Source organism: Bacillus sp. 2B09, assembly GCF_003946835.1.
GTDB classification, from domain to species: domain Bacteria; phylum Bacillota; class Bacilli; order Bacillales; family Bacillaceae; genus Bacillus; species Bacillus altitudinis.
The window spans coordinates 1-57,109 of the sequence record NZ_RPSG01000012.1 but is presented as its reverse complement, the minus strand read 5'-3'; the positions used below and the strand labels follow the sequence as shown (position 1 = coordinate 57,109).

Annotated in this window: 63 protein-coding genes, 1 riboswitch and 1 other annotated feature; of the genes, 43 read left to right on the top strand and 20 right to left on the bottom strand. The window is 41.2% G+C overall.

The genetic code is table 11. The features are described 5' to 3' along the window. The first annotated feature begins 31 nt into the window (after positions 1-31). Entirely contained in the window at positions 32-598 is a 567-nt protein-coding gene (locus EBQ12_RS17725; protein WP_017367908.1) for a beta-class carbonic anhydrase, read from the top strand. A gap of 1 nt (position 599) precedes the next feature. Here the strand turns inward: EBQ12_RS17725 and yidD are convergent, their stop codons facing one another. Beyond that, positions 600-824 (bottom strand): membrane protein insertion efficiency factor YidD, encoded by a 225-nt coding sequence (gene yidD / locus EBQ12_RS17720; RefSeq protein WP_008342933.1) that lies wholly within the window; start codon positions 822-824, stop codon positions 600-602. Positions 825-952: 128 nt separating this feature from the next. Here yidD and EBQ12_RS17715 point away from each other — a divergent pair, with 128 nt between their 5' ends. Together EBQ12_RS17715 and EBQ12_RS17710 are read left to right on the top strand one after the other, a co-directional pair. Further along, a complete protein-coding gene (locus EBQ12_RS17715) occupies positions 953-1,426 on the top strand; it encodes an S-ribosylhomocysteine lyase (protein ID WP_008342935.1) in 474 nt (157 codons plus the stop codon). Positions 1,427-1,549: 123 nt separating this feature from the next. Next, positions 1,550-1,987, top strand: coding sequence for a FixH family protein (locus tag EBQ12_RS17710; RefSeq protein ID WP_008342936.1), 438 nt, complete (start codon positions 1,550-1,552; stop codon positions 1,985-1,987). An 8-nt stretch (positions 1,988-1,995) separates the two neighbouring features. Here EBQ12_RS17710 and ytzI read toward each other — a convergent pair whose 3' ends face one another. Beyond that, on the bottom strand, positions 1,996-2,142 hold the full coding sequence (ytzI, locus tag EBQ12_RS17705; RefSeq protein ID WP_017358370.1) for a YtzI protein: 147 nt from the start codon (positions 2,140-2,142) through the stop codon (positions 1,996-1,998). 131 nt (positions 2,143-2,273) lie between these two features. Here ytzI and EBQ12_RS17700 point away from each other — a divergent pair, with 131 nt between their 5' ends. From EBQ12_RS17700 to EBQ12_RS17685, 4 genes are all read left to right on the top strand, one after another. Then, on the top strand, positions 2,274-2,711 hold the full coding sequence (locus EBQ12_RS17700) for a Dps family protein (RefSeq protein WP_007501934.1): 438 nt from the start codon (positions 2,274-2,276) through the stop codon (positions 2,709-2,711). 124 nt (positions 2,712-2,835) lie between these two features. Beyond that, the gene (locus EBQ12_RS17695; protein WP_008342942.1) at positions 2,836-3,027 is read left to right on the top strand and encodes a hypothetical protein; all 192 of its coding nucleotides are present in this window, start codon (positions 2,836-2,838) and stop codon (positions 3,025-3,027) included. A gap of 157 nt (positions 3,028-3,184) precedes the next feature. Continuing rightward, positions 3,185-3,589 carry a phage holin family protein gene (locus EBQ12_RS17690; RefSeq protein ID WP_039964161.1) on the top strand — a complete coding sequence of 135 codons (405 nt, stop codon included), beginning with the start codon at positions 3,185-3,187 and terminating at the stop codon, positions 3,587-3,589. A 43-nt stretch (positions 3,590-3,632) separates the two neighbouring features. Next, on the top strand, positions 3,633-3,941 hold the full coding sequence (locus EBQ12_RS17685) for a hypothetical protein (RefSeq protein WP_017358369.1): 309 nt from the start codon (positions 3,633-3,635) through the stop codon (positions 3,939-3,941). 193 nt (positions 3,942-4,134) lie between these two features. Here EBQ12_RS17685 and EBQ12_RS17680 read toward each other — a convergent pair whose 3' ends face one another. Beyond that, positions 4,135-4,917: an AIM24 family protein gene (locus tag EBQ12_RS17680; RefSeq protein ID WP_019743674.1), complete on the bottom strand. Its 783-nt coding sequence runs from the start codon at positions 4,915-4,917 to the stop codon at positions 4,135-4,137. A 22-nt stretch (positions 4,918-4,939) separates the two neighbouring features. Beyond that, positions 4,940-5,593, bottom strand: a complete 654-nt coding sequence (locus EBQ12_RS17675; protein WP_041093355.1) for a TerD family protein — start codon at positions 5,591-5,593, stop codon at positions 4,940-4,942. A gap of 246 nt (positions 5,594-5,839) precedes the next feature. Here EBQ12_RS17675 and ytkD point away from each other — a divergent pair, with 246 nt between their 5' ends. Continuing rightward, entirely contained in the window at positions 5,840-6,316 is a 477-nt protein-coding gene (gene ytkD, locus EBQ12_RS17670; protein WP_125590923.1) for an RNA deprotection pyrophosphohydrolase, read from the top strand. Between the two features lie 31 nt (positions 6,317-6,347). Here ytkD and EBQ12_RS17665 read toward each other — a convergent pair whose 3' ends face one another. The 3 genes from EBQ12_RS17665 to EBQ12_RS17655 are packed head-to-tail and all read right to left on the bottom strand — an operon-like array spanning position 6,348 to position 8,916. Further along, on the bottom strand, positions 6,348-7,094 hold the full coding sequence (locus EBQ12_RS17665; RefSeq protein ID WP_370529235.1) for an ABC transporter permease: 747 nt from the start codon (positions 7,092-7,094) through the stop codon (positions 6,348-6,350). A 34-nt stretch (positions 7,095-7,128) separates the two neighbouring features. Then, entirely contained in the window at positions 7,129-7,899 is a 771-nt protein-coding gene (locus EBQ12_RS17660) for an ABC transporter ATP-binding protein (RefSeq protein WP_048001453.1), read from the bottom strand. A gap of 15 nt (positions 7,900-7,914) precedes the next feature. Beyond that, the gene (locus EBQ12_RS17655) at positions 7,915-8,916 is read right to left on the bottom strand and encodes an ABC transporter substrate-binding protein (protein ID WP_046527566.1); all 1,002 of its coding nucleotides are present in this window, start codon (positions 8,914-8,916) and stop codon (positions 7,915-7,917) included. A gap of 173 nt (positions 8,917-9,089) precedes the next feature. Between EBQ12_RS17655 and EBQ12_RS17650 the strand changes: the two genes are divergently transcribed. The 6 genes from EBQ12_RS17650 to EBQ12_RS17625 are packed head-to-tail and all read left to right on the top strand — an operon-like array spanning position 9,090 to position 14,226. Then, positions 9,090-9,818, top strand: coding sequence for a carotenoid biosynthesis protein (locus tag EBQ12_RS17650; protein ID WP_125590921.1), 729 nt, complete (start codon positions 9,090-9,092; stop codon positions 9,816-9,818). Next, positions 9,787-10,533, top strand: coding sequence for a lysophospholipid acyltransferase family protein (locus EBQ12_RS17645; protein ID WP_125590919.1), 747 nt, complete (start codon positions 9,787-9,789; stop codon positions 10,531-10,533). Before EBQ12_RS17650 ends, EBQ12_RS17645 begins: the two co-directional genes overlap by 32 nt. Next, positions 10,518-11,645: a glycosyltransferase family 2 protein gene (locus tag EBQ12_RS17640; protein WP_125590917.1), complete on the top strand. Its 1,128-nt coding sequence runs from the start codon at positions 10,518-10,520 to the stop codon at positions 11,643-11,645. Before EBQ12_RS17645 ends, EBQ12_RS17640 begins: the two co-directional genes overlap by 16 nt. Next, positions 11,642-13,123, top strand: coding sequence for a phytoene desaturase family protein (locus EBQ12_RS17635; protein ID WP_125590915.1), 1,482 nt, complete (start codon positions 11,642-11,644; stop codon positions 13,121-13,123). Before EBQ12_RS17640 ends, EBQ12_RS17635 begins: the two co-directional genes overlap by 4 nt. A 26-nt stretch (positions 13,124-13,149) precedes the next feature. Further along, positions 13,150-13,944: an alpha/beta hydrolase family protein gene (locus tag EBQ12_RS17630; RefSeq protein ID WP_125590913.1), complete on the top strand. Its 795-nt coding sequence runs from the start codon at positions 13,150-13,152 to the stop codon at positions 13,942-13,944. Between the two features lie 39 nt (positions 13,945-13,983). Then, positions 13,984-14,226 (top strand): DUF2584 domain-containing protein, encoded by a 243-nt coding sequence (locus tag EBQ12_RS17625; protein WP_017358362.1) that lies wholly within the window; start codon positions 13,984-13,986, stop codon positions 14,224-14,226. A 40-nt stretch (positions 14,227-14,266) separates the two neighbouring features. Here EBQ12_RS17625 and pckA read toward each other — a convergent pair whose 3' ends face one another. Then, positions 14,267-15,853: a phosphoenolpyruvate carboxykinase (ATP) gene (gene pckA / locus EBQ12_RS17620; RefSeq protein ID WP_007501908.1), complete on the bottom strand. Its 1,587-nt coding sequence runs from the start codon at positions 15,851-15,853 to the stop codon at positions 14,267-14,269. 226 nt (positions 15,854-16,079) lie between these two features. Then, positions 16,080-16,214: riboswitch (SAM riboswitch) on the top strand. 195 nt (positions 16,215-16,409) lie between these two features. Here pckA and metK point away from each other — a divergent pair. Next, positions 16,410-17,612, top strand: coding sequence for a methionine adenosyltransferase (gene metK, locus EBQ12_RS17615; RefSeq protein ID WP_008342973.1), 1,203 nt, complete (start codon positions 16,410-16,412; stop codon positions 17,610-17,612). Between the two features lie 148 nt (positions 17,613-17,760). Continuing rightward, positions 17,761-19,659 (top strand): asparagine synthase (glutamine-hydrolyzing), encoded by a 1,899-nt coding sequence (asnB, locus tag EBQ12_RS17610; RefSeq protein WP_008342976.1) that lies wholly within the window; start codon positions 17,761-17,763, stop codon positions 19,657-19,659. 141 nt (positions 19,660-19,800) lie between these two features. Here asnB and EBQ12_RS17605 read toward each other — a convergent pair whose 3' ends face one another. Beyond that, the gene (locus EBQ12_RS17605; RefSeq protein WP_008342977.1) at positions 19,801-20,316 is read right to left on the bottom strand and encodes a gamma carbonic anhydrase; all 516 of its coding nucleotides are present in this window, start codon (positions 20,314-20,316) and stop codon (positions 19,801-19,803) included. A 45-nt stretch (positions 20,317-20,361) separates the two neighbouring features. Between EBQ12_RS17605 and EBQ12_RS17600 the strand changes: the two genes are divergently transcribed. From EBQ12_RS17600 to EBQ12_RS17590, 3 genes are all read left to right on the top strand, one after another. After that, positions 20,362-21,141, top strand: a complete 780-nt coding sequence (locus EBQ12_RS17600) for an alpha/beta hydrolase (RefSeq protein WP_019743683.1) — start codon at positions 20,362-20,364, stop codon at positions 21,139-21,141. A 29-nt stretch (positions 21,142-21,170) separates the two neighbouring features. Beyond that, positions 21,171-22,250, top strand: coding sequence for a tetraprenyl-beta-curcumene synthase family protein (locus EBQ12_RS17595; protein ID WP_125590911.1), 1,080 nt, complete (start codon positions 21,171-21,173; stop codon positions 22,248-22,250). A gap of 222 nt (positions 22,251-22,472) precedes the next feature. After that, complete coding sequence (locus EBQ12_RS17590) at positions 22,473-23,249, top strand: sporulation protein (protein ID WP_019743685.1); 777 nt, start codon at positions 22,473-22,475, stop codon at positions 23,247-23,249. Between the two features lie 19 nt (positions 23,250-23,268). On the opposite strand, the gene mnmM is transcribed toward EBQ12_RS17590, so the two are convergent. Next, complete coding sequence (mnmM, locus tag EBQ12_RS17585) at positions 23,269-23,847, bottom strand: tRNA 5-(aminomethyl)-2-thiouridylate-methyltransferase MnmM (protein WP_125590909.1); 579 nt, start codon at positions 23,845-23,847, stop codon at positions 23,269-23,271. After that, entirely contained in the window at positions 23,844-24,809 is a 966-nt protein-coding gene (gene mnmL, locus EBQ12_RS17580) for a tRNA modification radical SAM protein MnmL/YtqA (protein WP_017358356.1), read from the bottom strand. Before mnmL ends, mnmM begins: the two co-directional genes overlap by 4 nt. Positions 24,810-24,961: 152 nt before the next feature. Between mnmL and EBQ12_RS17575 the strand changes: the two genes are divergently transcribed. The 8 genes from EBQ12_RS17575 to EBQ12_RS17540 all read left to right on the top strand — a co-directional run bounded on the left by EBQ12_RS17575 (position 24,962) and on the right by EBQ12_RS17540 (position 30,443). Beyond that, entirely contained in the window at positions 24,962-25,237 is a 276-nt protein-coding gene (locus EBQ12_RS17575; RefSeq protein WP_017367895.1) for a YtzC family protein, read from the top strand. Between the two features lie 150 nt (positions 25,238-25,387). Beyond that, positions 25,388-25,720, top strand: coding sequence for a hypothetical protein (locus EBQ12_RS17570; protein WP_061419967.1), 333 nt, complete (start codon positions 25,388-25,390; stop codon positions 25,718-25,720). 265 nt (positions 25,721-25,985) lie between these two features. Next, positions 25,986-26,165, top strand: a complete 180-nt coding sequence (locus EBQ12_RS17565; RefSeq protein WP_008342991.1) for a hypothetical protein — start codon at positions 25,986-25,988, stop codon at positions 26,163-26,165. Positions 26,166-26,182: 17 nt separating this feature from the next. After that, positions 26,183-26,575 (top strand): GntR family transcriptional regulator, encoded by a 393-nt coding sequence (locus tag EBQ12_RS17560; RefSeq protein ID WP_024719312.1) that lies wholly within the window; start codon positions 26,183-26,185, stop codon positions 26,573-26,575. Continuing rightward, positions 26,568-27,446 carry an ATP-binding cassette domain-containing protein gene (locus tag EBQ12_RS17555; protein ID WP_007501894.1) on the top strand — a complete coding sequence of 293 codons (879 nt, stop codon included), beginning with the start codon at positions 26,568-26,570 and terminating at the stop codon, positions 27,444-27,446. The genes EBQ12_RS17560 and EBQ12_RS17555 overlap by 8 nt, the downstream gene beginning before the upstream one ends. Beyond that, the gene (locus tag EBQ12_RS17550; protein ID WP_047945254.1) at positions 27,440-28,423 is read left to right on the top strand and encodes an ABC transporter ATP-binding protein; all 984 of its coding nucleotides are present in this window, start codon (positions 27,440-27,442) and stop codon (positions 28,421-28,423) included. The genes EBQ12_RS17555 and EBQ12_RS17550 overlap by 7 nt, the downstream gene beginning before the upstream one ends. Before the next feature lie 21 nt (positions 28,424-28,444). Beyond that, positions 28,445-29,143, top strand: coding sequence for an ABC transporter ATP-binding protein (locus tag EBQ12_RS17545; RefSeq protein ID WP_125590907.1), 699 nt, complete (start codon positions 28,445-28,447; stop codon positions 29,141-29,143). Then, positions 29,133-30,443, top strand: a complete 1,311-nt coding sequence (locus tag EBQ12_RS17540; RefSeq protein WP_125590905.1) for an ABC transporter permease — start codon at positions 29,133-29,135, stop codon at positions 30,441-30,443. The genes EBQ12_RS17545 and EBQ12_RS17540 overlap by 11 nt, the downstream gene beginning before the upstream one ends. Positions 30,444-30,503: 60 nt before the next feature. Here EBQ12_RS17540 and EBQ12_RS17535 read toward each other — a convergent pair whose 3' ends face one another. Both EBQ12_RS17535 and ytvA read right to left on the bottom strand, forming a co-directional pair. Continuing rightward, positions 30,504-31,202 (bottom strand): sunset domain-containing protein, encoded by a 699-nt coding sequence (locus tag EBQ12_RS17535; protein WP_048001445.1) that lies wholly within the window; start codon positions 31,200-31,202, stop codon positions 30,504-30,506. Between the two features lie 84 nt (positions 31,203-31,286). Further along, positions 31,287-32,090: a YtvA family blue-light photoreceptor gene (ytvA, locus tag EBQ12_RS17530; protein ID WP_007501884.1), complete on the bottom strand. Its 804-nt coding sequence runs from the start codon at positions 32,088-32,090 to the stop codon at positions 31,287-31,289. Between the two features lie 425 nt (positions 32,091-32,515). Between ytvA and EBQ12_RS17525 the strand changes: the two genes are divergently transcribed. From EBQ12_RS17525 to EBQ12_RS17500, 6 genes are all read left to right on the top strand, one after another. Beyond that, entirely contained in the window at positions 32,516-32,845 is a 330-nt protein-coding gene (locus EBQ12_RS17525; protein ID WP_008343006.1) for a DUF4257 domain-containing protein, read from the top strand. A 102-nt stretch (positions 32,846-32,947) separates the two neighbouring features. Then, positions 32,948-33,169, top strand: a binding site (T-box leader). Between the two features lie 97 nt (positions 33,170-33,266). Next, positions 33,267-35,681, top strand: a complete 2,415-nt coding sequence (gene leuS / locus EBQ12_RS17520; protein WP_048001444.1) for a leucine--tRNA ligase — start codon at positions 33,267-33,269, stop codon at positions 35,679-35,681. Positions 35,682-35,811: 130 nt separating this feature from the next. Next, positions 35,812-36,714 carry a dienelactone hydrolase family protein gene (locus EBQ12_RS17515; RefSeq protein ID WP_125590903.1) on the top strand — a complete coding sequence of 301 codons (903 nt, stop codon included), beginning with the start codon at positions 35,812-35,814 and terminating at the stop codon, positions 36,712-36,714. 52 nt (positions 36,715-36,766) lie between these two features. Further along, the gene (locus tag EBQ12_RS17510; protein WP_050827591.1) at positions 36,767-37,519 is read left to right on the top strand and encodes an NAD-dependent epimerase/dehydratase family protein; all 753 of its coding nucleotides are present in this window, start codon (positions 36,767-36,769) and stop codon (positions 37,517-37,519) included. A 218-nt stretch (positions 37,520-37,737) separates the two neighbouring features. Beyond that, on the top strand, positions 37,738-38,598 hold the full coding sequence (locus EBQ12_RS17505; RefSeq protein ID WP_113767071.1) for a carbohydrate ABC transporter permease: 861 nt from the start codon (positions 37,738-37,740) through the stop codon (positions 38,596-38,598). Positions 38,599-38,623: 25 nt separating this feature from the next. After that, complete coding sequence (locus tag EBQ12_RS17500) at positions 38,624-40,123, top strand: extracellular solute-binding protein (protein WP_007501870.1); 1,500 nt, start codon at positions 38,624-38,626, stop codon at positions 40,121-40,123. A gap of 44 nt (positions 40,124-40,167) precedes the next feature. On the opposite strand, the gene EBQ12_RS17495 is transcribed toward EBQ12_RS17500, so the two are convergent. Further along, positions 40,168-41,007: an aldo/keto reductase gene (locus EBQ12_RS17495; RefSeq protein WP_125590901.1), complete on the bottom strand. Its 840-nt coding sequence runs from the start codon at positions 41,005-41,007 to the stop codon at positions 40,168-40,170. A 13-nt stretch (positions 41,008-41,020) separates the two neighbouring features. Next, positions 41,021-42,208, bottom strand: a complete 1,188-nt coding sequence (locus EBQ12_RS17490; RefSeq protein ID WP_125590899.1) for an MFS transporter — start codon at positions 42,206-42,208, stop codon at positions 41,021-41,023. A gap of 154 nt (positions 42,209-42,362) precedes the next feature. Between EBQ12_RS17490 and EBQ12_RS17485 the strand changes: the two genes are divergently transcribed. Continuing rightward, complete coding sequence (locus tag EBQ12_RS17485; protein ID WP_008343017.1) at positions 42,363-42,734, top strand: winged helix-turn-helix transcriptional regulator; 372 nt, start codon at positions 42,363-42,365, stop codon at positions 42,732-42,734. A gap of 35 nt (positions 42,735-42,769) precedes the next feature. On the opposite strand, the gene EBQ12_RS17480 is transcribed toward EBQ12_RS17485, so the two are convergent. Next, on the bottom strand, positions 42,770-45,070 hold the full coding sequence (locus tag EBQ12_RS17480; RefSeq protein WP_125590897.1) for a helix-turn-helix domain-containing protein: 2,301 nt from the start codon (positions 45,068-45,070) through the stop codon (positions 42,770-42,772). Between the two features lie 231 nt (positions 45,071-45,301). Here EBQ12_RS17480 and EBQ12_RS17475 point away from each other — a divergent pair, with 231 nt between their 5' ends. The 7 genes from EBQ12_RS17475 (at position 45,302) to EBQ12_RS17445 (ending at position 50,585) form a co-directional block, all read left to right on the top strand. Continuing rightward, positions 45,302-46,267 (top strand): ABC transporter permease, encoded by a 966-nt coding sequence (locus EBQ12_RS17475; protein WP_008343019.1) that lies wholly within the window; start codon positions 45,302-45,304, stop codon positions 46,265-46,267. An 18-nt stretch (positions 46,268-46,285) separates the two neighbouring features. Then, positions 46,286-47,398, top strand: coding sequence for a glycoside hydrolase family 88/105 protein (locus tag EBQ12_RS17470; RefSeq protein WP_076822457.1), 1,113 nt, complete (start codon positions 46,286-46,288; stop codon positions 47,396-47,398). Then, positions 47,395-47,919, top strand: a complete 525-nt coding sequence (locus EBQ12_RS17465; RefSeq protein WP_017358338.1) for a hypothetical protein — start codon at positions 47,395-47,397, stop codon at positions 47,917-47,919. Before EBQ12_RS17470 ends, EBQ12_RS17465 begins: the two co-directional genes overlap by 4 nt. 18 nt (positions 47,920-47,937) lie before the next feature. Beyond that, on the top strand, positions 47,938-49,227 hold the full coding sequence (locus EBQ12_RS17460) for a Gfo/Idh/MocA family protein (RefSeq protein WP_125590895.1): 1,290 nt from the start codon (positions 47,938-47,940) through the stop codon (positions 49,225-49,227). 24 nt (positions 49,228-49,251) lie between these two features. After that, positions 49,252-49,935: a YesL family protein gene (locus EBQ12_RS17455; RefSeq protein ID WP_007501858.1), complete on the top strand. Its 684-nt coding sequence runs from the start codon at positions 49,252-49,254 to the stop codon at positions 49,933-49,935. A gap of 54 nt (positions 49,936-49,989) precedes the next feature. Further along, positions 49,990-50,301, top strand: a complete 312-nt coding sequence (locus EBQ12_RS17450) for a rhodanese-like domain-containing protein (RefSeq protein ID WP_125590893.1) — start codon at positions 49,990-49,992, stop codon at positions 50,299-50,301. Between the two features lie 101 nt (positions 50,302-50,402). Continuing rightward, positions 50,403-50,585 (top strand): sporulation protein Cse60, encoded by a 183-nt coding sequence (locus tag EBQ12_RS17445; protein ID WP_003217582.1) that lies wholly within the window; start codon positions 50,403-50,405, stop codon positions 50,583-50,585. 31 nt (positions 50,586-50,616) lie between these two features. Here EBQ12_RS17445 and EBQ12_RS17440 read toward each other — a convergent pair whose 3' ends face one another. The 4 genes from EBQ12_RS17440 to EBQ12_RS17425 all read right to left on the bottom strand — a co-directional run bounded on the left by EBQ12_RS17440 (position 50,617) and on the right by EBQ12_RS17425 (position 54,413). Further along, on the bottom strand, positions 50,617-51,141 hold the full coding sequence (locus EBQ12_RS17440; RefSeq protein ID WP_017358334.1) for a CbrC family protein: 525 nt from the start codon (positions 51,139-51,141) through the stop codon (positions 50,617-50,619). Between the two features lie 133 nt (positions 51,142-51,274). Then, positions 51,275-52,807, bottom strand: a complete 1,533-nt coding sequence (gene opuD / locus EBQ12_RS17435; RefSeq protein ID WP_017358333.1) for a glycine betaine transporter OpuD — start codon at positions 52,805-52,807, stop codon at positions 51,275-51,277. 140 nt (positions 52,808-52,947) lie between these two features. Then, positions 52,948-53,145: a hypothetical protein gene (locus tag EBQ12_RS17430; RefSeq protein ID WP_019743705.1), complete on the bottom strand. Its 198-nt coding sequence runs from the start codon at positions 53,143-53,145 to the stop codon at positions 52,948-52,950. Next, entirely contained in the window at positions 53,142-54,413 is a 1,272-nt protein-coding gene (locus EBQ12_RS17425; RefSeq protein ID WP_125590891.1) for a BaiN/RdsA family NAD(P)/FAD-dependent oxidoreductase, read from the bottom strand. The genes EBQ12_RS17430 and EBQ12_RS17425 overlap by 4 nt, the downstream gene beginning before the upstream one ends. 175 nt (positions 54,414-54,588) lie before the next feature. Between EBQ12_RS17425 and EBQ12_RS17420 the strand changes: the two genes are divergently transcribed. Both EBQ12_RS17420 and EBQ12_RS17415 read left to right on the top strand, forming a co-directional pair. Then, positions 54,589-56,211, top strand: a complete 1,623-nt coding sequence (locus EBQ12_RS17420; protein WP_008343029.1) for a putative polysaccharide biosynthesis protein — start codon at positions 54,589-54,591, stop codon at positions 56,209-56,211. Positions 56,212-56,227: 16 nt separating this feature from the next. After that, on the top strand, positions 56,228-56,944 hold the full coding sequence (locus EBQ12_RS17415; RefSeq protein WP_125590889.1) for a pseudouridine synthase: 717 nt from the start codon (positions 56,228-56,230) through the stop codon (positions 56,942-56,944). Positions 56,945-57,109 lie beyond the last annotated feature (165 nt).

Genomic DNA, 57,109 nt, shown 5'->3' with positions numbered 1-57,109 from the left:
TTTAAAAAAAGAAAAAGGAATGGACAAACTTATGAAACTTTTAGACGAAATCATCGAATATAACCAACAATTTATTGAAGAGAAGCGATATGAAGAGTTTACAACAACGAAGTTTCCACAGAAAAAAGCTGTCATTCTATCATGTATGGATACAAGACTTGTTGAACTGCTTCCACGCGCCATGAACATGAAAAATGGCGATATTAAAATTGTCAAAAGTGCTGGCGCTCTTGTTTCTCACCCATTTGGAAGTATTATGCGAAGCATTTTAGTGGCTGTTTATGAATTGAATGCTGACGAGGTGTACGTCATTGGGCATCACGATTGTGGTATGAGTAAAATAGATAGCGAAACACTCTTAAATAAAGCCATTGAGCGTGGTATTCCAGAAAAACGAATTGAAGTACTGGAATACTCAGGAATCGATTTTAAACAGTGGCTCAAAAGCTTTAGCTCAGTTGAAGAAAGTGTGAAAGACAGTGTATCTGTCGTTAAAAATCATCCGCTTCTTCCATCTAATGTGCCTGTACATGGTCTTGTCATTGATCCTGGGACAGGTAAGCTTGACTTAGTTGTCAACGGTTATGAAGAAAAGTAAATTATTTTTCCTTTTTAGGTGGGACTGGATCCATGCCTCCAGGATGCAGCGGGTGACATTTTAAAATTCGCTTGATCGTGAGCCAGCCGCCTTTTAAAGCGCCATGCGTTTTGATCGCCTCTAGTCCGTAGTTTGAGCAAGTGGGGTAAAACCTGCAGCTCGGCGGTGTTAGAGGGGAAATGCATTTTTGATAAAAGCGAATGATGCCGATAAAAATTTGTTTCATAGAGGTTCCTCCTTGTCTGTCTTTTCACAGTATAAGAAAAAAGGACAAGGAAGGGAAGTTTTATAAACTAAACTGGTCGGAACAATATGTTATAATATAGGAAATTGCAATTATAGGAGTGGTGATTAATGCCTTCAGTTGAAAGCTTTGAACTTGACCATAATGCTGTAAAAGCACCTTACGTTCGTCATTGCGGCGTTCATAAAGTGGGATCAGATGGGGAAGTGAACAAATTTGATATCCGTTTTTGTCAGCCAAACAAGCAGGCAATGAAACCTGATACGATTCATACATTAGAGCATTTACTTGCGTTTAATATTAGAACACACTCAGAGAAATACGATCATTTTGATATCATCGATATTTCTCCAATGGGCTGCCAGACTGGCTACTATTTAGTTGTCAGCGGTGCACCGACACCAAGAGAGATCGTTGAACTGCTTGATGCAACATTCAAAGATGCAGTGGAAGTAACAGAAATTCCTGCTGCAAATGAAGAGCAGTGCGGTCAAGCGAAGCTTCATGATCTTGAAGGAGCAAAACGTTTAATGCGTTTCTGGCTGTCTCAGGATCAAGAAGAGCTATTAAAAGTATTTGGATAATCAGTAATATGATGAACCGGACATATTGAATGTCCGGTTTTTTATATGAAATGAAACGAGAGCTGTTAAAATAGGGGATATTTGTTAAAATGGACATGTCAGTAAAAAAAGGGGGATACACGAATGCGGAAAATGGTAGGAATCATTTTGATGCTCGCATTACTTAGTGCATGTGGAAACTCGGCAGCGAGCAATGACAAGGGAGAAGTGCCTGAGCTATTAGAAGTCAAACTAACAGGGCCGGAGCAAGTGGAGAAAAATGAAAACGTTATCGTAAAAGCAGCTGTCACATATGGTGATACGCCTGTTGATGATGCAGATGATGTTGAATTTGAAGTGTGGAAAGATGGCGACAAGGATAACAGCAAGATGATTCAGCCAAAGAAAAAGGAGAAAGGTGTATATGAATTGCATACAGCTTTCAAACAAGATGGCCTTTATATCATACAAGTCCATGTGACAGCTAAACAGCAGCATAATATGCCGAAGACAAACATCCATGTAGGTGATGTGAAAAAAGAGAGTTCATCTACTGAAGAAGAAGATACCTCACATCATTGAAAGTGGTTTTATTTTGGGTTAGGACGTTGGTTTGGTTCAGCATCCTGTGGTGAATCGACTTTATGCTTGTAATCATAAGCCTTTGATGTCGTCCACAGTGATAAAAAGACAACGATTGAGATAATGATAAAGCTGATAATCCCAAGTAACAGCATCTAACTCCCTCCTTATTTCCATATTAACATATATTTCATGCGGTCAAAATAGAAGAAAATGATGGCAGGTTTCAGTATAATAAAAAAAGGGTAATCCCATACTAAACGCAACTACATAAGGAGGAATCAACATGTCTGAAAAATTATTAAACGTCGTCAATAAACAAGTAGCAGATTGGACTGTGCTTTACGTAAAATTACATAACTATCACTGGTATGTAAAGGGAAAAGATTTCTTTACACTCCATGAAAAATTCGAAGAATTATATACAGAAACAGCCACTTATATCGATGATTTGGCTGAGCGTATGCTCGCATTAAATGGACAACCTGTTGCGACAATGAAAGAGTGCTTAGAAATTTCTAGCATTCAAGAAGCGGAAGGCAATGAATCAGCCGAGCAAATGGTGAAAAATCTGTATGATGATTTCTCTAATATTGCAGAAGAACTTAAGCGAGGCATGGAGCTGGCTGCAGAAGTTGGCGATGAAACAACAGGTGATATGCTGCTTGCGATTCATCAATCCATTGAAAAACACAACTGGATGCTTAAAGCATACTTAGGATAAGCGAATGTGAAAGGAATGTCGATCATTAAACAGATCGGCATTCTTTTTTTGTGGATTTGTGACAGACAGCCCATTGAATTGATGGGGCTTTCAGCCGAAGAGAAAAGGGAAGGGAGGGGAGAAGATGTCCTCAATTGCAGGAATGATGAGCCAGCAAGTGGCGAGTATTCAAAAAACACTTAATATCAGTTTATTGAATTCACAGCTTGCCACGAACACAGCCCAAGCTATGGTGATGCTCGATCAAGTGCAGCAGCAGCCTCAAGCTGTTCAGCCCAAAGATTCAGATGCTACGTTTATTGATGTCAGAGTTTAACCAAGAAAGCCGCCGTCACAGGCGGCTCTTTTTATGCGCTTCACGAATTTTTTGAACAGCTAACCATGCCTTTATTTTTTGTCGTCCAAGCTATTCATCAAATGCGGCATATACTATTGAGGTAAGAAGTTCCACTATGAAAGGATGTTGATGCCAAGTGAGCAAGGATTTAGGCATCTTTTCGTTGTTTACAGTCAGTTTGTCGGCAATGGGCTTTCTGTTTGGTGGAGCAGGATATTTACTCATGATATTAGTGACACTCATGGCTATAGAATTAATTTGTTCAAGCCTAAGAGAATCTGTGACTGGACAACTTACGATGAAGCGTTTTTTGACCAGGCTTGTTCGAAAGGTTGTGACGATTTCTTTAATATCCATGGCACATTTCTTCGATGTCATGCTGAAGACTGGGGGGACAATTAAGGATTTAGCGCTCATCTTTTATATTATTTATGAATCGTACCAGATTGTCTCAACAGCCAGAGCTCTCGGAATTCCTATTCCACAGTTGTTTATTGATGTGTTAGACATGATGAAAAATAAATTGCGCAAAAAGCCGTAATTTCTTCATATCTGGTCATACTAAAGGAAAAAGGATGAATCAGATGGCGACACACACATACTATGTATCCGTTCAAGACGGATCAATCTCACAGCACAGAGACGCGGCTGCTTGGCAATTTCAGATAGAAGCAGATGATGACCAAATCTTGCAGTTAAGAGAGTATTTTGATGAACAGTATATGACAGATTGGAAAGGTTTCTTTCGGGCGCATGTTCCATTTCTTGAATATCATTATGATAGTCCAAACGACGAAATGGACAGGAAAAGAAAAGAGATTTACTCGATGATTCATGATCTCGGTAACGAAGAGACAAAGAACTTTATTGAGACCAATGGACTGATGAATTGAAAAAGCATGTAGACAAACCCTCGCATCCTTTGTCAGGTGCTCATGAATGTCAAATTCGCTCTGCGCCAGTACTCGTCCTTCCTAGACTGCAAAGGTTTTCTATCACGCTGAAAAGAAGACAAAAGGCTAAAAGAAAGTTCATTTTAGCCTTTTGTCAACGATCTGAAAGTATGTAGAGACATTCTACATGCTTTTATTTTCGAGGCTGTAAGATACCCCCGATTAGATCACTGATTCCGCCTCTATTTTCCTGCTGTGAGTTGGTGATTTCGTGTGAGGTACTCTGACTCTGGGGTTTGTACCGGTTATCATCTATCCCGACCCGCATTCCAGATGTTCGTTCAGATGGCTGGATAATCACAATTTGGTCCTGTTCATGAAATTCAAACAAGTAGGATTCGCCCGATGTTTGTCCAATGAACGTTTTCCAGTTCACATCTAATTTGACTTTCGGTGCTTTGCCCGTCCAAGCGACAATAGCGTCAGGATCTACACGGCAAGGTGCTTTTAAAATCAGCGGGTTTCCATTTGTTTTGATGGCAACCTGCGCCCCGTGACCTTGATACGAGAGCTTTGAAGTAAATAGCCCTTTCTGTGATAAGATCCCAACGCCTACTGGTGTCACGCCATAGTGACATTCTTCAGTAAAGGCAAGTAAATCTTCACTTTCCACGCTAACATGTTGCCAAGGACCGTTCGGCTCAAGATTGATGACGGTCACATGCTCGCTAGAATCAGCCAAGTAGCAAGTGCCTTGTCCACTCACTTCCATCATCTCAAGGTTTTCACCTGTTAATTTTCTGCTAATATGATTAAATACTTGGCTGACCACATTTCCTTTATTCGTCCCAAGTAATCGTTTACGGTATTGAAATGTACCTTGATCGGCAATCATAGCGCCTTTTTTAGCAAAAAAGATCCCGTTGCCTTCTGCTTGTAAGGTCAGTTCTTCGATCGTGTTGAAATGAAATCCCATTTGTGCCAGCTCCTTTTCTTTGTCAAGATGTGAATCCGTAGATGCGGCATAGGTCGTTTAAATCAAGGGTCGTACCTTGTCCGGTTGCGGTGATTTTCCATTCGTTCTCAACTCTCGTTAGTTCAGCACAAATGATGGATGTACAAAATGAATAATCCTCTGTTAATTGAAAGGTACAAATCTCCTGTTGTGTGATTTGATCGGAAAGGCGCAAGTAGGCATTGGTCACCTGTCCAAAATGATGTGCCCGCTCGTGTGCATCATGTATCGTGGCTGTTACGACGATTTTCTGAATATCGGGTGAGACTCTGCTCAGTTGCATAATGATGATCTCATTATCCCGATGGCCTCCACCGACCTGATGATCACCTAGATGGCGAACAGCTCCATCTAAGCTTTGCTGCTGATGATAATAGATCAGGTGTTTTGGAGACAGAAGCTTGTCCTCTTCATTTAAGAGAAACACTTGCGTATCTAAATCAATTGGCTGACCAGATAAGTCCCAGCCAAGTCCGATATGAATTTGATCTACATTTGGGTTGTCTTTTGTTAAATCTAACTTTTGTCCTTTCATGAGGTGTTTCTTCACTGTCTCAAGAGAAGCGTCTTCTTTCTCATGTTGCCTCATTGGCCATGCTTTGTTATTTTCTTGTTTTGATCCATTTGTGATGCTCATGCTGGTTTCCTCCTCGTCTGTGTAGGACAAACACTTATTGATTTACGTCATCATGGGCAAAAGGTTTCATGATTAAAATGGGATGAGGATGGAGATGATAAAAAGGTTTTAGCAAGAATACTTATTTTACATACAGACGAGATAGAAGTACTCGTTTGTTTCACTTTTCATAAAAATTCTTCAGAGAAATGTGATCTGTGGTATGATGTTTTACAAGAAGCAAGGACAGGATATGAGGGATTTCACATGCATGTATTTAAAGACTATTATCATAATACGGTCAAGCTCTCTTTTGAAGAGCAGCCTTTTTCAAGTCATCCTAAGCATGTTTGGGCTATTTGCCGCTATCAAGGAAAATGGCTACTTACTGAACATGAGGATCGAGGCTACGAGTTTCCAGGAGGGAAAGTAGAGCCAAATGAAGAAGCAGATCAAGCCGCTATACGAGAGATTCACGAAGAGACGGGTGCTGTTGTTCGTGAATTAACGTATATTGGTCAATATCAGGTGCTTGGCAGAGAGAAAGTCATTGTCAAAAATATTTATTTCGCTGATATTGAAAGGCTCGTCAAGCAGGACACGTATTTTGAAACGAAAGGACCCGTTCTTTTCGCAGACTTACCAAGATCCATCGCAAAAAATAAAAATTTCAGTTTTATTATGAAAGATGATGTCTTGAGACAAAGTCTTGCTTATTTAGAACAGAACGGTTTGATTCGTTAAAAAAAAGCGTAGGGAAATGACCCTGCGCTTTTTATTTTTGCAGAAAACGGCGTTCCAGCCATTCAACAAGCTGATACATGATGGTGGCGAAGACGGCGATAATGAAAAGACTTAAGAACACGAGTGTAAAGTTGAAGACTTGAAAGCCATAGATGATCATATAGCCGAGTCCTTTTGAGGAAACAAGGAATTCCCCCACAATGACCCCAACCCAAGAAAGACCAACATTGACCTTAATGGCAGAGATCATCGTTGGAATACTTGCTGGCAAAATGACCTCACGAAAGACCGTTCTTTTTTTCGCGCCAAAGGTTTTCATGACCTTTAAATAATTCTCATCGACTTCTTGAAAGGCTGTATAAATGACGATGGTGGTAATGATCACACTGATAATGGCACCCATCGCGACAATGCTGATCATGCCTGGTCCAAGGGCAACAATTAAAATGGGGGCGAGAGCAACTTTCGGCATCGCATTTAAAATAACCAAATAAGGATCAAGAACATTTGCAAGACGGGTGGACCACCATAAGGCGGCGGCTAATAAAATGCCGCAAAAAGTACCAAGTAGAAAGCCGAGCACTGTTTCAAATAGCGTAATGCTCATATGATTGATTAATGAACCATCTGATAATTTTTGTACAAACAATTGGCAGACGGCAGATGGTGAACTGAAAATGAGCGGGTCAATCAGTCTGAAATGGCTCGCAAGCTCCCAAAGCGAAAAGAAACTGGCGAAAATGATCAACTGGTAGACTCGCGTCATGCGTTTTTCCATTCGAACTTTTTTTCGATAGGCTTCATGTAAAAGGTCACTGTGTTTCAACTGTCTTCAGCTCCTTCCAAATCGTTTGAAAGAGCTCTTGGAAACTTGCTGTCTGTCTCGCTTCAAAAGGAGAGAGCGTCCTCAGATCATCTGGAACCGTAAACATTCGCTGGATAGAGCCGGGATGCTTTGAGAATAAGAAAATGCGATCACTCATCGCAATGGCTTCGCCGATGTCATGCGTGACAAGAACAGCCGTTTTTTGGTAGTTTTTTAATGTGTGAAAGACGAGGTCTTCTAATGTCAGTTTCGTCTGGTAATCTAGTGCTGAAAATGGCTCATCTAGCAGAAGCAGTCCGGGATCAACTGCAAGCGTTCGGGCGAGAGCCGCACGCTGCCTCATCCCGCCTGACAGCTCCTTCGGGTATTTATCTTCGACATCATTGAGTCCAAGCTTTGGCAGTAAGCTAAGGGCAGCTGAGGTGGCTTCATGTGAATCTTGTTTTGCAATTTTTAACCCGAGAATGACATTTTCCTTGATCGTTTTCCAGGGGAACAAATAATCTTGCTGGAGCATATAACCGATTTGATGCTCCTGTTGATTTGGTTCTTTTCCTTCGATTAAAATTCGACCTTCAGACGGTGGCGTAATGCCTGCGATGATGGAAAGCAAGGTTGTTTTCCCGCATCCGCTAGGACCAATAAATGAGATGAATTCACCTTGAGTGATCTCCATATTGATGTGCTGTATGGCCGTTGTTTTTTCTTTTAAAGAGAAGTACGTGTGGGTCACATGGTCAATTTGAAGGAAAGACATGTGCTACCTCCTGTTCTATTTGTGATCTGTGACCTTCCTTGCAATGGATGAATCGACAAGTTGTTTGTACGGGATAAATTCCGGTAGTTCACCACTTGCCTTCATGATTTCCTGTAATTTGTTCCATTCCTCTTCATTTAGAAGGGGATCTGTTGCATAGGAGTTCTGCTGTTTGTAGCGTTTGATAGCTGTTGATAAGACATCAAGGTCTGTATCAGGAAATTGAGATTGGATTGTCTCGGCAATCTCCTCTGGGCTCTTTGCTTTGACCCATTTTTGCGCTTTGTAAATGGCGCGAGTAAAGGCTTCAGCTGTCTCTTTGTTTTCCTCTAAGTAACTCTTCTTTGCCATAAAGGTGGTATAAGGCACCTTGCCGGAAGCCTCACCAAAGGAGGCGGTAATGTACCCTTTGCCTTCTTTTTCAATTAAGGAAGCTGTCGGTTCGAATAACTGCACAAAATCGCCAGTTCCAGAGGAAAAAGCACCTGAAATGTTGGCAAAATCAATATTTTGAATCATGCGAAGATCCTGTTTCAAATCAATGCCTTCTTTTTTCAGGACATATTCACCGACCATTTGCGGCATGCCGCCTTTTCGTTGACCGAGAAAGTCCTTTCCTTTCAATTGATCCCAAGAGAATTGATTGATTTTTTCCCTTGAAACAAGAAATGTACCGTCTGTTTGTGTCAGCTGTGCAAAGTTCATGACAGAGTCTTTCGTGTCTTGTGCTTCCACATAAATAGAAGATTCAGATCCGGTCAGAGCGATATCAGCGCCGCCGGATAAGAGAGCTGTCATTGTTTTATCGCCGCCCCAAGTGGTCTTTAATTCAACCTCTAAGCCTTCATCTTTGAAAAATCCTTCGGATAGGGCGACATAAAGCGGTGCATAAAAGACCGAATGGGTCACCTCGGCTACTTGTACGGTCTGCTCTTGGTCTTTTTTACAGGCGACAAATGGAATAAAGAGCAGGACAACGAATATGAATGCCAGTCTGACTTTAATGGAACGATTCAAGAGTAATTCGCCTCCTTTGTTCTAGATCACTAATTAAAGTATGTCAAAAGGGATTTTTGGTGAGTGCCTAGATGAAATAAGAAGCGCATTGTTTATTTATAGAACGTGTCTTTTTTTCTATACTAGAAGCATGAATGCTTTCTTGTATTTGGAAGAAATAAAGGAGCGGTTTCGTGTATAGATTGAGTTGGGTATTTGTTGGTTGGTATGTAGTAGGTCTTATTTTAATGGTCTTTTTTGAAGTGCCGGCATGGCTTCAGTTTGCGAATGGTATCTTTCTTGTGCTTTACGCCTGCTGCGTCATTGAGATTGGACGAAATATCTACGGGGCATGGAGCTTTGTGATCGTAAGAGCAGCCATTGTGGGTGTGTTGACGTTTACGGTTGAATGGGTGGGAATCACAACTGATTTTCCTTTTGGGGCCTATGATTATTATCCGACGCTTGGATTTCTTGTGGCGGGAGTGCCTTTGACGATCGCTTTTGCATGGGTTGGTGTGTTTTTAAATAGTCTTTTTTTATCAAGACAACAATCGAAGTGGAAACGAGCCATCGAAACGGGTATATGGATTGTGCTGCTTGATCTCATATTAGATCCGGTAGCGGCTGAACGAAAGTTTTGGGTGTGGTATGACGGCGGAGGTTTCTTTGGTATCCCTTTTGAGAATTTTGTCAGCTGGGGTATCATTGGAGCAGGACTTTCATTTCTGTTCCCGCTCGTATCCATTGATCAGCAGGCATTGCGCTGGAATGGGCGTATTTATCAGGCCATGGTGTTCTTCTTTGGTCTTTTAGCATTAAAGGGCGGGCTGGATGTCATTTTTTATTTAGCACTGATCATTGTCATCTTGTGTGAAGGAAGGGTTCGATTTGAAAGAAAGCGACAAAAACCGATCGTTTAGACGACTCTTTTATTTTTATCTTAAACGATATTTACTGAACAAACATTTTCGCTGTGTCATGATGAAAGGTACGGTTGACCCAAAGGAGAAGCATCCTGTTCTTTATCTTGCCAATCACAGTTCATGGTGGGATGGACTGATCATTTTTCTTTTAATAGAACAAATGTCTGAGCTGGATCATGCCATGATGATGGAAGAGAAGCAGTTGAAGCAATATGCTTTTTTTCAAAAACTTGGTGCATTTCCAGTTCATAAAGAGAAGCTGAAAAGTGTCAAGCAGGCATTAATGACCGCAAAGGAGAAGATGGAGGCTGGCGGGGGTGTGTGGCTCTTCCCGCAGGGGAAAATTATGCACCAAGACATAAGGCCGCTTGAACTGGAAGGCGGAGCTTCTTTTTTAGTCAGGCAATTTGAGCAGGTCGTCATCAAACCTGTGACGCTACATTATACATTTAATCAATTTCAAAAACCGACGGTATCGGTTGAGTTTGGAGAAGATGTCCTAGTAGCTGGCGGATCACTTCGCAGTAAGGAAGTAACAAGTTTACTCGGAGACCTGCTTGAAACACAGTTAAACGCACATCATGCACAGATTATTGCTGATCCAGATTTTTCAACAAACGAACAATTTAGGCAGGTGACAAGGACAAGCCGGTCAACTAGTGATGCGTTTGATTCCTTTAAAAAGTGGGTGAAAACATGGCGGTCTTCTTAATTATCATCAGTGTTTTGCTGCTCTGCCAATTGATGTTTACGATTTGGAATATGAAGCAATTTCCTGTACTCAAGCCGGCATCTCTTTCACCTGATGAACCCATTTCATTATCGATCCTCATTCCAGCGAGAAATGAAGAAAAACGGCTGGAAGCCTGCCTTCAGTCGATTGTTGATCAGCGTCTCCATCTGAAAGAGCTGATCGTGCTGGATGATCACTCGACAGATCAGACGAGAATGATTGCAGAGGGCTTCGCAGAGACATATCCATGGATTCGTGTGCAGTCAGGTCAAGTATTGAAGCGCGGCTGGCTTGGAAAATCATATGCTTGTTCCCAGCTTGCTGAGGCAGCATCTTCTGATTGGCTGTTATTTTTAGATGCAGATGTCCGCTTAAAACAAGGTGCTATTGAAGCGGTGTACAAGCAGTTATGCATACAAAAAACGGGCATGCTTTCAGGTTTCCCAGAGCAAAAAACGGGAACGCCTTTTGAGCATCTTGTCGTTCCTATGATGATGTTTACGATTGGCTGTCATCTGCCAGTGAAGTGGGTCAGAACATCTCAACATCCTGCTTTTGCCGCAGCACATGGCGGCTTTATTGCCATTGAAAAGAACTGTTATCACGAAATAGGTGGTCATGAAGCGATCAAGGATTCTCTTGTGGATGATATGGCTTTGGCTAAACGAGTGAAAGCGAAGGGCTTTCCGTTCACACTGGCAAGTATTCATTCTTTTGTCTACATGAGAATGTATGAGAGTGGACAGGAAGTATGGGAAGGATATCGGAAAAATTTGTTCCCGGGAGTGAATCGAAACATTGCTTTGTTAAGCAGTGTCTTTTGTTTATACTCCGTCCTTTATGTAGTTCCTGTTCTTTGCTTTATGATCGCACTGATTCATTTTGATGTGGTCAATCTCTGTTTAGCCCTTCTTTGCTACGGGCTGGGTGTATCCATTAAAGCGGTCATTGATATCGAAAATGGAAGAACGTCTACGATGGCCTTTTTATTGCCTGTCAGTATCATGAGCCTGATGGCCATTGGTTTTGCTTCTATGAAAATTGGGCTGAAAAAAGAAGGCTATGAATGGAAAGGAAGAAGGTACGAATGAAAAAAGTGATCATTATTGGCGGCGGACTTGGCGGGTTATCGGCTGCGATTCGCTTACAGTCACACGGTTTCCAGGTCACCATTTTAGAAAAAGAAGCTTCTTTAGGCGGGAAATTACAACGCCATCAAGCGTCTGGCTACTCTTTTGATTTAGGACCGAGTACCATTACAATGAAGGCGTATTTTGAGGAAGTATTTACCTCCTGTCATAGACGAATGGAGGATTATGTGACGTTTTATCCGATTTTCCCGCTTACTAAAAACGTTTTTTCAGATGGACATACGGTCGAGTTTACGCCAGATATTGAGCAAATGGAATCACAAATTGCAGTTTTTAGTCCAGAGGATGCAAAGCGATACCGGGCATTTTTACAGGAATCGAAGAAGCTTTTTCAAATGGCAGAGGATCAGTTTTTAAATCGTTTATTATTGAGCTGGAAGGATAAAGCGGATATCAAGTTAATGAAAGCCCTTCTTGCAGTCAAACCTTTTACATCCGTTCAGCGCTTGCTACGTCAATATTTTCGTCATCCTCATACATTGGCGATGTTTGGCCGGTATGCGACTTACATTGGCTCTGCTCCATACGAGGCACCTGCTATTTTTAATATGATGGCTTATTTAGAAGGAGAAAAAGGCATTTATGGTATTAAGGGCGGTACGTATCGTTTAGTTGAGGCATTTGAGACACTGGCAAAGGAATTGGGTGTCCAAATTCATCTCAATGAACGAGTCAAAAAGATTCATGTGAAGAATAAGCGAATCCAAGGAGTTGAAACGGATCAGCAGTTATATGAAGCAGATCAAGTCATTGCGGGGGCAGATGCACTGACTGTTTATCGCCAATTAATTGATGAAGAAGACCGCCCGAGCTTTGGAAATCAAAAACTGGCAAACATTGAGCCATCGTTATCAGGTTTTGTTCTTTTGTTGGGCGTCCCTAAAGTCTATGAACAATTGTCTCATCACAACGTGTTTTTTCCAGAGAATTATGAACAAGAATTCAAGGATATTTTTCAGAAAAAACAGCTTCCTCATGATCCGACGCTTTACATCTGTTATTCAGGTCATTCAGAGCCAGCTTTAAGCGGAGGGCCAGGAAGAAGTAACTTGTTTGTATTAGCCAATGCGCCATATGTGACAAAAGAGCAAAATTGGGACATGCTAAAGGAGACATATGGCCAGCATATGAAAACAAAACTAAAGGAAAAGGGTCTCTTTGATCTTGACCAGCTTGTAGAATTTGAAGCGGTACAAACCCCGCTTGATTTACAGCAAAAAACGGGAGCGTATCATGGGGCCATTTATGGCATGTCGTCAAACTCATTCAAGCAGGCATTTTTTCGCATCAATAATCAATCAAAGGATATTGAAGGACTTTGGTTTGTTGGCGGCACAAGTCATCCAGGCGGCGGCACTCCGATGGTGACAAAATCAGGACAGCTCGTCGCAGAGGCCATTATCAAGCATTTAACGTAACACCGAATGAAAAGGAGAGAATTCAAGTGATTGTGGAAAAGAGAAAGTTCCCGTCGCCACATCCGCATATTCACTTATATACAGTGACATATGAGGCCGATGGACTTCGGATGAAGGGGCTGCTCGCTGAACCGGCCGGAGAAGGTCTCTATGACGGTTTTTTATATTTACGGGGCGGCATTAAAAATGTGGGAATGGTTAGACCTGGCCGAATTGTGCAATTTGCTGCGCAAGGGTTTGTCGTCTTTGCGCCCTTCTACCGAGGGAATCAAGGAGGCGAAGGGAACGAGGATTTTGCCGGAGAAGATCGGAAAGATGCATTTGCTGCATTTCAGCTGTTGAAACATCATCAAAAGGTGAAGCAGGAGCGCATTCATATCTTTGGTTTTTCCCGTGGCGGAATTATGGGCATATGGACCGCTGTTGAAATGAAGCATGAGGCCGCTTCCTTTGTGACATGGGGAGGCGTAAGTGATATGAAGCTCACCTATGAAGAACGTGTGGATATGAGAAGAATGATGAAGCGTGTGATAGGAGGTCCTCCGCATAAGGTACCAGAAGCATATGAGGCTAGAACGCCTTTGAATCATGTGCACCAAATTGAAGCACCTGTCCTAATCATTCATGGGGAGCTGGATGAGAATGTATCCATTGAGCATGCGTATTTATTAGAAGATGCACTGCGTCAGCATGGCAAGTCTGTGGAAACATGGTATTTTCACGGATATCATCATTATTTCCCGCCACAGCATAACCGGGAGATTGTCAGACGGTTGACGACATGGATGCACAGCCGAAAAGGCGGAAATGTGGTAAAATAAACGGTAGAAAGAAATATAGAAAGTAGGGGGATTTTCATTATGGGAATGCCTGTTGAATTTAATACAATGATTGTCACAAAAGGAAAAGAGACAAGAATTGAAGAAAATGTGTTTGAGCTCATGAAGGAAGGGTACCGCATTTATCCATTAAATATTCCGCTTGAGGTGCGTAAAACGAAAGACGGAGAAAAAACAGGAACAGCACATGTTGAAAAGCTGGAGCTCACAGACAATATCACGAAGGTGACGTATCGTCTTGTGTCATTGCATTCAACGAACTAAAAAAGCTGAGGGATTCATTCCCTCAGCTTTTTCCTTTTGATTAGACGAGTGGTCCGCCTTTTGCTTCAATATCACTTGCTGCATGGCTGAATTTTTTAAAGTTCTTTTTAAATTCATTTGCAAGGAAGTTTGCTTTTTCTTTGTAAGCCTCTTGATCGTCCCATGTTTTAGCAGGCTGAAGCACTTCATCTGGCACTCCTGGAATATGAAGCGGGATGTGTAATCCGAAGATGTCGTCAGTGATCATTTCAGCGTTGTCAAGATCTCCTTCGATCGCTGCCTGCACCATTGCTCTTGTATGAGCAAGATTCATTCGTTTGCCCGTACCGTAGCCGCCGCCAGTCCAGCCTGTATTCACAAGGAATACTTTTGCGCCGTGCTCATCGATTTTTTTACCAAGCATTTCAGCATAGACATGAGCAGGAAGTGGCAAGAATGGTGAACCAAAGCAAGTAGAGAACGTTGTTTCTGGTGACGTTACACCACGCTCAGTTCCAGCTAATTTACTTGTGTAACCGCTCAAGAAGTGGTACATGGCTTGTTCTTTCGTTAAACGGCTGATTGGAGGTAAAACGCCGAATGCATCAGCTGTTAAAAAGACGATAGCAGATGGGTGACCTGCAATACTTGGTTTCACGATGTTATCAATCATTTCGATTGGGTAAGCCGCACGTGTATTTTCAGTAAAGAATGTGTCATCATAATCTGCTTCACGTGTTTCTTCATCAAGTACTACATTTTCAAGCACTGATCCGAAGCTGATGGCTTTGTAAATTTGTGGTTCTTTTTCTTCACTTAAGTTCACGCATTTTGCATAGCATCCGCCTTCAATATTGAAGACACCTGTGTTAGACCAGCCGTGCTCATCGTCTCCAATCAGCTTGCGGCTTGCACTTGCAGAAAGCGTCGTTTTTCCAGTACCTGAAAGGCCGAAAAATAAAGCAACATCGCCTTCTTGACCGACGTTAGCAGAGCAGTGCATAGATAAAATATCTTGTTCAGGAAGCAGGTAGTTCATAACAGAAAAAATGGATTTTTTCATCTCTCCTGCATATTCTGTTCCACCGATCAGAATCGTCCGTTTTTCAAAAGAAACGATAATAAACGTTTCAGAGTTTGTGCCATCTGTTTCAGGATCTGCTTTAAAGTGAGGTGCAGATAAGATGGTGAAAGGTTTTTCGTTTGATGATGGTGTTGATCCATCAGGTCTGATGAATAGCTGCTTTGCAAAGAGATTGTGCCAAGCGAATTCATTTACAACTGTAATTGGCATACGGTATTTTTCGTCAGCACCGGCAAAACCATCAAAGACAAATAGTTCATCACGTTCTTTTAAGTATGACACAACCTTTGTATATAAACGATCAAATGCCTCTTTCGAGATCGGCTGATTGACTTGACCCCAATCAATTTTATGTTCAGAGTTTTCTTCTTTTACGATGAATTTATCTTTAGGCGAACGTCCAGTGTAGGCACCCGTTGTGGCGCGGACAGCACCAGTTGAAGTTAAAACGCCTTCATTACGTGCCAAAATCTTTTCAACAAGTTTCGGAACAGATAAATTTTGGTGCGTATTTTCTAATGAGAGCAATGACTGCAAATCTTCTTTTAAATCCACTGAGTTCATAAAAAAACCCTTCCTTTACCGTTGAATTTGTTTGTTTTGATTAGTATAACACATTGATAATAATAGTCTATACTATTTAAACATTTTTGTGTGTGTTTTTTCATTTCTGCTATGAAAATATGCTTTTTGGTGATGCTAATGATGAGGTGAAAAAAAGGGGAGATAATTCCTATGAACCATTGACATGACGCAAGGGTTTAAGATAAGATATCTTATTGAACGGATACTCTTATCCCGAGTTGGTGGAGGGACAGGCCCGATGAAGCCCAGCAACCGGTTTCTTATGAAAAAGGCATGAACATGCTGAGAAACCAAGGTGCTAACCTGATGCAAGGTACAAGAACACCTTGAGCGATAAGAGTGAAAGGCATGCGATCTCAGACCCTTTCCTCGCAATGAAGGAAATGGTTTTTTTATTTTTGGGATATCATATGAACAAATTGCCAATAACATCTCTAATATAAACATGTTGAAATATAAGAGGGAACGAGTTCCGTATCATATTGGAGGCCTCATCTTGGGATGATGTGGTCTTGTACAGGAGGAAATAGCCATTATGAGTCAAAATCGTCGTTTATTTACTTCAGAATCAGTGACCGAAGGACATCCAGATAAAATCTGTGATCAAATTTCAGACAGCATTTTGGATGAAATTTTAAAGAAAGATCCAAATGCACGTGTTGCCTGTGAAACTTCTGTAACAACCGGTCTCGTATTAGTAAGCGGTGAGATTACAACGTCTACTTATGTCGACATTCCAAAGACGGTGCGTGACACGATTAAGGAAATTGGCTACACACGTGCGAAATATGGTTTTGATGCGGAAACATGTGCGGTTCTTACATCAATTGATGAACAGTCTGCTGATATTGCGCAAGGTGTAGACAAAGCGCTTGAAGCACGTGAAGGAACAATGACTGAAGAAGAAATTGATGCGATCGGTGCAGGTGACCAAGGTCTGATGTTTGGTTTTGCAAACAACGAAACTGAAGAGCTTATGCCACTGCCGATTTCTCTTGCACATAAATTATCTCGCCGTTTAACAGAAGTACGCAAGAATGAAACACTTGCATACCTTCGTCCAGACGGAAAAACTCAAGTTACAGTTGAATATGATGAACAAAACAAACCAGTTCGTATTGATACGGTGGTTATTTCTACACAGCATGCACCAGAAGTGACGCTTGAACAAATTCAAAGCGACTTAAAAGAGCATGTCATCCGCCCTGTCGTTCCAAGTGAACTGATCGATGAAGAAACAAAATACTTCATCAACCCAACAGGCCGCTTTGTCATCGGTGGACCTCAAGGGGATGCTGGTTTAACTGGACGTAAAATCATCGTTGATACTTATGGCGGGTATGCTCGTCACGGTGGTGGTGCTTTCTCTGGTAAGGATGCAACGAAGGTTGACCGTTCGGCAGCATATGCGGCTCGCTATGTAGCGAAAAACATCGTAGCAGCTGGTCTTGCAGATTCATGTGAAGTGCAGCTTGCTTATGCAATTGGTGTTGCACAGCCTGTCTCCATTTCAATTGATACATTTGGAACAGGCAAAGCCTCTGAAGAGAAATTAATTGAAGTGGTACGTGCAAACTTTGATCTTCGTCCAGCTGGCATTATTAAAATGCTAGACTTACGTCGTCCGATCTATAAACAAACCGCTGCATACGGACACTTTGGCCGGCATGACTTGGATCTTCCATGGGAAAAAACGGATAAAGCCGACACGCTTCGCAAGGAAGCATTAGGAGAATAACAACATACAAAACCGCTTATTTTAAGCGGTTTTCCTTTTGATTAAAAAAAATTCTACAAAAAGCGTAAAAATGTGAAACAAAATTGGACAAAATACTGTCTAATTATAGGTCTACTTTTAAGAAATAACATAACGTGGAGGCAATAATATGTGTGGGTTTGTTGGTGTATTTAATCACCGTCCATTGTCCGAAACTACTGAGCAGGAAGAGTTAATTAAGCAAATGAATCGTCTCATCGTTCATCGAGGTCCGGATGATGAGGGATACTTTCATGATGAGCATGTAGGATTTGGATTTAGACGTTTAAGTATTATAGATGTTGAACACGGAAAGCAGCCGCTTTCTTATGAAGATGAAAAATATTGGATTATTTTCAACGGAGAAATTTATAACTATGTGGAGCTGAAAGAAGAGCTTGTGAAAAAAGGCTATACGTTCAGCACAGATTCTGATACGGAAGTCCTTCTTGCCACATATCGCCACTATAAAGAAGAAGCGGCATCGAAGCTTCGCGGGATGTTTGCATTTTTAATTTGGGATAAAGAAGCGCAGTTATTATATGGCGCAAGAGATCCTTTCGGCATTAAACCGCTCTATTTTACACAAATGGATGACCAAGTGTACTTTGCTTCTGAACGCAAAAGCTTAATGGCTGTGAATGAGAACATTTTATTTGATGAGACTGCTTTGCAGCAGTACATGTCTTTTCAGTTCGTTCCTGAGCCAAATACACTTGATCAAAAAGTGCACAAAGTCGAGCCAGGTCATCAGTTTACACTGCGTCCAGGCCAAGACATTGCATTTAAGACTTACTGGAAAGTTCAATTCAAACCTGAACAAACACAAGAGCAGAAATTAGTAGAAGAAGTACGTGATGCTATCTATGATTCTGTAAAAGTCCACATGAGAAGTGATGTGCCTGTTGGTTCATTCCTATCAGGCGGGATCGATTCTTCTTTCATCGTGTCGGTCGCAAAGGAATTTCACCCTGAACTGAAGACATTCTCTGTTGGTTTCCAGCAGGATGGATTCAGTGAGGTAGATGTAGCAAAAGAAACAGCTGATAAGCTGGGATTGCAAAACTTTAGTGCTGTGATTTCTCCTGAGGAATATATGAATGAGCTTCCAAAGATCGTCTGGCATTTAGATGATCCTTTGGCTGATCCAGCGGCGATTCCATTGTATTTCGTGGCAAAAGAAGCGAAAAAACAAGTCACAGTTGTTCTTTCAGGTGAGGGAGCAGACGAGCTATTCGGTGGATATAATATTTACCGTGAGCCGCTGTCTCTAAAGCCTTTCGAATCTGTACCATCCATGCTGAAAAAGCTTCTTCTTCGTCTGGCTCGTTTAATGCCAGAAGGAATGAAAGGGAAAAGCTTTATCGTTCGCGGCTGTACGCCATTAGAGGAACGTTATATCGGCAATGCGAAAATCTTTGAAGAGCCAGTGAAGAAAAACCTCTTAAAGCAGTATGATCCGAACATCACGTATCGTGACGTGACGAAAACATACTTCGAAGAAAGTGCAGGCTACAGTGATATTAACAAAATGCAATATGTTGATATCCATACGTGGATGCGCGGGGATATCCTGCTGAAAGCAGATAAGATGACAATGGCGAATTCTCTTGAGCTTCGTGTTCCATTCCTTGATAAGGTCGTATTTGAAGCAGCTTCTAAAATTCCAGAAGAGCTGAAAACGAAAGACGGTACAACGAAATATTTATTGCGTAAAGCAGCAGAAGGCATTGTACCAGACCATGTGTTAAACCGTAAAAAACTAGGTTTCCCTGTGCCAATTCGTCATTGGCTGAAAAATGAGATGAACGCTTGGGCGAAAGATATCATTAAAAACAGTCAGACAGATGAATACATTAACAAGGCATATGTTCTTGATTTATTAAATGATCATTGTGCTGGAAAAGCAGATCATAGCCGTAAGATTTGGACTGTCCTGATCTTTATGATCTGGCATAGCATCTATGTAGAGCGCAGCATTGATCCAGAGCAGTTGAATCACCAGCCGAAAGAAGTTATTTTTAGCTAATGAAAAAGGTTTTCAGCTTTGTGCTGAAAACCTTTTTTGTCATGATAGAAAGTAGTGGAAAAGGGTAAAATAACAAGCGGTACACAGTTATTGCTTAATATCCTGAAAAAAACATGATAAAGTGAAGATACATGTATGATGTTAACGCGATAAAAGGGAACGATAGTATTGTCCTTTTTCTACATATTCTCTGCGGATACGATCCATGTCTTGGATATCTTCATCTGTTAACTGGCGAACGACTTTGGCTGGACGGCCAAAAGCGAGTGAACCTTTTGGGATGACTTTTCCTTGCGGGACAAGGCTACCTGCACCAATAAAGGCTCCTTCGCCAATTTCCGCACCATCGAGAATGATGGATCCCATGCCAATGAGGGCATTTTTTCGAATGATAGAGCTATGTAATGTGACTTGGTGTCCAATGGTAGCACCATCTTCAATCAGAAGTGTTTTTCCAGGACTTTGATGCAGACAGGATAAGTCTTGAATGTTGACGTTTTTTCCAATTCTCACAGGAGCTACATCGCCTCTAATGACCGTTTGGAACCAAACGCTTGAATATTCTCCAATTGTGACATCACCTGTAATGGTGGCATTTTCTGCAACAAAGACCGATTCATGAATCTCAGGTGTAAACTGATGATATGGATAAATCACTTTTTCGACTTCCTTTCTTAATACAACATTTGTGAGGTGTTTACTTTGTGGACTTGGCATGCTGAAAGACCGGTTGGTACAATTGTCATTGTACATGGTGCTAGTGAATATCATGGCCGATATAAATGGCTGATCGAAATGTGGCGAAATGCAGGCTATCACGTCGTCATGGGTGACCTGCCTGGGCAAGGGACATCGACACGTGCGAGAGGCCACATTCGTTCTTTTCAAGAATACATTGATACAGTCGATGAATGGATTGAACATGCGAAGTCGTTCAGACTTCCGACATTTTTACTTGGACATAGTATGGGGGGACTGATTTCGATTGAATGGTTCAAGCAGTATACCCATACGAAGATTGATGGCCTTATTTTATCATCACCTTGTTTAGGTCTGCAATTTAAACCGAAGAAGCTGATGGATTTTGCGTCAAAAGGGCTAAATGTGCTGGCACCGTCTTTTAAAGTCGAATCTGGGCTGTCGATTGAACTTGCCACGCGGAATCAAGATGTGATAGAGGCAGATTCGAATGATTCGCTTTATGTGACGAAGGTGTCGGTTCGCTGGTATCGAGAACTGGTGAAAAATATCGATGCGGCGATGCAGCCTACGAATGTCTTTCGGTCGATTCCGCTTCTGCTCATGCAGGCAGGCGATGACAAGATAGTAGATAAAACAAGAGTGATGAAATGGTTCAATGGCATTGAATCAACCAATAAATCATACCGTGAATGGGAAGGGCTTTATCATGAAATTTTTAATGAGCCCGAGCGAGAAGATGTGTTTAAGGCGGCAAGAGCCTTTACTGATCAATATATTTGATTGTGAGCTTAAGTTGGGGGTGGATTGATTTGTCAGTACCAGAACGTCCTTTTGCACTGATGACGAAGGTGTATAAAGATATTTTTCCGCTAGTTCATCAGGAGCTAAAAAAGTGGCGGGCGCATGCAGAAATGATTGAAAATGAAGAACTGAGAACGCAGGCACTAGCGAGCATATCCAGTAAAACCTTTCACTGTGAAGGCGGGGGAATTTTATCTCTTCTTGCAGGTGAAGCGAAGGAAACGTGTATTGAATTCATTGTGGCGTACCAAACGATTAGCGATTACTTAGATAACTTGTGTGACCGCAGTACATCACTTGATCCAAAGGATTTTCATATGCTGCATCAGGCAATGAGAGATGCACTCGATATTCATGCGGAGCTTAAGCCGTATTATCAATTCCGTGATGATCAAGAGGATCATGGATATCTGCATGCGCTTGTTAGGACATGCCAAAATGTGTTATCACGTCTAGCGCATTATCCGATCATTCAGCCCTATTTACATACGCTGTGTGATTATTATAGTGATTTACAAGTACATAAGCATGTGGTTCCTCATGAGCGTGAACCTCGATTAGAGTCATGGTTCCGCCAGTATGAAAAGGATTTACCGAAGATGGAGTGGTATGAATTTTCCGCATGTGCAGGATCAACGCTGGGCATTTTCTGTCTTGTGGCTTATGCACTGCAGCCTGATTTTACAGAGAAGCAGGCGAAGCAAATTTACGAAAGTTATTTCCCTTATATCCAAGGTCTGCACATCTTACTGGACTATTTAATCGACCAAGAAGAGGACAGGCTGGAAGGCGATTTGAATTTTTGCTCGTACTACAACTCTCATCATGAGATGATGGATAGACTACAGCATTTTATTGAAAAAGCGGATGAACAGCTGAAAGGCATTCCACACGAGAATTTTCACAAACTAATCAATAGAGGGTTACTTGCGGTCTATTTGTCTGATGAAAAAGTGACAGCCCAAAAAGAGATGAACAAGCTGGCAAAGCGGTTGATCAAATCAAGCGGGAAAACATCGTTCTTTTTCTATATCAATGGCAGAGCCTATCGCACCTATCAGAAAATGCCTTGGAAGAAATCTTCATAAAGGATAAAATAAGCTCATCAGCTTGTAGAAAATGTTTTTCTACAAGCTTTTTTGTATTGAACTGTTTCGCTTGTATCCTCTTTTTTCATTACAATCCTCTTATTTGCTGCCGATATTATTCTTAGTGTACGAAAAATAGGAGAAAAGTATGGATCGAATGAATCGTATCTAATCCTTATGACGTATATTTGTTGAAAAATTTAAAAAAGGGGAAGGTCGAATATGTCATTTTTTAAAAAGTTTGCAGCAAGTGTAGGAATTGGTGCAGCAAAAGTGGATACAATTTTGGAGAAAGATGCGTATGAACCGGGAGAAGAAGTAAAGGGAACAGTCCATGTGAAGGGCGGAAAAGTGCCTCAAGATATCCGCTATATTGATTTAAAGTTGAAAACATGGTACACCATTGTAAAAGATGATGAAGAGCAACGAAAACACACAACCATCCATTCTGTCCGAGTGACTGAATCATTCACGATTCAGCCTGGGGAAGCTCAGCAGTTTACATTCTCGTTTCACCTTCCTCTTGATACACCAATGACTGTAGGTAAAGTAGAGGTTGCTGTTGTGACAGACCTTGATATTCAAGGTGGTATTGATAAATTTGATCATGACCGCATTTTTGTAAACGCACACCCTTGGGTGAATCGTGTGCTTGAGGCTGTCGGAAACTTAGGCTTTCACCTTCATGAAGCAGACTGTGAAGAAGCACCTTATTTCAGGCGCCGCCTTCCCTTTGTTCAAGAGTTTGAGTTCATACCGACTTCCGACTATTATCGTCAAATGCTTGATGAGTTAGAGGTGATTTTCTTCATTGATGAAGAGGGGCTAGATCTCATTTTTGAAGTTGACCGCAGAGCAAGAGGGCTGCGTGGCTGGCTGGAAGAAATGTATAATGACGGAGAACAGCTTGTACGTGTCCGCTTTACTCAATCAGAGCTTGCAGATGTAGAAGAGCTGGAAGTAGTGCTTGAAGAAATCATTGACCAATACGCTTATTAAATAAAAAAACTCAAATCCATTAAGAGGATTTGAGTTTTTTTTCGATGGCTACCACGAAGGGCGGATCGTTTTGAATATTCATGTATTGATAAGAGATCACCTGTACTTCTTCGTGATGGAGTGTTTTGCAATAATCAAGAAGGATGTCCTTCTCTTTTTTTCCTTCGGGATGACCGTGGTAAATCACAAGAACGATCAGACCTCCAGGCTTAAGCCAATCCATGAGCTGTTTGATCGCTTCAATGGTCGTATGGGCCTGAGTCGTGACGGTTTTATCGCCTCCTGGTAAGTACCCAAGATTGAACACTGCACCAGATATGTGGCCATAAGCATCCGCTGGCAGATGCTCAGCAAGTTGTTCATGTCCGTCATGGATCAGGTGAACGTAAGGGTAGTGCTCACCAAGTCTTTTGCTTGTTTGCTCGATGGCTTCCTTCTGTACATCGAATGCGAAAACTTGTCCATCCTTTCCGACAAGGTCAGCTAAATAGTGTGTATCATGGCCATTTCCCATCGTTGCATCAATGACAATATCTCCTTTTTGACAAGCACGCTCTAACAGCTCTTTACTAAAAGGGAGCATTCGTTTTAAAATCATTTTGCCGCTTCTTCCAATCTGACGAAGCGTTTGCCTTGGTAGCTGTTACGTCTTTCAAGCTCAGCATTAATGGCATTGAGCACTTCCCATTTATTCACACTCCACATTGGACCTACCATTAATTCAATGGGACCATCGCCTGTAATACGATGAATAATCATTTCTGGGGGCAGGATCTCCAGCTGATCACAGACAAGCTGGACATATTCCTCTTGGCTGAGAAATTCTAGTTTGCCTTTCTCATATTGCTTCACCATCGGTGTTCCTTTTAACAGGTGAAGTAGATGAATTTTAATTCCTTGCACATCTAAATCAGCGACAGCTTTTGCTGTTTCCATCATCATATCTCGGTTTTCAAGAGGAAGACCGTTGATGATATGTGAACAGACTCGAATGCCATGTTTTCGCAGTTTTTCTACACCTTCTACGTAGCATTCATAATCATGAGCACGGTTGATGAGCATCGCTGTCCGCTCATGTACAGTTTGTAGACCAAGTTCAACCCATAGATACGTCCGCTCATTTAACTCAGCTAAATATTCCACGACGTCATCTGGCAGACAATCAGGTCTTGTGGCAATCGATAAACCAACCACTCCATCCAGATTCATAACGGTTTCGTATTTTTCTTTTAAAACAGGAAGCGGCGCATGTGTGTTTGTGTAAGCTTGGAAATACGCCATGTATTTTCCATCTTTCCATTTTGTATGCATCCGGTCCTTGATTTCATTAAATTGAGTGATGAGATCATCCGCCCGGTTCCCTGCAAAATCACCAGATCCTGCTGCGCTGCAAAATGTGCAGCCTCCATGTGCGACAGTACCATCACGGTTTGGACAATCAAAGCCGCCGTCTAATGCGACTTTAAATACTTTATGACCAAAGTGCTCACGCAAATGATAATTCCATGTGTGATAACGTTTTTCGCTGTTTGAATATAAAAAAGGGTTATGCTGATCCAAGTCAGTAACCTCCTTGCATAATAATAGGCATCCTTAAAGTTTAACAAAAATCACGAAAGAGGACAATTGAATCTGTCCAACATTTTCTTTAGTGAAAAAGCTTTACGTGGGCAAAATAGGCGAGAGCAATGATGAAATGGAGGGATGGCTAGATGGCAACTAGAAAATCAATCGATGAATTTGTCCAAAAAAGCACTGAGACTCTTGAGTTTGCAAGCGAACAGTTTGATTTGAGCTCTCGCCAAGAACATTATAACGTAGAAGAATTTTCAAAAGCGCAGCTCATGCTTGAGGATGCGGTGAATGAATTAGAAAAGTTAAAAGATGTCGCCAATGATCAGCAAAGAGAACGTTTAGACAGAACGCGTGTACAAATTCAAAGTCTGCAAAACCAAATGATTTTAGGTATTTCATACGAGAACGAATGATGAACAGATCCTTCTTTTAAGGGTCTGTTTTTATTTTTTGGCTGTTTTCGCAAAGATTGTTGTTTTTGGATATATATTTGTAATAGGTTTTTGTTCTGTTAAAGTATGTTATATATAGAAATTGCAAATATCTTCAAGGGGGTAGAAGAAATGTTGGAGACTCTTCCTGATTGGTTTTGGGCATTATATTACTTGTTTTTCTTAGCAACATTAGGAACCGCAATATTCAGTGTTGTGAAAAATAAACATAGGGGATTGTCCATTCTAACCATTGTATTTACTGTTACAATTCCGATTATTAGCCTGATAAATAGCATTGGTAGAGTAGAAGGCATGAATGAATTTGAACACTTATTTAGTCAATTGCGACAGGGTGCAGTTTGGTCTATCTTTACAGTTATAGGCTATATATTTTTATTAGTATGGTGGGTGCTAATCCTGTTCAAAAGCAAGTCCAAAAACAAAGTAATAGTATCTAATTAAAACATTGTAGAGACCTCAATATTCGGGGTCTTTTATTATGCACTTTTTCAGGCAATTATGAAAGTTATTAACGTGTTGAACACCCTAAACCAGAAGCAAACCTGGCTTCCGAAAGCTTTTAAGTAGCTTCGTCATTTTATCTGGTTCGTCTGCCTATTTTTTTCTAGAGTCTCTTGACTTTTCAATTAAGTGTCTATATTGTATTAAGTGTACTACATCAACTAATACACTACAGACACTTAAACGTGAAGAAAGGTGTTTAACCATGAAAAAAGAAAAAAAACCAATCAATTTAAAGTGGATGGTGCTGGCTGTTGCGTTAGCATGTACATTTTTTTTCGTTCTCGTTTTCATTGGTTTTGAAGTTCAAAAAGATTTTATTCCAAATTCGGTCCCTTTAATGCAAGGACATGATCAAGCGATAGGACTGCAAAAGCATGAATGAGAAAAGAGGGAGCCATCATGATTCAAATAGATCCAAGAAGCGCTGCACCAATATATGAACAAATCATTGAGCAGTTAAAAATTTTGTGCTTAAAAGGCGTGATGAAACCAGGTGACAAACTGCCCTCTGTGAGAGAGCTTGCCACCATTATTATTGCGAATCCAAACACCGTCAGCAAAGCGTATAAAGAGCTTGAACGGGAAGGAATTATTGAAACATTAAGAGGTCGTGGAACGTATGTGACAGAAGGTGCACAGTTAAAGCTGAATGAAGGGAAGGTGTTAGAGATGAAGGAGCAATTAAGGCAACTCATTATTGAAGCTCATTATGCCGGTATTGATATTCATCAACTCAAAGAGTGGCTGGAGGAGATCAGCTCAAGTCTAAAAGGAGGAAAACAAGTTGATTGAGGTCAGAAATGTATCAAAGAAATTAAATGGACGCGAAGTACTCAGCAACGTTTCCTTCAAGATAGGCGAAGGAGAGATCTTTGGTCTGCTTGGCCGGAATGGCTCTGGTAAAACAACACTTCTTCGCTTGATTCAGCAAATCCTTCTTCCAGATGAAGGAGAGATTTATTTTAAAGATGTACTCGTAAAAGACCACCCGTTAGTGAAGCAAAATATTGTGTATATGCCAGTCGTAAATCCCTACTTTGACCGGTACAATTATGGACAGCTTGTGAAGCTGTTAAAACAACTGTATCCAAAGTTTGACGTGACATATGCCAATGAGCTTGTGAACCGGTATGAGATTCCGGAAAAAGTGAAATACCGTGAATTGTCGACAGGTTTAAAGAAGCAGCTGTCCCTCATTTTAAGTTTTGCCATCAAACCAGCAGTCATTTTGTTAGATGAGCCGACAGACGGGATTGATGCAGTCACAAGAAATGACGTTCTTCAGCTGATGATTGACGAGGTGGCAGAACGACAAACAACGATTTTAATTACATCTCACCGTTTAGAGGATATTGAGCGTATGTGTAACCGAATCGGGTTTTTGGAAGGAAATCAGCTCACAAGTGTTATGGATTTAGATGAATTAAAGAATGACTACGTTAAAATCCAGATGGCATTTGAAGAGGATATGAACTTAAGTATTAGAAAAAAAGGCGTTGCCATCTTAGATCAAGCGGGTGTGTTCTATACAGCACTTGTACTCAAAACAGATGAAGAAGCAAAAGAGTATTTGAAATCGCTTGAACCAAAAGTGTGGCATGAACTGCCTGTAAATTTAGAAGAAGTATTCATTGCGAAGTTTGGAGGGAAACGCAGATGGTAAAGCGGCAATTGTTATATAAGGAATGGAAGCAGTCTGAGCTGACATTCATTTTAGTGATGCTTGTTGCGGTATTTGCGACGCCATTATCCTTTTTAATGGAATACTCATCCTTTCAAGATTGTTTAGAAAACCGAGAATGTCTAATGGATACAACAACATTCACTTATATTTTTAAGACGGACGCATTTCTCTCACTTTCATGGGTCATGGGAATATTTTTTGCTGTGATTCAGCTAGGATTTGAAAGAAATAAAGGGCAGATGGACTTTACCGTATCCTTGCCGTTTAGTAGAAGTTCCATCTTTCACACAAAGTTTTTCTTAGGTGCTGGAATTATTGCAAGTGTTCATGCTGTTTCATACCTTCTCATTTATTTATTAAAATTAGGTCTTGGGCCAATAGAGACACCTGGATTTAACAGTCATTATTTCTCTGCGTTGTTGTCAGCCTTGATGATCTATAGTTTGTTTTTTGCAGCAGGTGCTTTAACAGGGAGTGCCATTTCTCAAGCAATCGTTGGATTTAGTACAGCTATTTTACCTTACTTAGTGATTGGTTTACCAATCCTTCATTTAGATTTTATCTTTAAAACAAGCGGGATGTGGCTGGATAAAATCTTTAATTTTTTGATCACGCCCATTTCCCCCATTACTTATATTACAGCTAACAGTTTTTATCAGGAATATCCGCTTTGGTTCAATGGTGAAGAATACATCGTTCCAATTGTCATGATGTTGCTATTTTACCTTATAGGCTTGTTTAGCTTTATTAAACATCCAATTGAACGAAATGGCCGATTCTTCCTTTATTCAATAATGGATCGCCCAATTCAAATTATGGTGATCGTGTTTGGCGTCTTAGGGTTTGGCTGGGTTGGTTTCTCTTCAGATTCATTAATTGGATATTTTGTTGGCATGTGCATCGGTGGAGCTGTAGGCGCACTGACGAGTTATTTCTTAATCTATCGAAAAAGATAAACAGAGAGCAGGGGAGTAGAGATGATTCAAATTCAATCGTTAGATCATGTGTTTAAAATTGGGAAAAAGGGCAGGGAGAACGAGATTCCTGTGCTCAAAGACATTGACTTGTCTATTAAAAGAGGCGAAATTGCATGTATCGTCGGACGAAGCGGTTCGGGGAAATCAACTTTACTGAATTTAATATCGGGATATATTACGCCAACAAGCGGACAAATTATGGTTGATGGCACCAATGTGACCGGCTTTAATGAGAAGGAATGGGCAGACTTTCGGTTAGATCATTTTGGCTTTATCTTTCAAAGCTTTCAATTGATCGGGAGTTTAACAACATATGAGAACGTTGAACTTCCGCTCACTTTAAAAGGTGTGAAGCCGTCTGAGCGAAAAGTGAAAGTAAAGGAAATGCTGAAACGAGTTGGACTGGAACATCACGCAGGACATTATCCTAATGAACTGTCAGGTGGACAGCAGCAGCGTGTGAGTATTGCAAGAGCCTTGATCCTTAATCCGTCTATTATTTTAGCGGATGAGCCAACAGGCAGTCTGGATTCAGAAACTGAAGGCGAAATTCTAGCCTTTATCCAGCAGCTTAATCGTGAAAAAGGAATTACATTTGTCATCATTACACATGACGATGAAGTCGCTTCAATCGCAGACACAACGTTCCAGCTTCATGATGGTGTATTAAAGAAAGGGGAACAGTCCATTGAAATTTAGAGATCAGGTCAAATTCATCAGAAGAAATATGAAGAAAAATAGATTGCGTGTGTTTATGACCATACTTGCAACGACAATGGCATGCTCTTTCTTAATCGTTCTAGCGTCAGTTGGTTTTGGTCTGCAAAAATCGGCTCAAGATGAAATCATGAAACAACAAATTATCACAGAAATTAAAGTGTTAGGCAAAGAAAAAGGTGACGTCAAGGTTGACGATTTAAAGAAATATGATCATGCGAAATCTGTCGTTGCAAGAACGTCAATCATTCCATCGGTTCACGTCGAGCTCGATAATCGCTCAAGTGATACGCAGGCTGTACTGACAGATATGAAAGAAGAAAAAGAGGCAGGCCTTGAACTAGACCGTGGAAAAGTCCCAACATCGGCGAATGAAATTGTAGTTGGGTATCAAATGGCAGAACAACTTTGGACGGAAAAAGAACGAAAAGACTATGAAAAAGAAATGAATCAGACATCAAATGGTGAAGAGACACCGGAAGAGCCAAAAGGCTATACGAAGGAAATTTTAAACAAAGTCATTCAAATCAAGGTGCCAAAACTGAATGAAGAAAATGAAGTGGTGAAAGAAAAGACGTTCGATTTCCGTGTCGTCGGTGTATTGAAGAAACCGAATTTGGAGTGGCAGCAGGATCATAAAATTCTTATTCCGAATGCTTATGAAAAAGAATTTAGTCAAGTGCTCGATCTGTCTCCTGATGCTGGAAATGTCGAAAAAATGACGTCTGTCTATGCTGATAAGTTCGACAATGTCGGTGGGCTCACAGATAAGCTGACAGATGACGGCTATCAAGTCATCTCTGTGACGAATCAGCTTGAAGGAATGGATATGTTCTTTACAGTCTTTAAAATTGGACTCATCTTTGTTGGATGTATTGCGGTCATTATTTCGGCGATCGGCATTTTCAATACGATGACAATGGCCGTAACAGAGCGGACACAAGAGATTGGGATCATGAAAGCCATTGGTGCGAATCCTTCCATTATTAAGCGAATGTTCCTCATGGAAAGTGCTTATATTGGAGTGATTGGATCGATCATCGGGATCATCATCTCGTACATCGTTAGTTTTGCAGTGAATTTAATCATTCCAGCGATTTTGTCTTCCATGTCTGAGGGAGCATCAAGCGATCAATTCTCGATCACCTTCTCCTATATACCGCTAAGCCTTGTGGTCACAGCAACAGTGATTAGTGCAGGAGTTGCCATTATTTCTGGACTCAATCCAGCACGTAAGGCGACAAAAACGAATGTATTAACAGCATTAAGAAGAGAAATTTAAAGAAGAACCTCCTGTACCTATATTGGGCTGACAGGAGGTTTTTTTATCGTCAAAAGATGTCTATTGTTTTGGTGCCCGGTACCCTGCACGCTCAGCTTCTTCTACGGAGCAGAACATTTTGGTCACGTTTTTTGTCCGTGAGTAGTATCTGCTACTTGGTGTGTGATATATGCCGTTGACACTTCCTTTAATATTACAGGCGGCAGATTCTTTTTTTGTTTCTTTTTGTGACTCATGACCGCCAGTATTGGCCCCATCATCTTTAGGAGCAGATCGCTGGGCCGATGACGTGGTGTCTTTGTTTACTTTCTGGTGTTCTTTTTTGAGTGTTTCGTTTGTAGAGGTTAGCTTGTCTATTTTCTCTTCAAGCTCATGGATGGTTTTTTCTTGCTGTTTGACTGTCTTCTTTTCGGAGGTGATGTTTTCTAATTTCTTGGATAGCTTTTCTTTTTCTTTGGTCACGTCTTCTAAAGAGGCCGTCAGCGTTTCTTTGTCTTCCTTTAGACGAGAAATGTCAGATGCTAATTGTTTTTGCTCTTTCAGCAGCTGTTCAGAAGATGGATCTGCTTGTGCCTTTGGAGCACCTGTGCCGGCAAACGGTAATGACATAATAGAAAAAACAAGACCAATGGTCAAAAAAGGATAGAAGAGTTTTTTTGAAAAGATTTGTTGATTTTGGTGTTTAAGTAATAAGAAATTGACGGCATATCCTATGGCGAAACAAATACATAAAAGACCTATGATGAGTAACATCATCATCTGGCAGCCCCCCTATATCGCTATTTATACCTATCATACCTCATTTTTCCATTTTGGGGAGCGGTTCAATTAAAAAAACCCTGTTTATACAGGGTTTTCAGCTAATGGCAATCCTTTGATTGCTTCTTTTACTGTTAAGTAAGTGATCGTATTCTGGAAGTCTGTATCTAAGTCTTTCATTTTCATCGCAAGCTGTGGTTTGATCCCAGTGATGATGAGTTCAGTTCCAGTTAAGTTCAGCAGGTGATGCAGTTTGAAAATTCGGGCTGCAACGGAATCATCGACATCGATTAAACCAGAAAGATCGACAATTAAATAATCATCCTTTGAATCTTCTAATATACAAGTTAACTTCGCGACGATGGCATCAAAGCGTTCTTCTGATAATTTTCCGATGAGTGGAAGAGCGGAAACACCATTTTTGATTGGGACAATTGGCGTCGACAGAGAGGTGACTTCCTGTAAGGAATCTTCTAGGAGTTGTTCATATTCTTTCTGCTTTGTAATGTCCTTTTGAAAGCCAATAAAAAATGTTTTGTCATCTTGTTCAATGTATAGAGGATCTATATTGAGTTCATTCCAAAAAAAAGTACCGTCTTTTTTATAATTTTTGAGCTGTGTGGTAATAGGTGTTTTGTTTTGAATTCCGTGACGTATTAAGGCAAGTTGCTCTTGATTTGTGTCTTTTCCTTGGAGGAATCGACAATTACGTCCAAGAATCTCATCTGGTTTGTATCCAGTCATTTGTGTAAAGCCATGATTCACATAAACGATAGGGTTATCCTCTAAAGAAGGGTCTGTAATGACAACACCAATCCGCGCATGATCTAGCGCTTTTTTTATGAGTTCAAGCTGTTTTTGCAAGCCGAAGATGTTCGAGCTGACCATATTACCCTCCTTTGCTGCTACTATTAGACATTTAAGATGGTTTTTTTGAAACCAAATGAATTCTTTTTAAACGTAACATAACATATGTTCTGTTTCAATGATTGCAATCGCTTTGTTAAATTTGTCATCATAGTTTGTCCTCCATTAGAATAGAGTAAGTAAGGAGACTTTTCATTAGAAAAAGAAGGGATCATTTGAGGAAAATTCATAAAATGACAAAAATAGTTAATATGGATTAGGTAAAAATGATTCCAATGCATCAAGATTGTTTTTGGGTCATTCACATATAATGGAAGAAACAAGCTTTTTTTCTTCGTTAGAGAGAATAGACCTTTTACATGGATTATGACGGAACAGCAGAATGGCATTACAGGGGGCTGGACAGCCTGAAGTCGCTTTACTATTCTAAGGGCTTTAGGAAGGTGATGAAAATGCTGCAACAAGTCATTATTGCTTGCGCCATTGGAGGGGTCATGGGCATTCTCGGTCACGTAAAGAAAAAAGGCAGGCTAGAGAAGCCCAGAATGACAAAGAAGTTTATTTATCTAGGGTTTATTGAAGATTGGCTCGTTGGGATGATTGCTGCTACACTGCTTGTCTTATCCTCAAATCCCGAATCTAGTCTGCACTTGATCATCTTATCCATTATTTCAGGTTACGGAGGAGAAGCAGTTCTGCGAAGCTTCGATTTTGTGAGAGAAGAACGTTCACAGGATGCAGGCTCCAACCGTCATAACCGATCTCCACACGAATAATATCCTCACTTTACCCTAGTCTAGGGTACATTCCCATTGTATACAAACCTGCTTGCACTTATGATCATAATTCTATAAAATACTACTTAGATGACGGTTACGATAAGAACAGTGAAGAGGAGTAGTAGGAAAGCAGTATTTGTCTTTAGAGAATTGACGGCTGGTGAAAGTCAATCAAATCTGCTTCTGAACTCGCCTCAGAGTTGCAGTTGCGTTAAAGCTTCTGTCGCATGTCTGCGTTAAAGATATTAAGTGAGCGTATGAACAGTTCATGACGCTAACAAGGGTGGTACCGCGGGAACCAAAAAATCTCTCGTCCCTTTCTAGGGATGAGGGTTTTTTGTTGATTTTAGAAAAATCTGAATTCTTGCAGTGGTCATCTGTGCAGATAAAGCCGTACACATTAAAGGAGGTTTTCACATTGAGTTTTCAGCATCGGGAAATTGAAAAGAAGTGGCAGGATTATTGGCTGACACATAAAACATTCGCCACATCTGACTCGGAAGATAAGCCAAAGTTTTATGCGCTAGATATGTTTCCTTATCCATCAGGAGCAGGGCTTCATGTAGGGCATCCTGAAGGATACACAGCAACGGATATTTTATCACGTATGAAACGTATGCAGGGATACGATGTTCTTCATCCAATGGGATGGGACGCATTTGGTCTTCCAGCGGAACAATATGCGCTGGATACAGGAAATGATCCAGCTGCATTTACAGAAGAGAACATTAATAATTTCCGCCGCCAAATTCAATCATTGGGCTTCTCGTATGATTGGGATCGAGAAATTAACACGACAGATCCGAATTATTATAAATGGACGCAGTGGATTTTCTTGAAATTGTACGAAAAAGGATTGGCGTATATTGATGAAGTACCTGTAAACTGGTGCCCAGCACTTGGTACAGTCCTTGCAAATGAAGAAGTCATTGATGGGAAAAGTGAGCGCGGAGGGCATCCTGTTGAAAGACGTCCAATGAAGCAATGGATGCTAAAAATTACAGCATATGCGGACAGGCTATTAGAAGATTTAGAAGACATTGATTGGCCTGAAAGCATCAAAGACATGCAGCGCAACTGGATTGGACGTTCTGAAGGTGCACATGTTCACTTCGAAGTAGAAGGACATGACGAACAGTTTACTGTGTTTACAACACGTCCTGATACACTATTTGGTGCAACATATGCCGTTCTTGCACCAGAGCATACACTAGTTGAAAAAATTACAACAGCTGCTCAAAAAGAAGCAGTTGAAGCATATATCAAAGAAATTCAATCTAAGAGTGACTTAGAGCGAACAGATCTTGCTAAAACGAAAACGGGCATTTTCACAGGTGCTTATGCCATCAATCCATTGAATGGGGAAAAGATGCCGATCTGGATTGCAGATTATGTGTTAGCCACATATGGCACTGGAGCGATTATGGCAGTTCCTGCTCATGATGAGCGTGATTATGAATTCGCCAAAACATTCGATCTTCCCATCAAAGAGGTTGTCGAAGGTGGAGACATTGACAAAGAAGCCTACACAGGTGATGGAAAGCACATCAACTCTGATTTCTTAAACGGCTTAGGGAAAGAAGAAGCAATTGAAAAAGCGATTGCATGGCTGGAAGAACATCAAAAAGGTGAAAAGAAAGTCACTTATCGTTTAAGAGACTGGCTGTTCAGCCGTCAGCGTTACTGGGGAGAGCCAATTCCAATTATTCATTGGGAGGACGGAACATCTTCAGCTGTTTCAGAGGAAGAGCTTCCACTGATTTTGCCTAAGACGACTGAGATTAAGCCAAGCGGAACAGGTGAATCACCTTTAGCCAATATTAAAGACTGGGTTGAGGTTGTAGATCCTGTAACAGGTAAGAAAGGCCGCCGTGAAACGAATACGATGCCACAATGGGCAGGTAGCTGCTGGTACTTCTTACGTTATATTGATCCACATAACACAGAAGAACTTGCATCGCCTGAAAAGCTGAAGAAATGGCTTCCGGTTGATGTGTATATTGGTGGAGCAGAACATGCTGTGCTTCATCTGCTATATGCACGATTCTGGCATAAATTCTTGTATGATATTGGTGTTGTTCCAACAAAAGAACCGTTCATGAAATTGTTCAACCAAGGAATGATTCTTGGTGAAAATAATGAAAAAATGAGTAAATCAAAAGGGAATGTTGTCAACCCAGATGATATCGTAGAATCTCATGGTGCAGATACATTAAGACTGTATGAAATGTTCATGGGGCCTTTAGATGCGTCAATTGCTTGGTCTGAAACAGGTCTTGATGGTGCTCGTCGTTTCCTAGATCGTGTATGGCGTCTGTTTACAAATGAAGATGGCTCCATCAGTGATAAAGTGACAGAGCAATCTGGCGGGCCATTAGAGCGAAGCTACCATGAAACCGTCATGAAGGTAACAGATCATTATGAAGGCTTACGTTTCAATACTGGGATTTCACAATTAATGGTGTTCATCAACGATGCATACAAGGCTGACACACTGCCGAAAGAATATGCAGAAGGATTTGTGAAACTTCTTTCTCCGATTGCACCGCATGTAGCGGAAGAGCTTTGGAATAAACTTGGTCATGAAGGGTCTATTTCTTATGAAGCATGGCCGCAATATGATGAGTCAAAACTTGTCGATGATGAAGTGGAAATTGTCGTACAGCTAAATGGAAAAGTGAAAGCAAAATTAACGGTTCCTGCTGATGCAACAAAAGAGCAGCTAGAAGAGCTTGCGAAAAATGATGCACGGATAAAAGAACAGCTTGAAGGGAAAACAATCCGTAAAGTGATTGCGGTTCCTGGAAAACTTGTCAATATTGTCGCGAACTAATGAACGCACCCATCGGTATCAGCCGATGGGTGTTGTTTATTTCCCGGGACATAATTTTGTCGAAAACAAGGTAATTCCTCCATCAATCTCGTATTTAACAAGTTGATCAAGAAAATGAGGAGTGACGTCAATGGAAAAGAAAAGCAAACGTGAACAACTGCTCAGTTTATTAGGGGAAATGCCGGAGCGCCATCGTGTAGAGGCGTATACGTTAAAGATTGAGGAACGTGAATCGTACTTAGTAGAAACACTCATTCTCTCTATTCATGGGGTGGAGGAAGTTCCGGCTTATTTTGTGAAGCCGAAAGATACAGTGAAAAAAAGGCCTGTTGTCTTGTTCCAGCATTCTCATGGTGGGAATTATGTGGATGGGAAAGAAGAGTTATTGAAGGGGGCTCATTATTTGCAAGCGCCTTCATACGCAAAAGAATTCACTTCAAAAGGCTACAGTGTGTTGGCGATTGATCATGCGGGATTTGGTGAAAGAAGGGGAAGAACAGAAAGTGAAATTTTCAAAGAAATGCTGTTAACAGGAAAAGTGATGTGGGGCATGATGCTGTATGAGAGCATGTGTGCAATTGATTATTTGCTGTCCCGCTCTGATGTGCTCCCAGAGCGTTTAGCTGTTTTTGGGATGTCAATGGGCGGCCTTCTTTCATGGTGGACGGCGGCACTTGATGAGAGGGTCAGTGTGTGTGTGGATCTTTGCGCACAGGTTGATCATCACACATTGATTGAAACAAATCATTTAGATAGACACGGTTTTTACTATTATGTACCGAGCTTAGCTAAGCACTTTACAGCAGCTGACATCCAAGAAATGATTTTCCCAAGACCGCATTTAAGCTTAGTTGGAAAGCAAGATCAGCTTACACCTGCTGAAGGTGTTGGACGAATTCAACAGACATTAAGTCAAGCCTATCAAGCTGCTTCCTTAAAGGAACGTTATCAGCTTATAGGTCTACATGCAGGTCATTTTGAAACGGCTGCTATGCGCCACGAGGCTACACGTTTTTTGAAAAAGTGGCTGTAATCAATAGACGGCATGGACATACTACTCCGATAGAAGATGAAGGAGGAAACAGATGAAAAAAATCACCATGATTGGCGGATGTGGTGTCATCGGACGTTTATTAACTAAAGAGCTCTCTTCGGAGTATGACGTGACCATCATTGATCAAACAAGGTGTGTAGAAGAAGTCATTTTTGCAAATGCTTCAAATGATGATGAGTTGTTTCAAGCCATTCCAAGAGATACAGATGTGATCATTCATCTTTTAAACATAGACATGACGCATGATGTGATGAATGAAAAGGAGTTTGCAAAAATGAATGAGGTGTTTTGGATAAGCGCGTATAATATGTTTCGTTCAGCGGCCAGGTTAAGCATTCCAAAAGTCATTTTTGCAAGCAGTAATCATGTGACAGATCGCTATGAAAAAGATGGTCACTCCTTACTAGAGCGAGAAATTACGACTGATGATGTACCAGCAACGAAAAATGTGTATGGCATTTTAAAATTTGCTTCCGAACAGCTTGGGCGTTTGTTTCACGATCAAACAGGTATGTCTGTCATCAATTTGAGAATTGGAACCGTCGTGACAGATGAGATGGAAGGATTGCAAACTAAAAAAAGAACGAAACGAACACTTCTTTCACATGAAGACCTTTTCGGCATGATCAAGGCTGCCATCGAAACGGACGTTCCATTCGGGACTTATTATGCTGTATCAGAAAACGAAGGAAAACCTTGGTCTTCTGAGAAAACGAAGCAGGAGTTAGGCTACAGGCCAGATGTCAATACGGCAGAAATTCTGAAAGAAAACGATCAGGCATAGGGCATAATCATGACATTAGCTCATGATCTTTTTCTTTTCATTGATGAGGCTAAAAGCACGAATGGCATGATCATCTCTGTGGTCTGTCATGATGATTATAGACGCTTTCTTTCCACGTTTGTTACATTTTAATCACGATATCGTCAAAGGCTGCAGCTTATGTTCAGATGAAATGATAACGCTTACAAAGAAAGGGCGTGATGAACATAGATCGTTCTATTAAAGGCCGATTGTTCAATGTATTTAATTACTCTTTTCTACTCATGTTCGCATTAATATGTGTGCTCCCGTTCATCCATGTCATTGCCGCCTCTTTTGCGACAGTAGAAGAGGTCATCTCAAAGAAGTTTATTTTGTTTCCAACGACGTTTTCTCTAGAGGCCTATCGCTATATCTTTTCTACAGATATTGTGTATCGCAGCCTGATTGTATCCATTCTTGTGACATTCGTTGGAACAGCGGTCAGCATGTTTTTATCCTCACTCATGGCGTATGGGCTGTCTCGTCAGGAGCTAAAGGGCCGAAGAACCCTCATGTTTCTCGTTGTCTTCACGATGCTGTTTAGCGGAGGGATGATTCCGACGTTTATCGTCGTGAAAACACTTGGGCTGCTTGATACTTACTGGTCACTCATTCTGCCAGTGGCCATCAATGCATTCAATTTGATCATTTTGAAAAACTTCTTTCAAAACATACCAGCAAGCCTTGAAGAATCAGCGAAGATGGACGGCTGTAACGATTTAGGGATCTTCTTTAAAATCGTGCTGCCACTTTCTTTGCCAGCTATTGCGACGATTTCACTTTTTTATGCCGTGACGTATTGGAATACGTACATGACAGCCATTTTATATTTAAACGATTCGGTGAAATGGCCAATTCAGGTCCTGTTAAGACAAATCGTCATTGTATCAAGCGGTATGCAGGGAGATATGTCAGATATGGGCTCATCCACACCGCCGCCAGACCAAACCATTAAGATGGCGGTCATCGTCGTGGCGACCATTCCCGTTCTGCTTGTCTATCCATTTATTCAAAAGCATTTCAACAAAGGGGCATTACTAGGTTCTGTAAAGGGTTAAAAAGATGGAATAACGGAGGGATCTTATGGGGAGAAAGAAATTATGGCTGATTGCCTTTGTTTTGTTATTTGCCGCAAGCGGTATTCTGTCAGCTTGTTCAAGTAAAGGGGCAAGTTCATCAGATGAAAAGGTTGATCTAGACAAAAAGGTGAAGCTGTCATGGATGGCGATTTTGTATCATCAGCAGCCGCCAAAAGATTCAGTGTTAGAAGAGATTGAGAAGCTTACAAATACAGAGCTTGATATTACGTGGGTGCCTGATGCGGTGAAAGAAGACCGTTTAAATTCAGCACTTGCCGCAGGGAACCTCCCGCAAATTGTGACGATTCAAGACATTAAGAATTCATCTGCTATCAATGCGTTCAGATCAGGCATGTTCTGGGAAATCGGTCCATACTTAAAGGATTATCCAAATTTAAGTAAGATGAACGAACTGATTAATAAAAATGCCTCTATCGATGGGAAGCTTTATGGCATTTATAGAGAGAGACCACTTTCAAGACAAGGGATTGTCATTCGAAAGGATTGGCTTGAAAATTTAAATTTGGATACACCAAAAACGCTAGATGACCTTTATGAGGTAGCCAAGGCATTTACTGAAAAAGATCCGAACAAAAATGGCAAGGACGATACAATTGGTTTTACAGACCGTAATGATTTGATTTACGGTGCATTTAAAACGCTCGGTTCTTATGAAGGAATGCCAACAGATTGGAAAGAAGAAAATGGCAAATTCACGCCAGACTTTATGACAGATGAGTATATGAATACAATGAAATATATGAAAAAGCTGCGTGACAATGGTTATATAAACAAAGACTTCCCAGTCACAAGCAAAACGCAGCAGCAAGAATTGTTTTCACAAGGAAAAGCGGGTATCTATGTTGGAAATATGGTAGATGCAGTGAACTTAAGAGATGATGCAACAGATAAGAACATGGAAGTGGATATTATCAACCGAATCAAAGGCCCAGATGGCAAAGAACGTGTATGGGCATCAGGCGGCCATAATGGCATCTTCGCTTTCCCTAAAACAAGCGTCAAATCAGAAGCAGAGTTAAAGAGAATTTTGGCTTTCTTTGACCGAATTGCAGAAGAAGACGTGTATGGTCTCATGACGTATGGGATTGATGGAAAGCATTATAACAAACAAGATGGAAATACATTTGTGAGGGAAGAAAGCCAAGTGAAAAGCTGGCAGACAGATGTACAGCCACTTGTCAGCCTCGTAGGGATTGATAAACGTTACTTGAAAAATAAAGGCGATGCAGTTCGTACAAAATATGAAGAGCTGGAAGAAGACAATAAAAACATCATTGTCGCTAACCCTGCTGAAAGCCTGTATTCAGAAACAGCATCAGAGCGAGGAAATGAATTGAAGAAAATCATCGATGATGCGACCTATAAGTTCATTCTTGGTGATATCAACGAAGAACAATTTAAGAAAGATGTAGAGAAGTGGAAATCAAATGGTGGAAATAAAATCATAGAAGAATATGAAGCTTCCTTTAAAAAATCAAAATGATGAACATGAAGACCCCCGCTTAGTAAAAAGCGGGGGTGTTTTCATTAAAAATCGAAGTTGTCTGGATCAGGACCAATTCGTTTATTTTCATTTAAGTCAGACAGGCGCTTCATATCCTCATCAGATAGGACAAAATCGAAAATATCGGCATTTTCTTTTAAACGATGGGCTTTCGTTGATTTAGGAATCGTAATGACGCCTTTTTGCACATCCCAGCGCAAAATAATTTGAGCAGGTGTTTTGCTGTATGTGCCCGCAAGCTCTGTGATCAGCGGGTGCTTTAGCAGTTCCCCCTGCATAAGTGGTGACCAGGCTTCCATTTGGATGCCATGTGTTTTCAAATACGTAAACAACGTTTCCTGCGTGAGTTTTGGATGAAACTCGACTTGATTAATCGCTGGAATGATGTCCGCATCTTTCAATAATTCATCTAGATGATGCGGCTGGAAGTTACTCACACCGATGGCTCTGACTTTTCCTTCACGGTACAGCGTTTCAAGCGCGCGCCATGCTTCCTTGTATTTTCCTTCAACTGGCCAGTGAATTAAATACAGATCAAGGTAATCAAGCTGAAGTTTTTTCAGGCTGTCTTCGTATGCTTTTAGTGTCGCTTCATATCCTAAATCGGCATTCCACACTTTGGATGTCACAAAGATGTCTTCGCGGCGAAGGCCTGTTTCTGCTAGACCAAGTTGTATGCCTCGTCCAACACCTTCTTCATTGCCGTAAATAGAAGCTGTATCAATACTGCGATATCCTAATTGAATGGCTGTTTTAACAGCTTCAATTAATTCCGTTCCCTCTTCAACCTGAAAGACCCCAAGACCAAATCCTGGCATGCGGACGCCGTTGTTTAATGTTTTTGTACTTTGTAAATCGTTCATATGAAAGACTCCTTTAAATGGTTTGTTTGTATTCTTTTTGTTCGATTTGATGACTCACCATCGTGAGTATGGCCGCCATGAGCACCATGATGCCGCCAACCCAGCCGGTATGCAAAAGCCCAAGGGTATCTGTCACGATGCCGCCTAAAAATGAACCAATGGCGATACCTGCATTAAAGGCAGCGATATTCAGAGCGGAAGCAACATCGACAGCTCCAGGTGTATACCTTTCTGCAAAATCAACGACGGCAACTTGAAGGCCGGGTACATTCATGAAAGCAAACAGTCCCATCAGCATCACAGTTCCAATCCCGAGTGTCATAAATCCAGCAGTAAAGCTAAGGGTAAACAAGATGAGACTTTGAATGATAAACATATAAATCAGTGCCTTCATTGGCTGTTTATTCGCTGCTTTTCCGCCAATGACATTCCCAGCGGCGATGGTCATCCCGTATAACAGCAGGATCAAGGCAACTGTTCCAGGCGCAAGACCTGTCACATGCTGCAAGAGAGGGGATAAATAGGTGAAGACGACAAAAGTTCCTCCATACCCTGTAGCAGTAATGACAAATAAAAGCAACATTCTTTTCGTCTTTAATAAGGCTGCTTGATCCTTAAACGTTGTTTTCACGCCCTGTTTCAATTGAGACGGAACAAGGAAATAGTTAGAAATCAGTGCGATTAGGCCAATCATGACAATCACACCAAATGACGTCCGCCAGCCGAGCTCATGACCAAGAAACGTACCGAATGGCACACCGGTCACAGTAGCGACTGTTAAACCAGTGAACATAAAGGCAATGGCGCTTGCCCGCTTTTCTTTCACCACAAGGCTTGCGGCAATGGTCGAACCAATCGACATAAATACGCCATGTGATAGGGCTGAAATCACTCGTCCGATTAAGAGCACAGAAAAAGTCGGGGCAATCGTGGCAAGTGTATTTCCAATGAGAAAGACGAGCATAATGAGCAAAAGCAATGTCTTTTTGTTCATAGCGGAAGTCAGGGAGGTTAGAATTGGTGCGCCAAAGGTAACACCGAGCGCATATAAAGAAACGGTCCAGCCGGCCTGACTGACACTTACGCCAAAGTCCTCTGAGATCATCGGCAGAAGACCTACAGAGATAAATTCAGTTGTACCTATAGCAAATGCACTAATCGCTAGTGCGAGAAGGGCAAAGTGATTTTGTTTGTTTTGCATCGTGATTCACATCCTTCTTTCATGACATTTTAATAGACGAAGCCGATCGGCAAGAGTTATTATCTAACATAGATGACAGAAAAAAAAGTACGTACTTTTTTGTAATATAGGTACTAAAAAGTGCCTGTACAGCATCAAAAGGAGTGAAGAGACGTTGGAAAAGAAGAAATATAATATCTCTGTGGAGGCAACGCTTGAAGTGATCGGCGGGAAATGGAAGTGTGTCATCTTATGTCATTTAACACATGGGAAAAAGCGGACGAGTGAACTGAAGCGCCTCATGCCAAATATCACGCAAAAAATGCTCACACAGCAGCTGAGAGAGCTTGAAAATGACGGTGTGATTAACCGCATTGTATATGAACAAGTGCCGCCTAAAGTGGAGTATGAATTAAGTGAATACGGACAGTCACTTGAGCGAATTTTGAATGCGTTATGTGATTGGGGGGCAGCCCATATTGAACGAGTGTATGGCGAGCCGCTTTCAGTGCTGGAAGACAGCATTCTAAATGAACAGTTTAAATAAAAAAGTCCCGCTTCTTGTGAGAGCGGGACTTTGCTTTATATGCCTTTTTTCTGATCACGGTATTTCCCAGGTGTGGTGCCTTCCAGCTTTTTAAAGGAGCGGATGAAATTTTGCGGATTTTTGTATTTTAGCTTTTCCGAAATTTCTTTCACCGACATATCCGTCTCCACCAACCAGTTTTTGGCGACATGATGTCTGTAAGACGAGAGATATTCACTAAAGGAGATATCCATTTCTTTTCTAAAAATACTGCTTAAATAATTTGGGTTGTAGTGCAGGCGTGAAGCGATTTCGTCCAATGTCAGATCTGAGTCAAATTCTTGATGAATGATATGAATGATTTTCTCTGAGATATTTTTATATTGAGAGTCTTCACGCGCGCCGAGCTGATCAATGATGGGTCGAATGATCTCATGTTTCAGCCACGCTTCTGTATCTTCAAACGTTTTAAACTCAAAGATCGTATCATAGAGCATTTTATTATCTTCGACTTCAAACAATTCAATGCCTAGCAAATGCATCAGCTCGATGAGATTGTTTAAAAAACGAGCGAGAGCAATCTGGTACTCATGTGGTCCAGCATTTTTAGAAAAAATGGATTGCAGAAGCACATGTAAATAGTGATCTGCCTTGCCTTGATCGCCTGCTTTAATGGCATCAAATAAATCATGCTGCAGCTGTTTTGGGAAATGAGTCTTAAACGTCTTTCCTTGCTGAATGTGCTCGTATAAAAGAATGGATTTTTTCTCTGCTTTGAGTCTGTATTTTAGGGCTTCTTTCCCTTCAATATAAGCATGTTTGGCCATAGGTAACTCTTTAAATGGGCGGCTGATCCCAATGCTGATCGACAAGCCCAGCTCTTCCTCAATTCGCTGCTGAATTGTTTCGGCTAATTGATTTAAATATTCAGTAAATTCCTCTTCTGACTTCGATTGATTGAGAACAATCGTCGTTTGATGCTGATTGACAACGGTCGGCTGAAGGTGCTCCTCTAGCGGAATAATCTGCTCAATCAGTCCGTTTATCGCAAATAAAAGCAAGTCTGCATCCTTTTTTTCATACGGCGTTCCTTTTAGTGTATCGATTTGGGTCACAAGCATGGACAAATGGGACCAGTCACGAGGAAAGCCTAGACTTTGAAATCGGTTGTGAATCTCTTCTTCCGTCAGTTTGCCAAGCAGCAGCCGCACCATAAAGTATTGCTGTAAGTGGGTCACTTGCTGCTCAATCCGTTCCTCTAGATCATTGTTTTGATCTTTCATTTGTTTAATGCTCGATTCGATGAGCTCAAATTCATTTTGGAAAGGCTGTTTATGCAAAAACGACTCATTACGTGCAAAGGATTCGTATAATAAGCGAATCGGTTTATAAAAGTGTCTAGAGCCAAACCATGAAAATAATAATGAAAGCGCTAACAAAATAAAGCAAATAATAAAGGTGATCCACCCGATTGATTTCGTTTGTTGCTTTAGTTCGGGAATGGAGACAAAGGATAAGTATGTCCATTCGTTATAATCTGATTTTTGAAACGTAATTTGATAGTTTAGTTCATCGATTTTCATATCAAATTGTCCGGATCGTTCTTCAAGTGACAGGACATGTTTGACGAAATCTTGATTTTTTAACGAGTCACCAATTTGTTCTTTTCGATTATGTAGCAGTACTTTTCCGTTTGTATCAATGACAAACATACTATCAGATTGAGAGAAGTCAGGCATGTTGTCAGCAATCACGCAGCTTGGAATGCTGGCGACGGCGATCCCCTTTTTTTGGACACTATTCATCGGAAGCTGCTTGATTAAATTCACATTGTATTTGCAAAAGGATGTCTTTCCTTCTTTTGTTGAGACAAGTGGATTATTTTCTTCAAGTGCCCAGCTGGAATGACTCGGAATATTGAGGTAAGAGGTTAACGCTTTCTCTTGATCCCCGTTTGAGACATGATAAAGACCAGAATTGTTCATATACCAATCTTCCATTTTACTAACAAGTGTAATATTGGAGAGATCGGTGTCGAAGGTTTGCAGGTAATTCAGTTCTTGTTGGACTTGATTATAAAGTTGGAATTGATCTGGATTTAAAGGTTCTGCCAGTGTTTGAAGGAGAGGCGGCGAACTGACATAGTGAGTGAGAGAATGATCTACTGTCTTTAGAATATGCTCAATATTGGATTGCGTTTGTTTGACGCTGTCCAGCTTTTCATTTGAAATATTTTCGAGTGCAGTTTTTTGCGAATGCTGATAAGAAAAAATACCGACAATAATAACAGGAATCGTACTAAGCACGAAAAAAAACGTCACCAGCTTGTAATAAAATTTATACTGCTTTCTTTTCATAAAACCCCCCATTTCAAACGAAACAATCTTTTCCCCTTAGTTTATTAATCCAAAAATCTGGTAGGTTTGTCAATAATCATTTTCTGAGATTAGGATCATTTTCTTATGTTTTATGTAACGTTTTGAGTAGCTTCCCCTGAGTAAATATGATCTGATGATATGATTGTAGACGGATTTTTCATCCTTAAGATACAGTTAACACATGCATCAGCATGAGGGGAGGCTTTATCTGTGAAAACACAGGATGTCACTGCCAAGGGTGTGCCTGCGGCAGCTTTGAAAAAAGAAAAGAGAAAGCGCTTACTTAATCAATTACTTAGTCAAAAATTTCTGTATTTAATGATTTTGCCAGGGCTCCTTTATTTTCTTGTCTTTAAATATGTCCCTATGTGGGGGCTGATCATTGCCTTTCAAGATTACCAGCCATTTCTCGGAATTCTTGGCAGTGAGTGGGTTGGCTTCAAACACTTTATTCGCTTATTTACAGAACCAACATTTTTCATCTTATTAAAAAATACGCTCATTTTATTTGCCATGAATGTCGTGATTTTCTTTCCGATTCCGATCTTATTAGCCCTTCTTTTAAACGAGGTCAGATTGGCACTGTTTAAGAAATTTGTTCAGACAATGATTTATATTCCTCACTTCATGTCATGGGTGATTGTCGTGTCCTTATCTTTTGTTTTGTTAACGGTAGATGGCGGGTTGATCAATGAATTGATTGCTTTCTTTGGAGGAGAAAAGATTAACTTCCTTCTTAGTCAAGAATGGTTTAGACCCATGTACATTTTGCAGGTAATCTGGAGAGAAGCGGGTTGGTCAACCATTATTTATCTTGCAGCGATTACAGCAGTAGATCCGCAGCTATACGAAGCAGCAAAAATGGATGGAGCCGGCAGACTCAGACAAATGTGGCACATCACCCTTCCTGCGATTAAAAGTGTCATTGTTGTACTGCTCATTTTAAAAATTGGTGATACATTAGAGCTTGGATTTGAACATGTCTATTTATTACTCAATGCGACCAACAGGGAAGTCGCAGAGATTTTTGATACGTATGTGTATACAGCTGGTCTGAAGCAAGGACAATTCAGCTATAGTACCGCTGTTGGTTTATTTAAAGCAGCCGTTGGACTTATTTTGGTCATGATGGCAAACCGTTTAGCGAAGAAGTTTGGAGAAGAAGGGATTTATTAAAAGGGGAGATGAAGACCAATGACATTATCGATTGAAAAGGGATCACCGCTTGAGCATGCAGAGAAATTAGCACAAACAATAATGAAAGCGTATACACCGATTGAACTTCCGCCAGCTGGAAGGTGGCACTATCATCAAGGGGTTTTCCTTTGCGGAGTGATGAAGCTTTACGAAGCAACAGAAAACGAGGCGTACTTTGATTATGTGAAAAATTATGCAGACTCACTCATTGATGACCATGGGAATCTGTTATTCCGCAGAGACGAGCTTGATGCCATTCAAGCAGGGCTCATTTTATTCCCGCTGATTGAAAGAACGGGAGAGAAGCGGTATGTGAAGGCAGCAGAAAAGCTTCGGGGGCTTTATCGGACGCTGAATCGCACGTCTGAGGGCGGTTTCTGGCATAAAGACAATTATGCTTATCAAATGTGGCTAGATGGTCTTTATATGGGTGGACCTTTTGCTTTAAAGTATGCCCAGTTGACAGGAGAATTGGAGCTGGTGGACATGGTCATCCATCAAGAGCATCTCATGAGAAAGCATACCAAAGATGAAAAAACGGGCCTTTACTATCACGCATGGGATGAACGGAAAGTGATGCCATGGGCTGATCAACAGACGGGCTGTTCCCCAGAATTTTGGGCAAGATCCTTTGGCTGGTATGTCCTTGCGTTAGCCGATATGATCGAAGATTTACCAGAAGGACATGAAGGACGAAAAGTGTGGAAGGACACACTGACAGATATGCTGGAAAGTGTGGCAAAATATCAGGACGACGAAACGGGTCTATGGCATCAAATCATTGATAAAGGAAGTCATAGCGACAACTGGCTTGAAAGCTCAGGGTCATGTCTATTCATGTATGCGATGGCAAAAGCCATGAATGAAGGATATGTCAGTCTTCGATATGTTGATCACGTGGTCAAAGCGTATCAAGGGTTGATTGAATATAAAACGGAGGAAAAAGACAACGGCGATTTTACGGTGAACGATATTTGTATTGGAACATCTGCGGGATTTTATGACTATTACGTTGGCAGAGAGCGGAGCACGAATGATTTGCATGGAGCAGGCGCTTTTATTATGGCGTTAACTGAACTAGAAAAGCTGTCTGTGTTTCAAAAGGTATGAGGCGGCATCAAAGGGCTGCGGCATGGCTCCTCAGCTTCATCGCTGCCTTTTATTTGTCCGCCTGTCAGGGGAAAACAGAGGGGATTGATGTCCTTATTTTTTCTGACATGTCAAAAGCAATGAAAGACCAATTAGTGGAGAAAGCTTTTCAACCAAATCAGGAGACATACGATGTTCACATCTTCCCTGCAATTCCTGAAAAACTTCTTGTTGAAATAACTGCAAAAGAGGGGGACGTGATGTTTGTCCCCGAAGAAATGTTTAGAACATATGATGACCCTGAAAGCTTTCAGCTGCTTGAAGAGATGCGGGTAGATGGCGAAGGGGCAGGACCATATACGATGGAAGATGCAAAGACGGGAAATACAGTCGATTATGCGGTCCAAATCAAGAAAGGAACAAAGCAGCTAAATGGCTATACCTTTCGATTACACCGAGATATGGTCGCCTTCATACCTGTGTATGCGGAGAAATCTAAAGTGGCACTGTCTCTCATGAAGCAGCTTCGTGAAAACCAATAGAAAAAGGGGTGGGGGAATGTGAAAAGGGTCGCCGTTTGCGGGCTCAGTCACCGTGCTTTCAATATGTTTATCAAACCGCTCACCGAGGATTTTAACGAGCATTACAGGATTACAGGGCTCTTAGATGTAGATGAGAAGCGGTATACACTTTGTCAGGAGCGTTTTCCATCACTAAGGGGCGTCTCATTTTTTCATGAGGATGCATTTGGTCAGATGGTGAAGGAAGCAAGACCAGATATCGTCATTGTGGCGGGGCGAGATGATACACATGTCACATATATCCTGCAGGCACTGGATCATGATCTGGATGTCATAACGGAAAAGCCGATGGTCACAACAGCAAAAGACGCCAAACGGGTGATGGAAAAAGAGGCAGAAAGCAAAGGGAAGGTCACCGTCACCTTTAATTATCGCTACAATCCATTCCACCGAAAGATAAAAGAGCTCATTTTAGATGGAAAGATTGGGAGGGTCACGTCTGTTGAGTTAAGCTGGCTCATTGATACGTATCACGGAGCCAGTTATTTTAAAAGGTGGAACCGCTCGCGTCAATATTCAGGCGGTCTGTCTATTCATAAATCGACCCATCACTTTGACTTGGTCAACTGGTGGATTGATCAAAAGCCGAAGCAAGTATTTGCCTATGGCGCACTGAATTATTATGGGGATGAAAGTCCTTGGAATCCTTTGCAGGGTGAAGGGAATCGATATTGCGGAACCTGTCATGTAAGAGATACCTGTCATTATGAAGCAAGGTGGAATCCGCGGGTAGAGCGTTCAAAGGTGGAGGATGACCATATTGAATCAGGTGAGCAGCAGTCAAAGCAATACTCGAATTATCGCCCGGATGCCTGTATTTTTGATCAAGAAATTGATATTGAGGATACATATGTGGCGTCAGTGGCTTATGATCAGGGGGCTTTGTTAAGTTACTCGATTCAATTTTCAGCGCCATATGAAGGCTACCGGCTTGCGATTAACGGGACGAAGGGACGGATTGAAACAAATGAGTTTCATGTGCCATCGAGAATCCCTTTTCAATTCCCTGAACAGACAATTGCATACTACCCGATGTTTGGTGGAAAAGAAACGATTGAAGTTGTGAAGCAATCAGGTGGTCATGGAGGTGGAGATCCGCTATTATTAGCAGATTTATTTTTAGGAAAAGATCCGCTCATTCCTTATGACATTTCAGCAGGAGCAGAGGCGGGTGCTTATTCCATTGCACTTGGCGAAGGCATGTGGCGCTCAGTTGCAGAAAAACGCCCGATTGAAATAGAAGAATTGTTTCAAAAAGAGACGGTGTAACGAGAAAGAGAGGAGGGACGAGAGATGGATCATGATGGATCAATGAGCAGAATGCTGCGTATGTGTGAGTGGGTGATGAGACTCGCCTATACGAATTTGTTATGGCTTTTGTTCACTTTACTTGGGCTTGGAATCTTTGGCTTCATGCCTGCAACAACAGCGTTATTTTCTGTGATGAGAAAGTGGATACAAGGGCATGAGCAAGTCAGCGTCTTTCAAACCTTTTGGAAAGTATACCGCGAAGAATTTGTACGCTCTAATGTCATTGGAGTGGTGCTGGTCATCATCGGGACGATTATTTATGTAGACCTTGCTTATATTTATCCAACGAGTTGGTTTTTACACGTGCTTCGCTTTGCGATCTATATCTTTGGTTTTCTGTTTATTGTCAGCTTGTTTTATATCTTTCCGCTGCTGGCTCATTATGATTGGAAAAAGCGTCTTTATTTGAAATTTTCCCTTCTGCTTGGCATCTCGTATTTGCAATATACGCTCTCTATGCTCGTTTTCTCGGCTGTTCTCTTTATCCTATTTGCTTATTTGCCAGGGATCGTGCCGTTTTTTAGCATCAGCATTCTCGCATATGGCCACATGTGGCTAGCCTATCAAGTGTTTAAAAAGATAGAGTTTGAAAGCGAGCAGCCGGCAGTTGATGTGAAGAAACGATTCCCGTCTTTCCTTCAATCCAAGCGGGTGAATACGCAGTGATGTGTATGATTTGCTATAATGGTGTCACCGTGAATAAAAGGAGAGATGAGAGTCGTGTCAGTAAAAGAAATTTCAATAGAAGAATTAAAGCAAAAGCTAGAGCAAGAAAAAGCCATTCAACTCGTCGATGTGCGTGAGGATGAAGAGGTAGCAGAAGGCATGATTCCAGAGGCAGTCCATATTCGAATGGGCGATATTCCTGAGAAGCTGGATGCGTTTGATAAGACGCAAGAGTATTATATTATTTGCCGTTCTGGTAAACGCAGTGAGAATGTCTGCTATTTCTTAGAAGACCAAGGCTATCAAGCAACCAATGTCGTTGGCGGCATGCTTGCATGGACAGGAGAAACAAAACCGAAGCAGTAAAAAGAAGTCCTTTCATCGACAAGATGGAAGGCTTTTTTTGTTCATATGTCCGTCTCTATTTGCATAAAAATAGAGTAGCAAGAGAAGGGAGAGTGGCATGTGTGCTGAAGGTAGCTGTATTTGATGAAGAACACGAGAAAGATTTGCAAAGCGAAATCAATCTTTTTTTAAAAGGAATGGACGACGACCAAATTATTGACATTAAATACAATGTGGCGGTGATCTGTGAGCAAGGAGGAGAGCAGCTCTACTGTTTTTCAGCGCTCATTTTATATAAAAAATAAAAGGACCTGCTGAAGGGTCCTTTTGCCATGATCAACTAGCGTCAATATGTAAACGATGCTTTTTGCAGTGAACGCATTGAAAGAGGTAGCCTTGCAAATCTCCTCCGTTCACGAGCCATTGTTTCAGGTTCTCTTTTGTGAAATGTCCACCGCTGCAAATCTCTTCAATATCCTCTGAGAGTTCTTCCTCTAAATGCTCAATCTCTTTCCAACCAACATACTGCACAATCGCGCAAAAATCCCCGCAATGGCTTAACCAATATTCCTGCTGCCATCCTCGGTAACCCGGCGTTCTGTAGATCAGTTCATCTATATATTCTTCATGATCGACGTCATCACAACTCACATCGTCTTGAAACATTCCATTATATGTTTGAGCAGCTGATCCATCTTTAATGCACCAAGGACAAATGCCAGAAACGTCTTCAACAGAATAAAAAGGACCATGATATACATAATCTCGTTCTTTCTCACAAACGGGGCATATCGTCTGCTCTTTTTTAATTACATGTAATGAAACTGGGTCTGGGTTGTACTTGAACGTAGGTAACGTCATATAAACCTCCATTATGTAGAAAAGTGATGATTCAACACTATTTTATCGGAATACACGATGTCATGACAATCTTCAATTATTTCAACGAGAAAAAAAGCCGTTCGGATGAGGAACGACTTTTCTCTTGTGATGATTATGCTTTTTTTACTCTTGGACTTCTTGGTTTATTGTACTTATTTGCTTGTTTAATCGCTCTTCGTTCTTCATTTAATGATTTGTACAGGGATACAATCATTAAAATGATGACAACAGAGAACGGCAAAGCAGCAAGTTTGGCTGTGTTTTGCAAGGCTTCAAGACCGCCTGAAAATAAGAGCACTGCCGCAACTGCTGACTGGATAATACCCCAGCTGATCTTTACACTATTCGCTGGATTTAATGATCCATAGGTTGTCTGCATTCCGAGAACGAATGTAGCTGAGTCTGCTGATGTGATAAAGAATACCGCAATTAAAATAAGAGCTAGAATCGATGTGATCATTGCCAGCGGATATTCATTTAGTACACCAAAAAGCATGGTTTCCGTAGAAAGGCCTGCAACATCGACAATATTCTTTTGCTGTAAGTCCATCGCAGAAACACCGAAAATAGAGAACCAAAGAAATACAAGGATAGATGGAGCAACTAACACACCAACTAAAAACTCTCGAATGGTTCGTCCACGTGATACACGTGCAATAAAGATCCCGACAAATGGTGCCCAAGAGATCCACCATGCCCAATAAAAGATCGTCCATCCGTTAATCCATTCTCTCTTTTCAGGGTCATTTGGAGATAAGCGAAAGCTCATTTGAACGATGTTGGATAAGTATTGTCCAATAGAATCAGTAAATGAATTTAAAATATAAACTGTTGGACCTACCAAAAGTAAGAAAAACATCAGAACAGCTGCTAATACCATGTTGATATTACTTAAATATTTAATCCCTTTACCAATACCGCTAAGAGCAGATGCAAGGAAGAGCACCGTCACAATGATGATAATAATCAATTGTGTGCTAAAGGCATTTGGAATGTTAAATAGATAATCCAATCCGCCATTGATTTGTGCTGCGCCTAATCCTAAGCTCGTTGCAACACCAACAACTGTCGCAAACACAGCAATACAATCGATGGTTTTTCCGATCCATCCGTGCGTTTTATCTCCTAAAACTGGCTGCAGTGTTGCACTGATTAAGCCAGGCGCATCTTTTCTAAATTTAAAGTATGCAATGCAAAGCGCAACAATGGCATAGATCGCCCATGCATGAAGTCCCCAGTGGAAAAAAGTATAGCGAAGGGAATCACGGAAGGCTTGTGCAGTTTCAGTGTCACCCGTTGGTGATTGAATCGCATAATGACTGATCGGTTCAGCTGCTCCGTAAAAAACAAGCCCAATACCCATTCCAGCACTAAATAGCATGGCAAACCAAGAAAAAAGACCAAATTCAGGCTCTTCACCTGGCTTTCCTAACGTAATTTTTCCGATAGGGCTAAAGATAAAGAATAGACAAAAGCCGACTAGAAGCGATACGACTAATAAATAATACCAGCCAAAGTCATTTGTAATGTATGTTTGAATTTGATCTGTCACATTTTGCAGTGATTCTGGAGAAAAGGCTCCCCATAGAACGGCAATAAATGTGATTGCAATCACAATCCAAAATACACTTGATACGTTTTTCACACCATCTCACTCTCCTGTTGTTCTACACGTTTAAGCAGAGGATTTTGTTTAATATCCCCTGTCTCAACTATTTTCAAACAAAAAGAGGCGAGTTTCTCACTCGACCTCTATTTTACCGTAACATGTTTTGCTTCCATTTATCAACCATCGATATGTGAAGATGACTTTTCTTCAATTCGTTTGCGCAGACGGTAGACATATTCTTTTAAACAAACTGCGAAAATCGTAAACGCTAAAACAATGGCGACTTTTAACGGGGTAATGGACAGCTTCATAAAGAAAGCGGCTGTCAAACTAATGACAACTGCAAGGACAATTGGAAGTGCACGTCTAATCATTGGAATCTCTCCTTTACTTCTAGTGCGGCATTCATGCCAGCTAACCTGCCTGTCACAAGTGCTGAAGTAATATTGTAACCGCCTGTGTAACCGTGAATATCTAAAATTTCTCCGCAGAAATAAAGACCGGCCATTTTTTTAGATGCCATTTTCTTCGGTTCAATTTCTTTAACAGAAACGCCGCCCCCTGTAACAAAGGCTTTATCTAAAGAAAGCGTCCCATTTGCATGGACGATGAAATGTTTACAATCATGCGCAAAAGCGCGGAGTTTCTCTTTAGCGAGACCAGAAAATGTCTCCTGCGGATCAATGCCATTTCGTTCTAAAAGGAACAATAAATAGCGCTCTTGCATCCAAGATTTCAGGACATTTTTAATGGATTTTTTTGGTTCATCTTTTAGATCACGATGAAGCTTTTGGAATAGCTCCTCGTCATTGAGCTTTGGGTATAAGTCAATTTGAAGACGGACGGCCGGTTGCTTTTTCAGTTCCTTCACAACAAATCCGCTGCATCTCAGAACGGCAGGACCTGATAAGCCAAAGTGTGTAAAGATCATATCCATGACATGAGTGACGACGGGTTTTCCTTTTTTATTTAAAACACTCACGGCCACACTTCTTAATGAAAGACCTTGAAGCACTTTGTCCTTAATAAAACGCTCGTCTGACGTGACGGGTACTTCTGTTGGGAAGAGCTCTGTAATGGTATGGCCAGCGGCTTCTGCCCATGCATAGCCATCGCCAGTAGAGCCTGTATGAGGCACACTTTTCCCGCCAACAGCAATGACAACGGCATGACTTGAAATTTTTTCATCATTATTTGTAACAATTCCAGCTGCTTGTCCGTCTTGATACAGAACGGTTTTAATCTTTTCATTCGTTCGAATGGTCACATTGAGCACGCGAAGCCTATCTAATAGGGCATCCACAACAGATTGTGCTTTGTTTGAGACAGGGAACATACGTCCATGGTCTTCTTCTTTTAGTTCAATACCTAGATTTTCAAAGAACGAAATAATATCCTCGTTATTGAACTCAGAAAATGCACTATATAGAAAACGTCCGTTTCCGGGAATATGCTTGATAATTTCTTCTACTGGAAGGCGATTGGTCACATTGCAGCGTCCACCGCCAGAAATGGCGAGCTTTCTGCCAAGTTTGTTTCCTTTGTCAATTAACAGAACCGATGCACCGTGTTCTGCCGATGCAATCGCGGCCATCAGTCCAGAAGGTCCACCGCCAATGACAATGACATCATAATGTTTCATGTTACATTCCTCTTTCTACTTTCAGTCATTTCTCTATTATAACGAAGATTGGGGAAGGCTGAAATATGAATTGATTGGTTTTGTGACTTCTGTATTGGATTTGTTACCTGTGCGATGAAATGATGTGTTAAAATAGTTAAGTTGAATATTCATTAGAAAAATGGTGGTTAAGCGCATGTCTAATAAACTGCTTCGTGGTACGTTGGTTTTAACGATAGGGACTTATCTCTCTCGTATTCTTGGTATGATTTACTTAATTCCATTTAGCGCAATGGTCGGAGCGACTGGTGGTGCGCTATTCCAATATGGATACAATCAGTATACGATCTTTTTAAGTATTGCTACGCTCGGTTTTCCAACAGCGGTATCGAAATTCGTTTCTAAATATAATGCAATCGGCGATTATGAGACAACAAGAAAAATGTTCAGGGCGGGTATGTCGGTCATGCTTGTCACCGGTATTATCGCCTTTTCTATTTTATATTTGACCGCACCGATCTTTGCCAAGATTCAGCTTGGAGGATCGAATGAAACGGGCGGTTTGACGGTCGATCAAGTGGTTTATGTGATTCGGATGGTCAGTTTGGGTCTATTGGTTGTACCCATCATGAGTCTTGTGCGAGGCTTTTTCCAAGGGCACTCGATGATGGGCCCGACAGCTGTTTCCCAAGTCATCGAACAACTTGTCAGAATCATCTTCCTATTAACAGCGACGTTTATCATTTTAAAAGTGCTTGACGGTGGTCTTGTTATTGCGGTTGGTTATGCCACATTTGCCGCACTTATTGGTGCGTTTGGCGGTCTATTTACGCTTTATTTATATTGGCTGAAGCGGAAAGATCGGCTTTTGGCAATGCAGCCGAATACAGGGGACTATTCTGGATTATCTTATAAGCAAATGTTTACAGAGCTGTTCAGTTATGCAGCACCCTATGTGTTTGTTGGACTTGCCATTCCGATTTATTCTTATATTGATACAAATACAATTAACAGAGCGATGATTGCATCAGGACATCAGGATATTAGTACAGCGGTTCTGTCTATTGTGACGTTATATTTACCGAAGCTTGTCATGATTCCTGTGTCACTTGCAACTGCGTTTGGTTTAACATTGATTCCAACCATAACGGAATCCTTTACAGCGCGAAATTACAAGCTGCTGAATCGGCAAATTGATCAAACGATGCAGGTCATTTTATTCTTCGTTTTGCCTGCTTCATTTGGTATCTCGGCATTGGCTGGACCAGTTTATTGGTTTTTCTATCCGTCTGTGCACCCTGAGATTGGGACTTCTATTTTGTTTTGGTATGCACCTGTTGCGTTACTGTTTTCTTTATTCACCATTAACGCAGCGATTTTACAAGGGATTAACAAACAAAAATTTGCGATCGTCAGTCTTTTGTTAGGGATCATCATTAAAACGGTTCTTAATATCCCGCTGATTAGCTGGCTGCAAGGAAACGGTTCTGTGCTTGCAACGGCATTAGGCTACAGTGCCTCGATTTTGTATATGTTCATCATGATCAAGCGCCATGCAGGCTATTCGTTCCGCAGGATTTTCAAACGGTTTATTTTAATTGGTATTTTAACGGCAATCATGGCTGTAGTGGCTTATGTGACATGTCAGCTTGTGAGTCAAGTCATTTCATATGAAGGTGGAATGGTACAAGCTGGTATTGTTATTTTGATTTCAATGATTACTGGCGGCGGTGTGTATATGTTCTTATCTTATAAAGTTGGATTGTTAGAGCGTGTACTTGGCAGCCGGATGCCGTCATTTTTAAGAAAAAAGAGTTAAGAAGAGGTGGAGAAGCATGAGGCTTGATAAATTGCTGGCCAATACCGGCTTTGGTTCAAGGAAAGATGTAAAGAAGCTGGTCAAGGCCCGGGCCGTCACAGTGAATGGAGAAGTGGCGAAGCAGGTGAAAGATCATGTCGATCCAACAAATGATGAAGTGCTAGTGCATGGAGAGCGTGTAGAGTATAAAGAATTCATTTATCTCATGATGAACAAGCCATACGGTGTCATTTCAGCAACGGAGGATCTGCGAGATGAGACGGTTGTTGATTTACTAGAGCCAGAGGATATTGCAAGGGAGCCATTCCCTGTGGGGAGACTGGATAAGGATACAGTCGGTCTCCTCCTCCTTACAAATGACGGCCAGCTTGCTCATCAATTGTTATCTCCGAAAAAGCATGTCCCGAAAACGTATGAAGTTCATCTAAAATACCCGCTTGGAGATCAAGACATCACTCGTCTTGAAGAGGGAGTTGTGATTTTAGACGACTACCGAACGAAGCCGGCGAAGGTTGAAGTAGATGCCAACCAAGAGGCAGATACACGAATCCGTTTAACGATTACTGAAGGGAAGTACCATCAAGTGAAGCTGATGGCACAAGCAGTGGGCAATGAAGTGATCTTTTTAAAACGGCTCTCGATGGGAGCTGTTTCATTAGACGAAGATTTGGCCCCCGGAGAATACCGTGAATTGACGGAGGAAGAGTTAGACAGCTTAATCAATCGTGATTAATATAGAGAAAATGAAAAGAACCGGCATATCGCCGGTTCTCAGATTGTAGAGAAACTCATGTTTTTCTACAATCTTTTTTATTTTCACCATCATTATGATAGATGAGATTGAAGGAAAAACATGAAAAAGGCCTCCCACACACCTATCCTATAGCTTTGCTAGGTG

Bases quoted from the DNA above. Each gene is read 5' to 3' on its own strand.
- ytvA (WP_007501884.1), bottom strand. From the start codon at position 32,090: ATGGTCAGCTCGAACATCTTCGGCTTGCAAAAACAGCTTGAACTCATA.
- EBQ12_RS17625 (WP_017358362.1), top strand. From the start codon at position 13,984: ATGGGAATGCCTGTTGAATTTAATACAATGATTGTCACAAAAGGAAAA.
- EBQ12_RS17420 (WP_008343029.1), top strand. From the start codon at position 54,589: ATGTCTAATAAACTGCTTCGTGGTACGTTGGTTTTAACGATAGGGACT.
- EBQ12_RS17710 (WP_008342936.1), top strand. From the start codon at position 1,550: ATGCGGAAAATGGTAGGAATCATTTTGATGCTCGCATTACTTAGTGCA.
- EBQ12_RS17570 (WP_061419967.1), top strand. From the start codon at position 25,388: ATGTTGGAGACTCTTCCTGATTGGTTTTGGGCATTATATTACTTGTTT.
- EBQ12_RS17675 (WP_041093355.1), bottom strand. From the start codon at position 5,593: ATGAGCATCACAAATGGATCAAAACAAGAAAATAACAAAGCATGGCCA.
- EBQ12_RS17665 (WP_370529235.1), bottom strand. From the start codon at position 7,094: ATGGAAAAACGCATGACGCGAGTCTACCAGTTGATCATTTTCGCCAGT.
- EBQ12_RS17495 (WP_125590901.1), bottom strand. From the start codon at position 41,007: ATGAACGATTTACAAAGTACAAAAACATTAAACAACGGCGTCCGCATG.
- EBQ12_RS17515 (WP_125590903.1), top strand. From the start codon at position 35,812: ATGGAAAAGAAAAGCAAACGTGAACAACTGCTCAGTTTATTAGGGGAA.
- EBQ12_RS17695 (WP_008342942.1), top strand. From the start codon at position 2,836: ATGTCCTCAATTGCAGGAATGATGAGCCAGCAAGTGGCGAGTATTCAA.
- EBQ12_RS17455 (WP_007501858.1), top strand. From the start codon at position 49,252: ATGGATCATGATGGATCAATGAGCAGAATGCTGCGTATGTGTGAGTGG.
- EBQ12_RS17550 (WP_047945254.1), top strand. From the start codon at position 27,440: ATGGTAAAGCGGCAATTGTTATATAAGGAATGGAAGCAGTCTGAGCTG.
- pckA (WP_007501908.1), bottom strand. From the start codon at position 15,853: ATGAACTCAGTGGATTTAAAAGAAGATTTGCAGTCATTGCTCTCATTA.
- yidD (WP_008342933.1), bottom strand. From the start codon at position 824: ATGAAACAAATTTTTATCGGCATCATTCGCTTTTATCAAAAATGCATT.
- EBQ12_RS17430 (WP_019743705.1), bottom strand. From the start codon at position 53,145: ATGATTAGACGTGCACTTCCAATTGTCCTTGCAGTTGTCATTAGTTTG.
- EBQ12_RS17425 (WP_125590891.1), bottom strand. From the start codon at position 54,413: ATGAAACATTATGATGTCATTGTCATTGGCGGTGGACCTTCTGGACTG.
- EBQ12_RS17635 (WP_125590915.1), top strand. From the start codon at position 11,642: ATGAAAAAAGTGATCATTATTGGCGGCGGACTTGGCGGGTTATCGGCT.
- EBQ12_RS17415 (WP_125590889.1), top strand. From the start codon at position 56,228: ATGAGGCTTGATAAATTGCTGGCCAATACCGGCTTTGGTTCAAGGAAA.
- ytkD (WP_125590923.1), top strand. From the start codon at position 5,840: ATGCATGTATTTAAAGACTATTATCATAATACGGTCAAGCTCTCTTTT.
- mnmM (WP_125590909.1), bottom strand. From the start codon at position 23,847: ATGATTTTAAAACGAATGCTCCCTTTTAGTAAAGAGCTGTTAGAGCGT.
- EBQ12_RS17685 (WP_017358369.1), top strand. From the start codon at position 3,633: ATGGCGACACACACATACTATGTATCCGTTCAAGACGGATCAATCTCA.
- metK (WP_008342973.1), top strand. From the start codon at position 16,410: ATGAGTCAAAATCGTCGTTTATTTACTTCAGAATCAGTGACCGAAGGA.
- EBQ12_RS17660 (WP_048001453.1), bottom strand. From the start codon at position 7,899: ATGTCTTTCCTTCAAATTGACCATGTGACCCACACGTACTTCTCTTTA.
- EBQ12_RS17440 (WP_017358334.1), bottom strand. From the start codon at position 51,141: ATGACGTTACCTACGTTCAAGTACAACCCAGACCCAGTTTCATTACAT.
- EBQ12_RS17560 (WP_024719312.1), top strand. From the start codon at position 26,183: ATGATTCAAATAGATCCAAGAAGCGCTGCACCAATATATGAACAAATC.
- EBQ12_RS17545 (WP_125590907.1), top strand. From the start codon at position 28,445: ATGATTCAAATTCAATCGTTAGATCATGTGTTTAAAATTGGGAAAAAG.
- EBQ12_RS17590 (WP_019743685.1), top strand. From the start codon at position 22,473: ATGTCATTTTTTAAAAAGTTTGCAGCAAGTGTAGGAATTGGTGCAGCA.
- EBQ12_RS17640 (WP_125590917.1), top strand. From the start codon at position 10,518: ATGGCGGTCTTCTTAATTATCATCAGTGTTTTGCTGCTCTGCCAATTG.
- EBQ12_RS17525 (WP_008343006.1), top strand. From the start codon at position 32,516: ATGAAAATGCTGCAACAAGTCATTATTGCTTGCGCCATTGGAGGGGTC.
- EBQ12_RS17575 (WP_017367895.1), top strand. From the start codon at position 24,962: ATGGCAACTAGAAAATCAATCGATGAATTTGTCCAAAAAAGCACTGAG.
- EBQ12_RS17700 (WP_007501934.1), top strand. From the start codon at position 2,274: ATGTCTGAAAAATTATTAAACGTCGTCAATAAACAAGTAGCAGATTGG.
- EBQ12_RS17725 (WP_017367908.1), top strand. From the start codon at position 32: ATGAAACTTTTAGACGAAATCATCGAATATAACCAACAATTTATTGAA.
- EBQ12_RS17680 (WP_019743674.1), bottom strand. From the start codon at position 4,917: ATGGGATTTCATTTCAACACGATCGAAGAACTGACCTTACAAGCAGAA.
- EBQ12_RS17510 (WP_050827591.1), top strand. From the start codon at position 36,767: ATGAAAAAAATCACCATGATTGGCGGATGTGGTGTCATCGGACGTTTA.
- EBQ12_RS17500 (WP_007501870.1), top strand. From the start codon at position 38,624: ATGGGGAGAAAGAAATTATGGCTGATTGCCTTTGTTTTGTTATTTGCC.
- EBQ12_RS17490 (WP_125590899.1), bottom strand. From the start codon at position 42,208: ATGCAAAACAAACAAAATCACTTTGCCCTTCTCGCACTAGCGATTAGT.
- EBQ12_RS17715 (WP_008342935.1), top strand. From the start codon at position 953: ATGCCTTCAGTTGAAAGCTTTGAACTTGACCATAATGCTGTAAAAGCA.
- EBQ12_RS17470 (WP_076822457.1), top strand. From the start codon at position 46,286: ATGACATTATCGATTGAAAAGGGATCACCGCTTGAGCATGCAGAGAAA.
- EBQ12_RS17480 (WP_125590897.1), bottom strand. From the start codon at position 45,070: ATGAAAAGAAAGCAGTATAAATTTTATTACAAGCTGGTGACGTTTTTT.
- EBQ12_RS17465 (WP_017358338.1), top strand. From the start codon at position 47,395: ATGAGGCGGCATCAAAGGGCTGCGGCATGGCTCCTCAGCTTCATCGCT.
- asnB (WP_008342976.1), top strand. From the start codon at position 17,761: ATGTGTGGGTTTGTTGGTGTATTTAATCACCGTCCATTGTCCGAAACT.
- EBQ12_RS17565 (WP_008342991.1), top strand. From the start codon at position 25,986: ATGAAAAAAGAAAAAAAACCAATCAATTTAAAGTGGATGGTGCTGGCT.
- EBQ12_RS17535 (WP_048001445.1), bottom strand. From the start codon at position 31,202: ATGATGATGTTACTCATCATAGGTCTTTTATGTATTTGTTTCGCCATA.
- ytzI (WP_017358370.1), bottom strand. From the start codon at position 2,142: ATGCTGTTACTTGGGATTATCAGCTTTATCATTATCTCAATCGTTGTC.